The organism is Parafrankia sp. EUN1f (assembly GCF_000177675.1).
Classification (GTDB): domain Bacteria; phylum Actinomycetota; class Actinomycetes; order Frankiales; family Frankiaceae; genus Parafrankia.
Window position 1 is genome coordinate 56,655 of sequence record NZ_ADGX01000009.1, and the last position, 43,870, is coordinate 100,524.

37 protein-coding genes and 6 pseudogenes (1 of these 43 running past the window's edge) are annotated in these 43,870 nt (G+C 71.9%); 21 read left to right on the plus strand and 22 right to left on the minus strand.

The genetic code is table 11. The annotated features are described in order from the left end of the window. The 6 genes in view from FREUN1FDRAFT_RS04090 to FREUN1FDRAFT_RS04115 are tightly spaced (at most 35 nt apart) and all read left to right on the plus strand, a layout consistent with a single transcriptional unit that may run on beyond the window. Nucleotides 1–705 carry the 3' portion of an SDR family NAD(P)-dependent oxidoreductase gene (locus FREUN1FDRAFT_RS04090; protein ID WP_006538678.1) on the plus strand. 60 nt of this gene lie to the left of the window's left edge, so 705 of the gene's 765 nt are visible here — the last part of the coding sequence; its start codon lies off the left edge, out of view; it ends in the stop codon at nt 703–705. Continuing rightward, complete coding sequence (locus FREUN1FDRAFT_RS04095) at nt 702–1,283, plus strand: carboxymuconolactone decarboxylase family protein (RefSeq protein WP_006538679.1); 582 nt, start codon at nt 702–704, stop codon at nt 1,281–1,283. The genes FREUN1FDRAFT_RS04090 and FREUN1FDRAFT_RS04095 overlap by 4 nt, the downstream gene beginning before the upstream one ends. A 26-nt stretch (nt 1,284–1,309) precedes the next feature. After that, nucleotides 1,310–2,569, plus strand: coding sequence for an aromatic ring-hydroxylating dioxygenase subunit alpha (locus tag FREUN1FDRAFT_RS04100; protein ID WP_006538680.1), 1,260 nt, complete (start codon nt 1,310–1,312; stop codon nt 2,567–2,569). After that, on the plus strand, nt 2,566–2,898 hold the full coding sequence (locus FREUN1FDRAFT_RS04105) for a hypothetical protein (RefSeq protein WP_006538681.1): 333 nt from the start codon (nt 2,566–2,568) through the stop codon (nt 2,896–2,898). The genes FREUN1FDRAFT_RS04100 and FREUN1FDRAFT_RS04105 overlap by 4 nt, the downstream gene beginning before the upstream one ends. Then, nucleotides 2,898–4,178, plus strand: a complete 1,281-nt coding sequence (locus tag FREUN1FDRAFT_RS04110) for an amidohydrolase family protein (RefSeq protein WP_006538682.1) — start codon at nt 2,898–2,900, stop codon at nt 4,176–4,178. Before FREUN1FDRAFT_RS04105 ends, FREUN1FDRAFT_RS04110 begins: the two co-directional genes overlap by 1 nt. Before the next feature lie 35 nt (nt 4,179–4,213). Then, on the plus strand, nt 4,214–4,519 hold the full coding sequence (locus tag FREUN1FDRAFT_RS04115; protein ID WP_006538683.1) for a DUF4286 family protein: 306 nt from the start codon (nt 4,214–4,216) through the stop codon (nt 4,517–4,519). Nucleotides 4,520–4,856: 337 nt separating this feature from the next. Here the strand turns inward: FREUN1FDRAFT_RS04115 and FREUN1FDRAFT_RS04120 are convergent, their stop codons facing one another. Beyond that, nucleotides 4,857–5,837 (minus strand): helix-turn-helix domain-containing protein, encoded by a 981-nt coding sequence (locus FREUN1FDRAFT_RS04120; protein WP_006538684.1) that lies wholly within the window; start codon nt 5,835–5,837, stop codon nt 4,857–4,859. Between the two features lie 307 nt (nt 5,838–6,144). Between FREUN1FDRAFT_RS04120 and FREUN1FDRAFT_RS04125 the strand changes: the two genes are divergently transcribed. Continuing rightward, the gene (locus FREUN1FDRAFT_RS04125) at nt 6,145–7,182 is read left to right on the plus strand and encodes an alcohol dehydrogenase catalytic domain-containing protein (RefSeq protein WP_198144232.1); all 1,038 of its coding nucleotides are present in this window, start codon (nt 6,145–6,147) and stop codon (nt 7,180–7,182) included. Nucleotides 7,183–7,324: 142 nt separating this feature from the next. Here FREUN1FDRAFT_RS04125 and FREUN1FDRAFT_RS04130 read toward each other — a convergent pair whose 3' ends face one another. Next, on the minus strand, nt 7,325–8,140 hold the full coding sequence (locus FREUN1FDRAFT_RS04130; protein WP_006538686.1) for a mycofactocin-coupled SDR family oxidoreductase: 816 nt from the start codon (nt 8,138–8,140) through the stop codon (nt 7,325–7,327). 317 nt (nt 8,141–8,457) lie between these two features. On the opposite strand from FREUN1FDRAFT_RS04130, the gene FREUN1FDRAFT_RS04135 reads away from it, so the two are divergent. Beyond that, nucleotides 8,458–9,060 (plus strand): TetR/AcrR family transcriptional regulator, encoded by a 603-nt coding sequence (locus FREUN1FDRAFT_RS04135; protein ID WP_006538687.1) that lies wholly within the window; start codon nt 8,458–8,460, stop codon nt 9,058–9,060. 18 nt (nt 9,061–9,078) lie between these two features. Here the strand turns inward: FREUN1FDRAFT_RS04135 and FREUN1FDRAFT_RS04140 are convergent, their stop codons facing one another. Then, nucleotides 9,079–9,270: a hypothetical protein gene (locus tag FREUN1FDRAFT_RS04140; protein WP_157474297.1), complete on the minus strand. Its 192-nt coding sequence runs from the start codon at nt 9,268–9,270 to the stop codon at nt 9,079–9,081. 93 nt (nt 9,271–9,363) lie between these two features. Further along, entirely contained in the window at nt 9,364–9,993 is a 630-nt protein-coding gene (locus FREUN1FDRAFT_RS04145) for a nuclear transport factor 2 family protein (protein WP_006538688.1), read from the minus strand. Between the two features lie 144 nt (nt 9,994–10,137). On the opposite strand from FREUN1FDRAFT_RS04145, the gene FREUN1FDRAFT_RS04150 reads away from it, so the two are divergent. Beyond that, nucleotides 10,138–10,719: a TetR/AcrR family transcriptional regulator gene (locus FREUN1FDRAFT_RS04150; RefSeq protein WP_006538689.1), complete on the plus strand. Its 582-nt coding sequence runs from the start codon at nt 10,138–10,140 to the stop codon at nt 10,717–10,719. Nucleotides 10,720–10,756: 37 nt separating this feature from the next. After that, complete coding sequence (locus FREUN1FDRAFT_RS04155; RefSeq protein ID WP_006538690.1) at nt 10,757–11,560, plus strand: glycerophosphodiester phosphodiesterase; 804 nt, start codon at nt 10,757–10,759, stop codon at nt 11,558–11,560. Here the strand turns inward: FREUN1FDRAFT_RS04155 and FREUN1FDRAFT_RS04160 are convergent. The 6 genes from FREUN1FDRAFT_RS04160 to FREUN1FDRAFT_RS04185 form a co-directional block, all read right to left on the minus strand. Further along, a complete protein-coding gene (locus tag FREUN1FDRAFT_RS04160; RefSeq protein WP_006538691.1) occupies nt 11,557–13,050 on the minus strand; it encodes an HNH endonuclease signature motif containing protein in 1,494 nt (497 codons plus the stop codon). The two genes, FREUN1FDRAFT_RS04155 and FREUN1FDRAFT_RS04160, sit on opposite strands and share 4 nt — an antisense overlap. 324 nt (nt 13,051–13,374) lie before the next feature. Further along, nucleotides 13,375–14,760 carry a glycerate kinase gene (locus tag FREUN1FDRAFT_RS04165; RefSeq protein WP_006538692.1) on the minus strand — a complete coding sequence of 462 codons (1,386 nt, stop codon included), beginning with the start codon at nt 14,758–14,760 and terminating at the stop codon, nt 13,375–13,377. Beyond that, nucleotides 14,750–15,817: a PmoA family protein gene (locus FREUN1FDRAFT_RS04170; RefSeq protein ID WP_006538693.1), complete on the minus strand. Its 1,068-nt coding sequence runs from the start codon at nt 15,815–15,817 to the stop codon at nt 14,750–14,752. Before FREUN1FDRAFT_RS04170 ends, FREUN1FDRAFT_RS04165 begins: the two co-directional genes overlap by 11 nt. A gap of 25 nt (nt 15,818–15,842) precedes the next feature. Further along, entirely contained in the window at nt 15,843–16,997 is a 1,155-nt protein-coding gene (locus tag FREUN1FDRAFT_RS04175; protein WP_006538694.1) for a Xaa-Pro peptidase family protein, read from the minus strand. A gap of 13 nt (nt 16,998–17,010) precedes the next feature. After that, nucleotides 17,011–18,144 carry a Gfo/Idh/MocA family protein gene (locus tag FREUN1FDRAFT_RS04180; RefSeq protein ID WP_006538695.1) on the minus strand — a complete coding sequence of 378 codons (1,134 nt, stop codon included), beginning with the start codon at nt 18,142–18,144 and terminating at the stop codon, nt 17,011–17,013. Further along, on the minus strand, nt 18,141–19,178 hold the full coding sequence (locus tag FREUN1FDRAFT_RS04185; RefSeq protein WP_006538696.1) for a LacI family DNA-binding transcriptional regulator: 1,038 nt from the start codon (nt 19,176–19,178) through the stop codon (nt 18,141–18,143). The genes FREUN1FDRAFT_RS04180 and FREUN1FDRAFT_RS04185 overlap by 4 nt, the downstream gene beginning before the upstream one ends. 39 nt (nt 19,179–19,217) lie before the next feature. Between FREUN1FDRAFT_RS04185 and FREUN1FDRAFT_RS04190 the strand changes: the two genes are divergently transcribed. The 3 genes and pseudogenes from FREUN1FDRAFT_RS04190 (at nt 19,218) to FREUN1FDRAFT_RS04200 (ending at nt 22,232) form a co-directional block, all read left to right on the plus strand. Then, nucleotides 19,218–20,153, plus strand: a complete 936-nt coding sequence (locus FREUN1FDRAFT_RS04190; protein ID WP_157474302.1) for an NAD(P)-dependent oxidoreductase — start codon at nt 19,218–19,220, stop codon at nt 20,151–20,153. Between the two features lie 68 nt (nt 20,154–20,221). Then, nucleotides 20,222–21,103: pseudogene (locus FREUN1FDRAFT_RS04195) on the plus strand (5-dehydro-4-deoxyglucarate dehydratase); the annotation flags it as partial. A 7-nt stretch (nt 21,104–21,110) separates the two neighbouring features. Beyond that, nucleotides 21,111–22,232 carry a mandelate racemase/muconate lactonizing enzyme family protein gene (locus FREUN1FDRAFT_RS04200; protein ID WP_035949841.1) on the plus strand — a complete coding sequence of 374 codons (1,122 nt, stop codon included), beginning with the start codon at nt 21,111–21,113 and terminating at the stop codon, nt 22,230–22,232. Nucleotides 22,233–22,280: 48 nt separating this feature from the next. Here FREUN1FDRAFT_RS04200 and FREUN1FDRAFT_RS04205 read toward each other — a convergent pair whose 3' ends face one another. From FREUN1FDRAFT_RS04205 to FREUN1FDRAFT_RS40985, 5 genes and pseudogenes are all read right to left on the minus strand, one after another. Further along, the gene (locus FREUN1FDRAFT_RS04205) at nt 22,281–23,405 is read right to left on the minus strand and encodes a Gfo/Idh/MocA family protein (RefSeq protein WP_006538700.1); all 1,125 of its coding nucleotides are present in this window, start codon (nt 23,403–23,405) and stop codon (nt 22,281–22,283) included. A 330-nt stretch (nt 23,406–23,735) separates the two neighbouring features. After that, nucleotides 23,736–24,095, minus strand: a complete 360-nt coding sequence (locus tag FREUN1FDRAFT_RS42850; RefSeq protein ID WP_035949737.1) for a hypothetical protein — start codon at nt 24,093–24,095, stop codon at nt 23,736–23,738. Nucleotides 24,096–24,142: 47 nt separating this feature from the next. Beyond that, a pseudogene (locus FREUN1FDRAFT_RS42855) lies at nt 24,143–24,475 on the minus strand (TSUP family transporter); the annotation flags it as partial. Between the two features lie 4 nt (nt 24,476–24,479). Next, entirely contained in the window at nt 24,480–25,412 is a 933-nt protein-coding gene (locus tag FREUN1FDRAFT_RS04215; RefSeq protein WP_006538703.1) for an aldehyde dehydrogenase family protein, read from the minus strand. Then, a pseudogene (locus FREUN1FDRAFT_RS40985) lies at nt 25,409–26,378 on the minus strand (sugar phosphate isomerase/epimerase family protein). Before FREUN1FDRAFT_RS40985 ends, FREUN1FDRAFT_RS04215 begins: the two are co-directional and overlap by 4 nt. A 235-nt stretch (nt 26,379–26,613) precedes the next feature. Between FREUN1FDRAFT_RS40985 and FREUN1FDRAFT_RS04225 the strand changes: the two are divergent. The 3 genes and pseudogenes from FREUN1FDRAFT_RS04225 to FREUN1FDRAFT_RS04235 form a co-directional block, all read left to right on the plus strand. Beyond that, on the plus strand, nt 26,614–27,669 hold the full coding sequence (locus tag FREUN1FDRAFT_RS04225) for a LacI family DNA-binding transcriptional regulator (protein WP_050795736.1): 1,056 nt from the start codon (nt 26,614–26,616) through the stop codon (nt 27,667–27,669). A gap of 274 nt (nt 27,670–27,943) precedes the next feature. Next, nucleotides 27,944–29,095: a Gfo/Idh/MocA family protein gene (locus FREUN1FDRAFT_RS04230; RefSeq protein ID WP_006538706.1), complete on the plus strand. Its 1,152-nt coding sequence runs from the start codon at nt 27,944–27,946 to the stop codon at nt 29,093–29,095. Beyond that, nucleotides 29,092–29,856: pseudogene (locus tag FREUN1FDRAFT_RS04235) on the plus strand (DUF993 family protein); the annotation flags it as partial. The gene FREUN1FDRAFT_RS04230 and the pseudogene FREUN1FDRAFT_RS04235, both read left to right, overlap by 4 nt. Before the next feature lies 1 nt (nt 29,857). Here the strand turns inward: FREUN1FDRAFT_RS04235 and FREUN1FDRAFT_RS40990 are convergent. From FREUN1FDRAFT_RS40990 to FREUN1FDRAFT_RS04250, 3 genes and pseudogenes are all read right to left on the minus strand, one after another. Further along, nucleotides 29,858–30,478, minus strand: a pseudogene (locus FREUN1FDRAFT_RS40990) (ABC transporter ATP-binding protein); the annotation flags it as partial. Between the two features lie 265 nt (nt 30,479–30,743). Next, nucleotides 30,744–32,285, minus strand: coding sequence for a polysaccharide lyase family 1 protein (locus FREUN1FDRAFT_RS04245; RefSeq protein ID WP_232295034.1), 1,542 nt, complete (start codon nt 32,283–32,285; stop codon nt 30,744–30,746). Between the two features lie 957 nt (nt 32,286–33,242). Next, nucleotides 33,243–34,247: an alpha/beta hydrolase gene (locus tag FREUN1FDRAFT_RS04250; RefSeq protein WP_050795730.1), complete on the minus strand. Its 1,005-nt coding sequence runs from the start codon at nt 34,245–34,247 to the stop codon at nt 33,243–33,245. Nucleotides 34,248–34,451: 204 nt separating this feature from the next. On the opposite strand from FREUN1FDRAFT_RS04250, the gene FREUN1FDRAFT_RS04255 reads away from it, so the two are divergent. From FREUN1FDRAFT_RS04255 to FREUN1FDRAFT_RS04275, 5 genes and pseudogenes are all read left to right on the plus strand, one after another. After that, on the plus strand, nt 34,452–34,721 hold the full coding sequence (locus tag FREUN1FDRAFT_RS04255) for a hypothetical protein (protein WP_006538711.1): 270 nt from the start codon (nt 34,452–34,454) through the stop codon (nt 34,719–34,721). A 276-nt stretch (nt 34,722–34,997) separates the two neighbouring features. Next, nucleotides 34,998–35,576, plus strand: coding sequence for a TetR/AcrR family transcriptional regulator (locus FREUN1FDRAFT_RS04260; protein ID WP_006538712.1), 579 nt, complete (start codon nt 34,998–35,000; stop codon nt 35,574–35,576). Nucleotides 35,577–35,686: 110 nt separating this feature from the next. Beyond that, on the plus strand, nt 35,687–36,421 hold the full coding sequence (locus FREUN1FDRAFT_RS04265; protein WP_006538713.1) for an SDR family NAD(P)-dependent oxidoreductase: 735 nt from the start codon (nt 35,687–35,689) through the stop codon (nt 36,419–36,421). Between the two features lie 168 nt (nt 36,422–36,589). After that, nucleotides 36,590–36,930: pseudogene (locus tag FREUN1FDRAFT_RS44925) on the plus strand (cytochrome P450); the annotation flags it as partial. A gap of 207 nt (nt 36,931–37,137) precedes the next feature. Continuing rightward, the gene (locus FREUN1FDRAFT_RS04275; protein WP_006538715.1) at nt 37,138–38,097 is read left to right on the plus strand and encodes a class I SAM-dependent methyltransferase; all 960 of its coding nucleotides are present in this window, start codon (nt 37,138–37,140) and stop codon (nt 38,095–38,097) included. Nucleotides 38,098–38,104: 7 nt separating this feature from the next. Here the strand turns inward: FREUN1FDRAFT_RS04275 and FREUN1FDRAFT_RS04280 are convergent, their stop codons facing one another. From FREUN1FDRAFT_RS04280 to FREUN1FDRAFT_RS04295, 4 genes are all read right to left on the minus strand, one after another. Further along, nucleotides 38,105–38,533 (minus strand): nitroreductase family deazaflavin-dependent oxidoreductase, encoded by a 429-nt coding sequence (locus tag FREUN1FDRAFT_RS04280; RefSeq protein WP_006538716.1) that lies wholly within the window; start codon nt 38,531–38,533, stop codon nt 38,105–38,107. Nucleotides 38,534–38,738: 205 nt separating this feature from the next. Further along, nucleotides 38,739–39,764 (minus strand): LLM class flavin-dependent oxidoreductase, encoded by a 1,026-nt coding sequence (locus FREUN1FDRAFT_RS04285; RefSeq protein WP_006538717.1) that lies wholly within the window; start codon nt 39,762–39,764, stop codon nt 38,739–38,741. Nucleotides 39,765–39,843: 79 nt separating this feature from the next. Further along, nucleotides 39,844–40,608, minus strand: a complete 765-nt coding sequence (locus FREUN1FDRAFT_RS04290; RefSeq protein ID WP_006538718.1) for an RsiV family protein — start codon at nt 40,606–40,608, stop codon at nt 39,844–39,846. A 494-nt stretch (nt 40,609–41,102) separates the two neighbouring features. Further along, entirely contained in the window at nt 41,103–43,733 is a 2,631-nt protein-coding gene (locus FREUN1FDRAFT_RS04295) for a WD40 repeat domain-containing serine/threonine protein kinase (RefSeq protein WP_006538719.1), read from the minus strand. Between the last annotated feature and the right edge of the window lie 137 nt (nt 43,734–43,870).

Consider the following 43,870-nt stretch of genomic DNA (forward strand, 5'->3'; position numbering starts at 1 on the left):
ATCGGCGAGGCCACCTGCCACCAGCTGGCCGAACGAGGTCACCGCGTCGCCGTGCTCGACCTCGACCGCGAGACGGCGGACCGGGTGGCCAAACAGGTGCGGGCCGCCGGCGGGCAGGCCATCGGCCTCGCCGCGGATGTCACCGACCGGCCCGCCCTCGACGCAGCCTTCGCCGAGATCCGTTCGACGCTGGGGCCGACGGAGATCCTGGTGACCAGCGCGGGCCTCGTCGCGTTCGACCCGTTCGAGCAGATCACGCTCGACCAGTGGAACCACGTCCTCGACGTGAACCTCACCGGCACGTTCCACAGCTGCCAGGCGGCGATCCCCGACATGGTCACGGCGCGCTGGGGCCGCATCGTCACGATCGCCTCGTCGAGCGCCCAGCGCGGTTCGCCGAACATGGCGCACTACGCCGCGGCCAAGGGCGGTGTGATCGTCCTGACCAAGTCGCTGGCCCGTGCGTACGCCTCGCACGGAATCACCGTCAACAGCATCCCGCCGTCGGGCATCGAGACGCCGATGCAGCACCAGTCGCAGGCCGAGGGGAACCTCCCGGCCAATGAGGTGATGGCCGCGACCATCCCGCTCGGTCACCTCGGGACTCCCGACGACATCGCCGCGGCAGCCGTGTTCCTCGCCTCCGAAGAGGCCGGTTTCATCACCGGGCAGGTCCTCGGGGTCAACGGCGGGTCCGTGCTTTGAACCGCTCCGCCACGCCCCGGCTGGGCCCGCTGCCGGTCGCGCAATGGTCCGAACAGGACCGCGAGACGCTGCGTGGCAGTTTCGCCCGCGCCGATCGCTACCTCTCCGGTGACGCCGAAGCGCCACCGATGCCACCCATCCTCGGCCTTCTCGCCCGGCACTCGCGGGTGGGTGGGCCCTGGCTCGCCTTCAACGGCCGCCTGCTCGACGCCGGGACGCTCGACCCGCGCGACCGGGAGCTGCTGATTCTGCGGGTCGCCTCCCGGACGGGTTGCCGCTACCTGTGGGTGGAACATGTCGGCCTCGCCCGCTCCGTAGGGCTGACGCGGGAGCGAATCGCCGCCGTCACCGAGGGCCCCGAGGCCGCCGGGTGGGACGAGCGGGACCGTGACCTGCTGCGCGCCACCGATCAGCTCGTTGCCGACCATGCCCTCGACGACGCTCTCTGGGCGCGACTGGCCTCGTATCTCGACGAGCGACAGCTCCTTGAGATGATCTTCGTGGTCGGAAGCTACACGTGCCTCGCCATGGTGCTGAACAGCGTTGGGCTGGAACCGGCGACCAAGCCCGTTCCCTGACACCGATCCTTCGAAGGAGGCGGCCCATGCCACGTTTCCCGAAACCACCGGAAGGCAGCTGGACCCAGCATTACCCGGAGCTTGGAACGGCCCCGGTGTCCTACGAGGACTCGACCTCACCCGAGTACTACCAGCGCGAGAAGAAGGCCGTCTTCAAGCGTGCGTGGCTGCATGTCGGCCGGGTGGAACAGCTGCCCCGCGTCGGCAGCTACTTCACCAAGGACATCCGTGCCGCCAACGCGTCGATCGTCGTCGTCCGCGACCGGGCGGGGCAGGTCCGCGCGTTCCACAACGTCTGCCGCCACCGTGGTAACAAGCTCGCCTGGACGGAGGACCCGAAGCTCGACAGCCAGGGCATCTGCCGGCAGTTCACCTGCAAGTACCACGGCTGGCGCTACGACCTCGACGGTGCGCTGAAGTTCATCCAGCAGGAGGGGGAGTTCTTCGACGTCGACAAGAGCAGGTACGGCCTGGCGCCGGTGCACTGCGACGTATGGGCCGGGTTCGTCTTCGTGAACTTCGCCCCGGAGCCGGAGCAGTCACTGCGCGAGTTCCTCGGCCCGATGGTGACGGCGCTGGAAGGCTATCCCTTCGACAAGCTCACGGCCCGCTTCGGGTACAGCACGACGATCCAGTCGAACTGGAAGCTGTACATGGACGCGTTCGCCGAGTTCTACCACGCGCCGATCCTGCACGCGAAGCAGTCGCCGGAGAAGTATTCGGCGGCCGCCGCGCAGGCCGGCTTCGAGGCGCCGCACTACCAGCTCGACGGGCCGCACCGGTTGGTGAGCACCTCCGGCGTCCGTTTCTGGGAGATGGACGCGGACCTGCTCAAGCCGATGGAGATCATCACTCGCAGTGGGCTGTTCGGCCCGTGGGAGAAGGCCGAGCTGGGGGAGATGCCACCCGGGCTCAACCCGGCCGGGTGCGACCCGTGGGGGCTGGACTCGTTCCAGCTGTTCCCGAACTTCGTGATCCTGATCTGGAGCCAGGGCTGGTACATCACCTACCAGTACTGGCCGACGGCGTACAACACCCATGTCTTCGAGGGCAGCGCGTACTTCCCGCCGGCCACGAACATCAGGGAGCGGGTCGCGCAGGAGATGGCGGCGGTGACGTTCAAGGAGTTCGCGCTGCAGGACTCCAACACGCTCGAGGCCACCCAGATGATGCTCGAGAACGACTACGTCAACGAGTTCCATCTCAATGACCAGGAAATACTCTGCCGACACCTGCACAAGGTCGTCCGTGACTGGGTCGCGGACTTCGAGGGGGCCCGCCGATGACCACGCTGCTGCCGGCGGAGTTCGCCGACCTCGAACCCTTCGCCGCGAAATGGTGCCTGCCGACCGAACATGAGCGGTACCACACCCGGCTGGCCTCGACCATGGACGAGATGCAGGCGCTGTACGACGCCGCGAAACCTCGGGTCACCGACGCCATGGTGTACCTGGAGAAGCTCCCGTTCGACGCGTTACCCGAGGACGCGGTGAACCTCCTGCACCTGCTGTACTCCACGATCGAGGTGTCGTTCCCGGTCGAGGTGTGGCGCCAGCCCCGGGTCCCCGACACCGGATCGGCGTCCTTCGACTGCTTCATCGAGCCAGTGCCCTGATGGCGACGGCCCCGACCACCATCCTGCGCGCGCGGCGCTGGCTGGACGTCGACGCCGGGGAGGTCCGGTCGCCGGCGGTGATCGTCGTGGAAGGCGACCGGATCAGCGCGGTCAACCCGACCGATCTCCCCGCGGGCATGGACCCGGATGCACCCGCGGGCGTGGATGCGGTCGAGATCGACCTGGGCGATGTCACCCTGCTGCCCGGGTTGATGGACATGGAGCTCAACCTGCTCATCGGCGGGCCGGAGACCCCGACGGGCCTGCCGCTGCCGATGCACGGCGTCCAGGACGACCCCGCGTACCGCACGCTGCGGGCAACCGTGAACGCCCGCACGACCCTGCACGCCGGCTTCACCACGGTTCGCAACCTCGGGCTGATGGTCAAGACCGGGGGCTACCTGCTCGACGTCGCGCTGGCGCGCTCGATCGAGCAGGGCTGGGTGGAAGGGCCACGGATCATTCCGGCCGGTCACGCGGTCACGCCGTACGGCGGGCACCTCGACCCGACCGTGTTCCAGCGCCTGGCACCCGGGATCATGCCGTTGAGCGTCGCGGAGGGGATCGCGAACGGGGTGGCCGACGTGCGGGCCTGCGTCCGCTACCAGATCCGCCACGGCGCCAAGGTGATCAAGGTGTCTGCGTCCGGCGGCGTGATGTCGCACAGCACCGGCCCGGGAGCCCAGCAGTACTCCGACGAGGAGCTGGCGGCGATCGCCGACGAGGCGCACCGGGCCGACATCCGCGTCGCCGCGCACGCCGTCGGCGACCGGGCGGTGCAGGCCTGCGTCCGGGCGGGCATCGACTGCATCGAGCACGGCTTCCTCGCCAGCGACGAAACCCTGCGGATGATGGTCGATCACGGCACCTTCCTGGTGTCGACGACGTACCTGACCGACGCCATGGACATCGCGCGGGCAGCACCCGAGCTGCGGAAGAAGGCGGCCGAGGTGTTCCCCCGCGCCAAGGCGATGCTGCCCAGAGCCGTCGCCGCCGGCGTCAGGATCGCCTGCGGCACCGACGCCCCGGCAGTTCCGCACGGCGACAACGCCAAGGAGCTGGTCGCGCTGGTGTCGCGGGGCATGACCCCGGTACAGGCGCTGCGGGCCGCGACCGTGACCAGCGCGGAGCTGATCGGGCTGGACCACGAGCTCGGCCGGCTGCGGGAGGGCTACCTCGCCGACATCATCGCCGTCCCCGGCGACCCCTCCCAGGACATCACCCGCACCCAGGACGTCCGGTTCGTCATGAAGGACGGGCACATCCACAGGAAACCCTGATCGGCACCATCGATCTGAACGTGAACGGAGCAGGAATGGCAAGCGGTGTTCTGATCGTCGAATCGCGTCCCGCCTCGCCGGAGGAGGCCGCGGCCTATCACGACTGGTACGACAACACGCACCTGCCCGAGATCCTCAAGGTGGACGGCTTCGTCGCCGCCCGGCGGCTCGCGTCCCTCGGCGGCGACACCTTCATCGTGATCTACGAGATCGACGGCGACGTCGAGGCGGCGAAGGCCGCGCTGGCTCAGGCACAGGCCTCCGGGACGATGTCGCGCCCGACAGGAGTCGAACTCGCACCACCTCCGACGGTTCGCTACTTCACCCAGCTCATCCGCTGATGCAGCTGCTTTCGAGCAGGTAGTTGGGATTTCGGCCGCCAAGGCTCGCTTTGCACTCCGCAAGAAGTGAGGGTTTCGGTTGCGTTCACGACCATAATCCTCACTTCTTGCTCGGGGCCGGCCTCCCTGCTTGCGGATTGTCGGGTTGTACACCGACGACGGCACCCACCCGCTGGTGCGGGCGGCTGCACCTGGTGTCCATCCACCCCTGGGCCGACGGGAACGGCCGGATGTCCCGCTCGCTGCAGACGCTCATGATCGCCCGCGGAGGTGTCCTCGCCCCGGAGTTCTCCTCCATCGAGGCGTGGCTCGGTCGCCCCGGCAACACCTGGGAGTACTACCGCGAGCTCGCCGACCGAGGCCGACCTACCTTCCCGACCAGGACGTCTCCAGCTGGATCAGGTTCAGCCTGACCGCCTGCCACCAGCAGGCTCAGACCGTTGCGGGACGGCTCGGCGAGGAGCCGTAGGCCGTCGGCGGCGGGGGTGCCGGGCGGCGCGGTGTAGACGACCAGCGTGAGGCCGGGATGGGACGGGAACTCCATGGCCTCGAACGTGAGGTCGAGGGCGCCGATCACGGGGTGATGGAGCCGTTTGCGGCCGGTGCGGTGGAGGCGGACGTTGTGCGCGGCCCAGCGGGTGCGGAACTCCGCGCTGCGGGTGGACAGCTCGCCGATCAGTTCGATCAGCTGCCGGTCGTGGGGGTTGCGGCCGGCTTCGGAGCGCAGCATGCCGGCGGTGTCGTCGGCGGCGCGTTCCCAGTCGGCGAAGAACGCACGCGACGCGGGGTCGAGGTAGATGAAGCGGGCGGTGTTCGCCGGCCGCCGCGGGTCGGCGAGCACCGGGGCGTACAGGGCACGGGCCAGTCGGTTGGTGGCCAGCAGGTCGTGGCGGGCGTTGCGGACCCAGGCCGGGGCTTCGGTGATGGCGTCGAGGACCCGCTGGATCCCGTCGGTGACATCCGGTGTCACCGCTCGGCGTTGCCGGGTGGGAGCGGGTTGCGCGGCGCGGGCGAGGTCGAACAGGTGCTCGCGCTCGGCGTCGTCGAGCTGCAGCGCGGTGGCGAGACTGCCGAGGACGGCGTCCGAGGTACCGGCGAGGTTTCCGCGTTCCATCCGAACGTAGTAGTCGACGCTCACCCCGGCGAGCAGGGCGACCTCTTCGCGGCGCAGTCCCTTGACGCGGCGGTTGGCGCCCCCGTAGGCGGGCAGCCCGGCCTGCTCGGGGGTGATCCGCTCCCGCCGTGAGACGAGGAACTCGCGGACCTCGGCTCGGTTGCCCGCCCGGTCGGCTTCCCGCACGCCCGCCTGGTTGTCCATACATCCACGGTAGGCACGGCCGACGCCGGGGATCGGCGAGCAGGGAGGTACTGCCGTTACCTGGAAGGCCAGGCACTCCCCGGACGTCCCGACCGGCCCCAGAGTGGGGACTGCCCGACCGGGCCCCTGCCGCCCGCGAGTCACGGCGCGGGCAGGGCACAACGCAGGCAGGGCACGACGCAGGCAAGGGAGGGACGACCATGCGGCACGTCAGACTGGGAGTGATCGAGCGCTGACCACGTGCTGGTGCAGGTGCTGGTCAAGCCGCCGTCCCGCGCTGTCTCGGCACACGGAAGGTAACCGTTCCATGCGAGCAACATTCATGTACGGCGCCGGTGACGTCCGCGTCGAGGACGTCCCGGACGCGAAGCTGCACGAGCCGACGGACGCCGTCGTGCGGGTGGTGCTGGCGTGCGTGTGCGGGTCGGACCTGCACCCGTACCGCTCCATGTCCGCCACCGGCGACGGTGTTCCGATGGGGCACGAGTTCATCGGCGTGGTGGAGGAGGTCGGCGCGGCGGTGACGGGCCTTGCGCCCGGTGACTTCGTCGTGTCCCCGTTCGCGTTCTCCGACAACACCTGCGAGTTCTGCCGCGAGGGCTTCCACACCTCCTGCGTGCACGGCGGCTGGTACGGCGCCGGTGGGGTCGGCGGCGCGCAGGCCGAGGCGGTGCGGGTCCCGCAGGCCGACGGCACCCTGGTGAAGCTCCCCGCCGACGTCGACGAGGCGTTGTGGCCCTCGCTGCTGACCCTTTCGGACGTCTACCTCACCGGCTGGCACGCCGCGCACATGGCCCGGGTCGCGCCCGGGCGGACCGTCACCGTGATCGGTGACGGCGCGGTGGGGCTGTCCGCGGTGCTGGCCTCGAAGCGGATGGGCGCCGAGCGGATCATCCTCATGGGCCGGCACACCGACCGTACCGACCTGGGGCGTGAGTTCGGTGCCACCGACGTCGTCGCGGCACGCGGCGAGGAGGGCGTCGCCGCGGTCCTCGCGCTCACCGGCGGCGCGGGCAGCCACGTCGTGCTCGAAGCCGTCGGGCACCTGCCCGCCTACGAGCAGGCGTACGGCGTGCTGCGCCCCGGCGGCACCATCTCCCGGGTCGGGGTGCCGCAGTACGAGCAGGCCCCGATCGGGTTCGGATCCCTGTTCCGCAAGAACGCCACCCTCAACGGCGGGCCCGCCCCCGTCCGCGCCTACATCGAGCAGGCCCTGCCCGACGTGCTCGAAGGCCGGATCGACCCCGGCCGGGTGTTCGACCGCACCGTCGACCTCGACCACGTCGCCGACGCCTACCAGGCCATGGACTCCCGCCACGCCCTGAAGGTCGTCGTCCGCCCTTGACGTGACCCGGCCGCCCGGTGGAGGGGAGGCGGCGTGCGCAGGCCTCCTTTCCGAGACCGCTGGCTGAACGCGAGCGCCCGGCCAGGTCGGTCCCCCAACGTCGGACCTGACCGGGTGCTCGCAGCCTCGGCGGCCGGAGGTGCTACCGCTTGTTCAGCAGGCCCGCGTCGACGGGGACCACCGTGCCGGTGATGTACCGCGCGTCCTCCGACACCAGCCAGGCGATGGCGTTGGAGACGTCGATCGGCTCGACCAGGTCGACCGGCATCGCGTTGGTGAGCGCGTTGGCCAGCTGCGGGGCGTGCTCGAGGATCTTCTGCAGGTTCCCGTCACCGGCCATCGGCGTGCGCACAGCGGTCGGGGCGACGCTGTTCACCCGGATGTTGAACGGCGCGAGGAAGTTCGCCCACGACCGCATCAGGCCGATGACGCCGTGCTTGGCGGCGGTGTAGCCGAGGAACCCGGCGGTGGGGATGCCGACGCCGACCAGGCCGCCGGTGGAGCTGGTCAGGACGATCGACCCGCCCTGGTTCAGCTCCAGCATCTGCGGGATCGCGACCCGGCCGGTGTTCCACACACCGGTCAGGTTGACCGCGACGACGTCCTCCCACTGCTCGTCGTCGGTGGCGACACCGCCGGCGCCGATCCCGGCGTTGGCGACGACGAGCTGGACCGGGCCGAGCTCGGCCACGCCCTCCTTGAACGCCGCCTCCAGCCCGGCGAAGTCCCGGACGTCGGCCTGGCGCGCGACGACCCGCCGGCCGAGGGCCTCGACGTCCTTCGCGGTCTGCTGCAGGTCGTCCAGCGTGGGCATCGGGTAGGCGACCGACCGCACCGGGCCACAGAGGTCCACGGCGATGATGTCGGCGCCCTCCTGCGCTAACCGCAGTGCGTGGCTGCGGCCCTGGCCACGGGCTGCGCCGGTGATGAAGGCGACCTTGCCGTCAAGCTTTCCCATCACTTCTCCCTGAGTCCCGCAGTGTCATGCTGTGTCTGGATTTTTAACAGTCGTTCTAACTTTGCCCAGGGCCCATGTCAACCAAATCGCCGGACCGCGAAGGTCGGGTGCACGGGTTCGACGGACCGGCTCGGCCAGACGACCCTGCCGGACGGGAAGGGCGACCACGTGGGACGGGAAGGGCGGCCGCGGCGGCCAACCGTGCTGTCGTCCAGGTCACGTCGCGGGCACGGAGTCGGCCCCCGAACAGGCGCATCCGACATCATGAGACGTCTGCCGGCGCCCGGAGCCGGACGACGCGTCCTGGAGGAAGGTGCATGGCCGAGCCCCGCCGACGCCGGGCGGCGACCGCGGAGAAGGTCACCCGCCTCCTCGACGCGGCCGAGGAGATCATGCTGGGCGAGGGCTACGCGGCGGTCAGCTCCCGCAGCGTGGCCGCCCGCGCGGAGATCACCGCCCCGCTCCTGCACTACTACTTCCCCACGATCGACGACCTGTTCGTGGCGGTGCTGCGGCGGCGCGGGGAGGAGACCGTGGTGCGGACACAGGCTGCGCTGGCCTCCCCGCGCCCGCTGGCTGCCTGGTGGGAGCTGGTCTCCGACCCGCGTGGAACGGGACTGACCGTGGAGTTCGTCGCGGCGGCGAACCACCGGCCGGCGCTGCGCGCGGAGGTCGGCCGGGTGGCCCGCGAGCTGCGGCGGATGCAGATGGACGCCCTGACGTCGATCCTCGGCGAGTACGGCCTCGACCCGGAGGACTTTCCGGCCAGCCTCGTCGCCGCCGCCGTCCAGGGCCTCGCGTTCGCGGTCGTCGCCGACCGGGCCGCCGGCCACGACACCGCCCACGAGGAGGCCACCGCCGCGATGACCCGGCTGGTGGCTCGCCTGGAGGACCGCCGTACCCACCACATCCCGGGCTGACCAGGCCTTGGGCCACGGTCAGGTTGTCGGCGGCGCGGCCCGACGGCAGGGTGGCAGCGAGGATGCGAACGTGGTGATCCATCCCGGTGGCGGTGCCGTGTAGGGATGGAACTTCTCCACCCGACCATGGTCCTGGGCGACCAGCAGAGCCTGGTTGCGCCGCAGGCTCGCGGCGACCCTCGCGTTGTGCAGGATGTGGTGGCCGGCCACGTTACCCAGGCAGCCGAGCAAGAGCTGAGGATTGTGGTTGTTGGAACGACCACGATCCTCAACTCTTCGAACCGCCGCCTTGAACCGCTGGGTTCAGCCGGCAGCCGGTGACTGCTGGGCGCCGGAATCATCGGGAACGCCGGGAACACACAGCGGCAGGCCGAAGCTCGCGCAGATCGTTATCGGGTTCGTGTATTCCTCCACCTGGGTGATCAGGTCTTCTCGCCAGTCGAGGCGGAAGACATACGTGTTCCGGTACGGTTTTCCGGCGGCGGTGACGAAGTCGCCGTTGGCCTGCATGAACGATGTCGCCCCGTCGCCGGTGACGCTCACCCGGGTGTCGACGAAACGAACAGTGCTCACCATGGTGGAGATCTGCCGGAGGTTGGCCAGCGCCGCCGCCCGGTCGCCGAAGTACGACTGGTCCGCCCGGTCACCCGAGAAGCTCATCGCGACCCGCCAGGTGGCGTCGGGTGCCAGCATCGCCTCCATGGTCGCCGTCTCGCGCCGTTCCATCGCGCGAAAGAAATCCAGCGTCCGCTGCTCCACGGCCTCGGTTTGTCCCTCTGGGGTCCCGGCCGCCTGCCCCGGCGTCGAGTGCGTTGCCGCCGCGCGCCGGCCGGATTCCTCCTCCGCGCTGCCCGAAGCGCCGGCGCAGCTGGACAGAGCGGCGGCGACAAGGGTTCCCAGCAGGGCGGCGAGAAGCATGGGTGGTCGAAGCATCAATGAGCCTTTTCCATTCCGGGAATCGACGGGAAGCACCTCGGGGCGCGGTGGGCGCGGTTTATGCGGCGCCTAGGTTGACGTCGTCAACCTAGGCGATTCAGGTTGACGGTGTCAACCCAGGGGTCGTCCTATGCTTGTCGAATGGCTGCGGGTGCGACGGTGGAGGCGCTGCTCGCCGCTGCCGTGGCGCTCCTCGACGAGGGCGGCCCAGGTGCGGTGACCCTGCGCGAGGTCGGCCGCCGGGCCGGGGTCTCGCACAACGCGCCTTACAAGCACTTCGCCGACAAGGAGGCGCTGCTGGCCGCCGTGGCGGCCCGGGAGCTCGCCGGCCAGGGGCGGGCCGTCCATGAACGGCTGGCCGGGCCGCAGCCTCCGGGCGGAGTGGTCCGGTCGATCATGCATGCCTACGTCGCCTGGGCACTGGCGCATCCGGCCCGGTTCAAGCTCGTCTACGGGGCGTGGACCAGAGGCTCCACGGAGCTGGGCGAGGCGGCGGCGGCGACCCGATCGGCGTTCGTGTCGGCGGTCGCCCGCGCCCAACAGGCCTGCCAGCTCCCGGCGGGGGATCCCGAGCGGCTGACCGCGTTGCTGCTCGCGCTCGCTCACGGTGCTGTCGACCTCGCGCTCGCCGGTCACCTCGCCGCTGCCGGCAAGGGCCGCGCGGATCCGTCCGATCTGGTGGACGATCTGCTTGCCTACCTCGGGCCGCCCGCCTCGGCCTGACAGCCAGGCCACCCGGCCCAGCAGGAAGGGAGATTCAGTGCGGCGTCTGGAGTTCCTGGATCATCCGGGCCCCATCCCGTTCGCGCACCGCGGGGGGAGGGGGAACTGGCCGGAGAACTCCTGGCCCGCCTTCGAGAACGCGGTCGGGCTCGGCTACCGGTACCTCGAGACCGACGTCCGGGCGACGAGCGACGGAGTCGTGCTTCTCCTGCACGACGAGACCCTCGAAAGGGTGACGGACTCGACCGGGTCGATCAGTTCGCTGACCTATCGGGAGGCGGCCGGGATCAGGCTCCGCTCGCCCGAAACCGTCCACGAGCAGGGCGCGGAGATCCCGCGGCTGGACCAGTTGCTCGACCGGTGGCCCGACATCCGCCTGAACATCGACATCAAGGAGCCGGGCGCCGTGGCTCCCACTGTTGACGTCATCCGGCGGGCGAACGCGGTTGGCAGGGTATGTGTGACCTCCTTCCGGGACGCCACGATCCGCCAGGCGCGAAGCCTGCTCGGCGAGAACCTCTGTGTAGGCGGCGGAACCGGGGCTGTCGGGTCCCTACGCCTGCAGAGCCTGTTGCCCACGGCCGCCCAACGTGGGGGGCGGCTGCGCGCGAGGGTCGATGTCGTGCAGGTCCCGACGATGTTCCGCGGTGTGCCCGTGTGCGACGCCCGCTTCGTGCGCTGCGCGGCACGGCTGGGTCTGCCGGTGCACGCCTGGACCATCAACGACGCCGACGAGATGGAAAGGCTGCTGGCCCTGGGCGTCGAGGGACTGATCACCGACTATCCGGAAACGTTGAAATCCCATCTGATCAGCCGCGGCCAGTGGTGGGGGTCCAGCTAGGCGGCGGGGTGGTTCTGGAGGAGTACGAACAGGGATTCGCCGAGGTTGAGCCGGCCGCCGTTGCGGGTGGTGATGGCGTCCGGGGTGACGTGTCCGGTTTCGATGGCGAGCGCGGCGGTGGGGTGTTCCCCGGGGGTGAGTGGTGGTGCGGGGGTGAGGGTGCGGCCGTCGGGGAGCAGCGCGGTGATCGTTCCTTCGGGGGTTCTGCGGAGTGTGATGCCTTCCTCGTGGAGGTGGCGGTGGTGGGTGCCGCAGATGAGGGTGAGGTTGTCGAGGTCGGTGTGGCCGCCGTCGGCCCAGCCGGTGAGGTGGTGGATGTTCAGCCATCGGGTGTGGTCGCAGCCCGGGTACTGGCAGGTGCCGTGGTCACGGGCGTGGACCGCGGCGCGGAGCCGGCGGGTGGGGAACCGATACCGCCGGCCGAGGCGTAGTGGGGTGCCGTGGGGGTCGGTGAGCATCGCCTGGACGAGGCTGTCGCAGCCGAGGCGTTGCAGCACCGCCGGTGGGAGCGTGGCCGGTGAGGCGTCACCGGTCGTGGTGGTGCCGGTGCCGGTCGTGGTGGTGGTGGTGGTGGGTTGCAGGTCGGTGGGGTGCAGGTGCAGGACGAGGGTGTGCGCGGGGTGGATGAGTCCGGGGGCGCCGTGGTGCAGGAAGCTTTCGGCGAGGGCGATGAGGCCGTCGGCGTCACGCTGCCGATCCGGCTCCGGCCCCGGTTCCGGGTGGGGGTGTTCTTCCGCGGTGGGTTCGCTGGCGGGTTCCGTGGTGGGCGGTTCCGCCGCGCTGGGTGTGGTGGCTGGTTTTGTGGTGGTGGTGAGGCTGTCGCGGGCGGTTTCGATTGCGGCGATCAGTTGGGCGCCCTGGTCGGCGGGGAGTACGGCGGTGAGGTGGATCATGCCGTCGTCGTCGGTGTGCCAGGACACGCGGCGGGCGGTGCGGGTGCGGGCCCGGGTATCGGGGTCGGCGCTGCGTTGCCGGTAGGCGCGGGCCAGGTGTTCCAGGGCGCCGGCGGTGCAGTGTTCGGCGTGGTTGAGCCAGGTCTGTTCGGTGTCGGGGCGGGCGACCCGGGTGATCGCGCGGACCTTCGAGTAGGACAGGGTTCCGGCGGCGAACGCGGTGCGGATCGCGGGGAGCTGTTCGAGGGCGTGGGCGGTGGCGAGGTGCTCGCGGGCGGTTCGCGGGCTTAGTCCGCATCGCCAGGACAGCCAGTGCGCGCAGGAACGCATCCCGATGCCGGACCAGCCGGTGCGCCGGTCGAAGGCGGCGAGCAGGGCCAGCCAGGTGCAGGTCGCGGCCGCGATCCGGCCGGCCCACTGGCAGATCGCGGTCTCCAGCTCGCCGATCGGGACGGCGTCGGGGTCCGCCGGGAGAGCGGCGGGCGGGAGACGCGCTGCCGGATCGGGGCCGGTGGGCGGGGGGTCGGTGGTGGGCGTGAAGTTCGTGGTGGGCGTGGCGCAGGGAGCGTCGGGAGTGACAGCAGCAGTGTCGATCATGAGGATCACCGGGCCAGGGGTGTCGTCGGTCCATCGGACCCGCGCATCGTCACATCGACCACCGACAGTTTTCGCAACCCCGGCCCGATCGCAACCCACCCCCGTCCGGTGGCGACACTCCCGGCTGCGACCACCCGCGACGGTCGAGGCGGTTCCGCGGAACCGCGGAACCGCGGAACCGCCCGACGCTCAGGAGCGCCGAGCAGCGGTCAGCTGCTCGGCGCCGTGAAGAGCGCCGGTGCCACCAGCTGACCCGCGGGAGCGGGTGTGCAGTGCTTCCAGGCACATCGAATTCCAGGCACATCGACAGAACCGCCGTCCCCGTCACCCACTCACTGACCGCCTGTGAGGCTCAGCGTTCGCGACCGCGTGAGGGTTGCCTGCGCCCGGCCAGCTCCGGGCCAGGTGCGAGCCGGCCTGCTCCAGCCAGCGCGCCGGGTGGGCCATCGCTGCCGTCGCGCTGCCCGCCAGGTCGACCAGCGCCACCACTCCGGCCGTCAGGTCCGCCATCGTCGCCGGATCCGCCACACTGCCCGGCGGATCAGCCACCGAGCCCGATTCAGCTATCGAGTCCGACGGAGCGTCGCCTTCAGCTATCGAGTCCGACGGAGCGTCGCCGACCTGGCCGGCGACCACAAGGGCGGGGACGCCGGCCGCGTGGGCGCGCGCCAGCACCGCGCCCACGGCCTTGCCCGACAGTGAGGTCCGGTCGAACCGGCCCTCGCCGGTGATCACGACATCGGCGGCGGCGATCGCGGCCGGCAGACCGACCTTCTCGGCGATCGTGTCCGCGCCGGGTACCAGCTCGGCACCGAACGCGGCGGCCAGCCCGTAGGCGGCCCCGCCGGCGGCGCCCGCGCCGGGGCGCCTGGCGGCACCAGCCTGTGCAGCGGCACCAGCTTGCGCAGCGGTATCGGCCCGCACATCGCCACCCGCGGGCATCCCGGCATGGTCCAGCAGGTTGACCAGCCGGGCCAGGCCCGCCTCCAGCCGGGCGATGTCGTTCGTCCCGGCGCCTTTCTGCGGGCCGAACACGGCGGCGGCGCCGGTCGGGCCGAGCAGCGGTGTGTTGACGTCCACGAGGCAGCGGACACCGTCGGGCGGCGGTGGGCGCAGCCCGGTCAGGTCGATCGCGGCCAGGTCGACGAGCGGGCCGCCGCCGGCAGGCAGGGGGTGGCCCGCCGCGTCGAGAAACCGTGCGCCCAGTGCGCTCAGCAGGCTCGTACCGCCATCGGTGGAGGCGGAGCCGCCCAGCGCCACCAGGATCTGCCGGGCTCCGGCGTCCATCGCGTCGGCGATCAGCTCGCCCAGGCCGTGGGTGTGGGCGTACAGCGGGTCCGGAGCGGCCATCAGCGGCAGCCCGCTGGCCGCCGCGAGCTCCACCAGGGCTACCCGGCCCGGCAGGGCGAGCCAGGACGCGTCGGTGACGCGCCGCCCGTTCGGCCCGGTCACCGCACGGGTGTACCGGCGGGCGGCCGGCACCGCGGCGGCGAAGGCGTCCAGCGTGCCCTCACCGCCGTCGGCGATCGGAAGGGTGACGATCAGGTCTGCGGGCCGTGTCGCCGACCAGCCCGCCGCGATCGCCGCCGCCGCGTCGACCGCCGGGGCCGATCCCTTGAACGAGTCGGGCGCGATCAGCACCCGCAACGGTGGGGCCACGAGGCCGACCGCGGCCGGCGACGGGCCACCGGGCTTCGGCTCATCCGGCACGGCTTACCAGCAGGCCGCAGCCCTCGACGTCGCGCGGACCGTCGGCGATCAGCACGTCATAGCCCAGTGCCAGCGTCTCGCCGGCGGCCAGGCCGTACTCGGTGTCGTAGAACGGTGCCGGGCAGACGGCGGCGAACACATCCGAGCGTACGAACCACCTGGTCGGATGACAGAAGTTCGCGGCGTGATCGACGAGGACGAGCGTGGACGCCGTGCCCGCGCCGTCATGTTTGCCGACGAAGCCGAGCCACGGTCCGCGCCAGCCCATCAGCTCGTTGCCGCCGACACCCTGCGGGGTCACCACCGGGCCGCCGGAGAACGACCTCGGGCCGCGCCAGAGCAGACCGCTGTAGCCGGCCGCTTCCCGGCCTTTGGTGGTCGGGCTGCCGAAGGCCAGCGTGGCGTCGCCGGCCGTGGCGTTGCCGGCCGTGTGGTCGTCGGCCGCGCGGTCGGCCGCGGTCCGGTCGGCGGGGTTGTGCATCCGCGTCGCGAAGGTGAGCTGCCAGGCGCCGAGGTCGGGATGGGCCCGCACCCGTAGGGTCCGTTCCTCGGTGAGCAGGACACCGCCGGCCTGCGTGACCCACTCCAGGTGCTCGACCACGTCGACCTCGGCCGGGGTTGCCTCCAGCCGGGCGAACCCGACATGGCGCTGGGTGCCGTTGTTGTCGAGCTGGGTGTACCCCGCGCCGCGCAGGTACGTCCGGCCGCCCCAGAAGTTCTCCGCGCCGACGTTCGACAGGGACCACGAGATTCCCTTGTGCCAGGTGTGATCGTGCGGGCGGTACAGGCTGACCAGGTCGCCGCCGAGGGTGCGTAACGGGTGGAGGTAGGGCCTGGGCGACTCGATCCGCGGCTCCCAGGGCCGGTACACATAGCGGAACAGCTCCCTGCCCCGCCAGGAGACGGTGAGCGCCCGGCCCAGTTCGTGCGCCAGGCCCAGCCCGGTCGCCGCCGGCTCCACACCGCCGGGGCCGGCGACCCGACCGACGTCCAGCACGCCGTCCAGCACGCCGTCCAGCCCGGTGTTCGGTTCGGCGCCTACCGCCTCGTTCTGCATGGTGGTCCTCCTGATCCGTTGTCGTTCACGGGCGCACGAGCTCGTCGGGGCGGGGGAAACGCGGGCCGTCGGACGCGGGCCACCGGGGGTCCACGGTGAGCACGACGGGCCGGGCCGTGGTGAGCAGGACGGTGTCCTCGACCTTGGCTCCCACCGCGGTCGGGTTCCACGCGAAGGCCTGGTGGGTGGCGACGGCGTCCGTGACGTCCGGTGCCGCCCGCGGGTCGCGGCCGTGGTAGCCGGCGGCACCTCCCTGGTGGTGGCGCCGCCACTCGTCGGGAGCGAACCCCACCCGGCCGTAGGCGGCGGATGCCTCGGCGAGGACGTCCGCGAGCGTCCGCCCGGGCGAGGTCGCCGCGAAGAAGGCCTCCTCGACGGCGCGGATGCGGTCCTGCGCGACCAGCTCACCGGTAGTGGGCGCGGTGAACCGCACCCAGCGGGTGAGATTCGCGATGAGGCCGGCGCGCCGGCCGCACACCACGACCATGGCGCGTTCCCCCAGCGGGGCGTCGGTGGGCAGCGGATGGCGGGTGGTCGCCTGGGCGGCCCCGCCGACGAGGACCGCGAGCGGGTCGACGGCCCGTGCGGTGAGCGCCGCCGCGACCCGTGCCGCGAGGGCGCGCTCGGTCTCCTCGGGTCGGGCTGTGGTGAGGGCGTCGGTGAGCGTTTCGGCGCAGTGCCGGCCCAGAGCCGCGAAGCGTGCCGTCTCGGCGGGCAGCAGGCTCGCGCGGGCCTGGCGCAGATGCCTCGCGACCACCGCCTCGTCGAGCGCGCCCCGCGGGACGGCGGCGGTGAGGGGCCGGTGCCACGGAACCGCGGTCACGGGTACTCCCGCCGGCAGCTCGTCGCGGACGAGCCGGTCGCGCTCGTTGGTCGTCGTGACGACCAGGTCACCCGTGCGGTCGACGACGACCCACAGGACGGGGTCGCCCGCGAGCGTCACGTGGGTGCGGGCGCCGTCGAGGTACCAGGAGACCGAGGCGTGCGAGCGCAGGACGATCGCGTCGGCCTGCACGGCGTCGAGGACGTCGAGCACACGCCGGCGCTTGACCGCGCGATCGGCAGCCGACACGTCGGTGCGGCCGGTCGACGATGCGCGGCCGGTCGACGATGCGCGGCCGGCCGACGATGCGCGGCTGGTCGCCCATGCGGGCTGGGCCACCGCGGTCTGGTCGCTCACCGGTGCACCCTCCTCATGCCGGCTCCCGCCGGGCCCACGGGGCGCCGACGGCCTCGAAGCCGTAGCCCTCGGTTGCCACCCGGTCGATCCAGCGCTCGACGTCCGCGACGACGGGGTGGCGTCCGGCCGAGTCCTCCACCCAGCAAACGAGCGGCTCCGCGATGGGCCTGGGATCGGCTGCGGTGCGGACGGCTTCCAGCACCGCCATGAACGCTCCGGAGTCGGTGAGCGGGCTCAGGAGCGGCCGGTCGTGCGCCCGGGCGTCGAGGAGGTCGACGAGCAGGTCGGTGCGGCCGTGCTTCTCCACGACGGGCGGCCGGCCGTCGATCGCGATCCTGATGACGTCGAGGGTGTAGTAGAAATCGATTCGGCCCCGCTCACCGTGAATCGTCACGACGGGCTGGCCGGGCCACTGCGCGCACAGGGTGAGCCCGAGCGCGATGCGGGTGCCGGTCGTTGTGGTGACGACGACGCTGGAGGTGTCGTCGGCCTCGATCGGGTTGGCGCGGTACAGCTCGACGTCGACGGCGGCGACCTCCTCGGCGCGCCCGGCGCCGGCCAGCCGCAGCGCGGTCGCGGTGGCGTGGGCGAGGGGATTGGTGACGACACCGTCGACGACGGCGACACCGTCCAGGACCCGGCGCCCCGCCCAGGCCGACCGGGCCCAGTACCGGGTGTCGCGCAGCCACGCGCCGGCGCCACCGAAGTGCCTGACCGCGCCGATGGCATCGTCGGCGACCAGGCCGCGGATCCGCTCGATCGAGTGCGAGCCGAGGCTCTGGAAGGCGACCTGGCAGCGGCGGCCCGTCGCCCACTCCGTCTCGACCAGGGCGCGGAACCCGGCGGCGCTCGCCGTCGGCGGCTTCTCCAACAGGACGTCGGCACCCGCGTTCATCAGCGTCGTCGCCAGCGGCGCATGCGTGTGGATGGGAGTGCACAGGATCGCCACATCGGGAATCGCGCCGGCGGCGAGGAGCTCGTCGACGCCCGCGAACCACGGCCGCCGCCGCTGTGTCGGGGGTGCCACCGGGTCGACCACCGCGGAGAAGGTCAGCAGACCCTGGGCCTCGAACTGTTCGAGGCGAGCGGTGTGACTGCGCCCATGGCCGTGCGCGCCGATGAGCGCGACGGTCGGCTGGTCACTCATACCCGCACCCCCGCCGGGTTCGTGGGTGCGGTCGCTGCTTTCATCCGTGCGGTCGCTGTGCTCGCGCGTACGACGATCTCGGGCTGGTGCACGAACGGGGCGGCGGGAGCGGCGCCACTGACCGCGTCGTGCAGGTGCTGCCACGCCTGCGCACCGAGCTCGAACTGGGCGACGGCGGCGGTGGTCAGTGGCGGCGTTGCATACGCCGCGAACGGGATGTCGTCGAAGCCCGCGACGGAGACGTCGAGCGGCACGTCCACACCCGCCTCGCGCAGGCCGGTCAGCAGGCCGAAAGCGACGAGGTCGTTGAAGGCCATCGCGGCCGTGCAGCCCAGCGCGACGAACGCCGGGGCGACCCGGTGCCCGTCCTCGATGCGCGCGCCTGTCGGCAGGATCCTCAGCTCGATGTGGTCGGACCGGGTGAGCGCGCGGGCGAATCCGTCTCTGCGCAGGGAGTCGGACGTCGATCCGGGCGGCCCGGAGAGGTAGGCGATGTCGCGGTGCCCGAGCTCGACGAGATGCTCGAGCAGCGCCCGGGCGCCGGCGGCGTAGTCGACGCCGACGACAGGGACACCCAGGTCCGGCGCGTCGCGGTTGATGAGGACGACCGGTTCGAGCTTCGGAAGCAGCTGGCGCAGGGGGGCGTCGGGCATGCGCGGCGCGCACAGCACGAGGGCGTCGCAGCGTCGCCGGGCCTCGGTGGCGATCTCGGCCTCGACCTCGGCGTGCTCCTCGGTGTCGGCGACGAGCACCCGGTAGCCGGCGCCCGCCGCCGCACGGGTGACGCCGCGTAACACGGACTGGAACATGGGGTTCTCCAGGTCGGGAACGACCACGGCGATGGTTCGCGTGCTGCCGAGCGAGAGATTGCGGGCAAGCGTGCTCGGGTGGTAGTCGAGCTCCGCGATCGCGGCGGTCACCCGCTCGACGATCTCCGGCGCGACGGTCGGCAGGCCGTTGACGACACGGGAGACAGTGGCCCGGGAAACCCCCGCCAGCTCGGCGACATCGGAGATCGTCGCGGATTTGCGCACTCCGAGCGCCGCCTGTTGGCGAGCGCTTTCCGGCGGCACGTGAGACGGCTCGCCAGCATCGACCGGGGGCCGGCACCCGCCCCGTCCGCCGCGGCGCCGCGGAACCCCGACGGCGGGGGCGGTGGGGGCGGCGAGACGGTCGAGCACGTGGTCGCGGACCTCCTCGACGCCACCGCCACGGCTGCCCTCTTCGAGGGCCTGCGCCCGGAGGCCGTCGTTCATCTGGCCGCGATCGCCGTGCCGTTCAGCCGGCCGGAACGCGAGATCCTCGTGACGAACACCAGCCTGGCCTGGACGGTCATGGAGGCCGCGGTGGCAGCCGGGGCGCGGCGCGTCCTGGTCGCGAGCAGCCCGACCCCGGTCGGCTACGGGGCACCGTCCGGCTGGCATCCGGCCTACCTGCCGATCGACGAGCGGCATCCGCTGTCGCCCTGGAACGCCTACGCGCTGTCGAAGGTCGTCGTTGAGGAGACCGTGCGCACGTTCGCGCGGACCCGCGGCACCACGACCCGGTTCGGCATCTTCCGCCCGTGCTTCGTGATCGCACCCGAGGAATGGGACGGCGCGCCGACCCAGCAGGGCCACACTCTCGTCGACCGCCTCGCCGATCCCCGTCTCGCGGCGGTGAGCCTGTTCAACTACGTCGACGCCCGCGACGCCGCGGCCTTCGTGGCGACCTGGATCGAGCGCGCCGAGGACGTCCCGAACGGCACCTGCTTCTTCGTGAGCGCGGATGACGCCCTGGCCACGGAGCCGCTGTCGTCCCTCATTCCGCGGCACCTGCCCGGATCCGAACCGTTGGCGAGCGCCCTCACCGGCCCGGCGGCCGCGTTCACGAACCAGCTCGCGCGGGACCTGCTCGGCTGGCGCCCGACCAGGTCGTGGCGTACGGCGCTGGCACCCGGGCAGCGGGACGAGCTCGCGGTACACACCGGCACGACCACCTGGCCCGCAGCGAAGGAGACCGCCCGATGACCACCACCGCTTCGATCCCTGCTCCGACCCCTGCTCCGACCTCCGCTCCGCCGGCCGCCGCGGCCCGGGTGCCGTTCGACGGCATCCTCTTCTTCCCCGTCACGCCGTTCGACGCCGCCGGTGCCGTGGATCTCGACGTGTTCGAGGCACATGTCGCGGCCCGCCTGCCGTTCGCCCCCGGCGCGGTGTTCCCCGCGTGTGGCACCGGTGAGCTGCACGCGCTCTCCGTCGCCGAGGCGGCGGCGGTCGTGCGCCGGGCCGTCGAGGTCGTCGCCGGGGTGGGCGGATCGCTGGGAACCGCGGTCGAGCTCGCGCGGGCGGCCGAGGCGGCCGGCGCCGACGCCCTGCTCGTCCTGCCGCCGTACCTCGTACAGGGCACGCAGGCCGGGCTGGTGGCCTACGTCGACACCGTGCTCGCCGCGGGTTCCCTGCCGGTGGTCCTCTACCACCGCGGCGACGCCCAGTACTCCGCGCAGACGGTGCGCCGGCTCGCCGCGAACCCGCGGGTGATCGGTTTCAAGGACGGCGTCGGTGACCTCGCCCGCGCCCAGGAGGTCGTACTCGCGGTCGCCGAGGCCGGCCGGGCCGAGTTCCTGTTCTTCAACGGCCTGCTCACCGCCGAGCTCTCCCAGGCCGCCTATCGCGGGATCGGCATGCCCCTGTACTCGTCGGCGGCGTTCGCGATGGCCCCGGAGATCGCGATGGCGCACTACGCGGCCTACCGCGCGGGCGACGAGCAGGCACGTCAGCGCACCCTCTCCGTGTTCTACCGGCCGCTGGTGGCGCTGCGTGACGAGGTTCCCGGCTTCGCGGTGTCGCTCATCAAGGCGGGCCTGCGGCTGCGCGGTCTGGACGTCGGATCCGTCCGGGCGCCGTTCGTGGACCCGACCCCGGAGCAGCTCGACCGGCTCTCCGACATCCTCGACGCGGGCCTCGCCCTCGCCGACGAGGCCGGCGATCACCGCGCTGTCGACCCGGCTCGTCCGCATCCCGCTGCGCCGCCCGTGGGGCGAGGACGTCCAGGACCTGTCCGTCGTGGTCGTCGACGTCACCGACCTGTACGGCGTCGTGGGCCACGGCTTCGCCTGGACGCCCACCATCGGCGCGCACGCGGTTCGGGCCCTGCTCGACCACGACATCCGCGGCTGGGCGCTCGGCCGCCCGGCCGCCCTCGCCGGCTGGCAGACGCCGGGTGACGGGGGCTGGGACGCGCTGTGGCGCCACCTGTACGAGGCGGGCGGCGGTGGCGTCACGACGATCGCCATGGCCGGCCTGGATCTCGCGCTGTGGGATCTCGAAGGCAGGCGGACGGGCCGCTCCGTCGTCGACATCGTCGGCCGCCGGCGCGGCAGCGTCGCCGTCTACGGCAGCGGTGTGAACCTGCACTACCCGCTCGAAGCCCTCGTCGCCCAGGCCCGGCGCTGGGTCGACGCCGGCTTCGACACGGTGAAGATGAAGGTGGGGCGGCCGGATCTCGGTGAGGATCTCGCGCGGGTCCGGGCGGTCCGCTCCGTCATCGGGCCCGACCGCGTCCTGCTCGTGGATGCCAACCAGCGGTGGAGCTTCGACCAGGCCGAACGCGCCGTCGAGACGCTCGCGGAAGCCGCCGGCATCGGCTGGATCGAGGAGCCGTTACGCGCCGACGACCTGCCCGGGTACGTACGCCTGCGTGAGGTGCTCGCCGCCCGCGGCTGCGCCGTCCCGGTCGCGTGCGGCGAGAACCTGCACACGCTGTACCGCTTCCGCGAGTTCGCCCAGGCCGGCGCGGCCGACGTGCTCCAGCCCAACATCGTGCGGGTGGGCGGTATCACGCCGTTCCTGCGTATCGCGCGGGCCGTCGAGGACGCCGGCGTGGCGCTGGCTCCGCACCTGCTGCTGGAGCTGTCCGGCCAGCTCGCGCTGACCCTGCGCCACGAGGTCGCCGTGGAGGATGTCGAGGACGCCGGGTTCGGCCACCTGGGCGCGCTGGTGACCGAACCGCCGGTCGCGGTCGGGAACGCCCGCGTGCGCTTCACCCCCGCACCCGGTCTCGGCCTCACCTTCCGCACCATCCGGGACGCCGCCGAGCCTCCCACCTGAGCGGACGACGGCCGGCCGTGCGGCGAGTGGACACCCACCAGGCCAGCGCTACGCCGGGCGTGGCAATGCCGGCGCAGTGATGGTGACGGGCTGGCCCGTCGCGAGCGAGTGGTTGGCGGCGATGCCGACGGAGATCGCGCGGACGCCGTCGGCGAACGCGGCGGGCCGGCCGAGAGGGTCACGCCTGGCCGGTACCCGGTGGAAAAGGTGCTGCAGAAGGTAGGCGTCACCGCCACCGTGCCCGCCGATGCCGGCCGGGATCGGTTCCTCCTCGGCCTTCTCCCAGTGGCGCTGCACGATCAGCCGGCGGCCCACCGGCCGCGCCGCGCTGCCGGTGTCGACCTCGACCGCGCTCGGGTCGAGCACGGCGTGGCCGTCCGCGTCGAGGACGACGGCCCCGCGCTCCACGACCTCCAGCTCGGCGCGGCCCTCGGTGCCGTTGACGGAGACGCGGTAGCCCTCCCAGGGGCTGTGCGCGTTGAGCGCGTAGCTCAGGCTGGCACCCGAGTCGTAGTCGACGACGAGGGCGAGGTTGTCCTCGATCGTGATGCCCTCGTCGAAGACGTCGCGGTCGCGCAGGTAGCCGTCGTTGCGCTCGGCGTCGAGGTAGAGCGCCCGCAGCCGGCTGTCCCGGGTGAGGTCCAGGGCGAACGGGTCGCCCACCGCACCGGTGCCGAGCGGTGGCCGCGGCCCGAGCCCGTGGTCGCGTGCGTTGGCCGCCCCGTAGAAGCGCAGGCCCCCGGAGGCGTAGACGCGGGTGGGTGCCGCGCCGATCCACCAGTTCACCAGGTCGAAGTGGTGCGAGGACTTGTGGACGAGCAGCCCGCCGGAGTTCTCCTTGTACCGGTGCCAGCGGCGGAAGTAGTCGGCACCGTGCACCGTGTCGAGCAGCCATTCGAAGTGCACACTGGTGACCCGGCCGATGCGGCCGGAGGCGATGACGGCTCGCAGCGCGCTGTTGCGCGGGCTGTACCGGTAGTTGAAGGTCGTCACGACGTCGCGGCCCGAGTGGTCGATCGCCTCGGCGATGCGGTCGATGCCGGCCTGGTCGATGGTGATCGGCTTCTCGACGACGACGTCCGCGCCGGCGAGCAGGACGCGTGAGATCACCTCGGCGTGGGTGTGGTCGGGGGTCGTCACGATGACCCGTCCGACCTGTCCCTCGACGATCATCCGCTGGACGTCGTGCGGGGCGGCGGCCAGGTCGTAGCGGGCCGGCGGGCGCCCGCCGCGGGCGCCCGCCGCGGGCGCGGGTCGCGGCCCGGCAGTGGTCGACGTAGTAGTCGATGCGGGTGGGATTGGTGTCCGCCAGCGCGACCAGCTCGGCGACGTCGGCGTGCGGTCCCATGATCGCGTCGATGTACATCTGCGCGCGGTGCCCGGTGCCGATGACGGCGTAGCGCTCGCGGGTCCGCTGGGCAGGTGCGGTCATCGGGGCTCCTCCTGCTCGGCTTGGCGCCGCCGGCGCACGACCTCGCTGGACGTGCGCCGGCGGCCGGGGGACTACTTGGCGTTCCTGACCTCGGTCGTGAGGTCGGAGATGAAGTTCTTCGCGGCGTCCGCCGGGGTCGTCTGCTTGAACAGCACCTGCTCGGTGTAGCGCGACACCAGGCTCTCGATGGCGCTGCCGCCGGGGGGAGTGACCGGCTCGGCGTCGCCGGGCTTCACCCGGTCGAGGTACTCGACGACGGCCTTGTTGGTCTCACCGAGCTTGGGGGTGATGTACTCGCGGATCCGCTCGTTGGCCGGCACGCCGCGCTCGGTCTGCTGGATGTCGGCGGCCTCCTCGCTCGCGGCCAGCCACCCCGGGATCCCGCCCGTGCCCGTGCCGGAGGATCTGGGCTCGCCCGTGCCTGTGCCCACGTCTGCGCCCATCGCCGCAGCGGATCACGCACCAGGATCAGCACGGAGCCGAAGGCGACGCACCACGGCACGACGGCCTCGAACGCCGACGCCGGGGTGCACAACAACAGGGCCGCGCCGAGCCCACCCCCCACACCGGCGATGGCGATCAACGGCAGCAGGCGGTCACGCTGGCCGCGCAGCTCCACGCGGGAGCCGGCCGCGATCCCCAGCGTGTTGGAGAACAATGCCATCGTGTTCGTGATGTTCGCCGTCACCGGGGACAGCGTTATGGCGAGCAGCGCCGGGTAGCTGATCAGCGAGGCCAGGCCGGCGATCGATCCGGCGAGGCCCGCGCCGACACCGGCGGCGACCAACAGCAGGCCTGAGTCAAGCGCCATGGGCTCAGTCGAACGAGAGCGTTCCGTCGACCCGGCGCGGGATCCGACAGGGGTTACCGTCACCGACCGGCGCGGGCAGCAGTTCCCGCGGGGCGTTCTGGTAGGCGACCGGGCGCAGGAAACGCTCGATCGCCAGCGATCCGACGGAGGTGGCGCGCGGGTCCGACGTCGCCGGGAACGGCCCGCCGTGGACCATCGCGTGGCCGACCTCCACCCCGGTGGGCCAGCCGTCGAACACGATCCGCCCGGCCCGGCGCTCCAGCACCGGCAGCAGCCGGCGGACGTCGTCGAGGTCGGTGGGCCCCGCGTGCACGGTCGCGGTCAGCTGGCCTTCGACGGCACGCAGGACGTCGCCGAGACGCCGGCGGCGGTGTCGCCGCCGGCCACCGAGAAACGCCAGCGGGAAGTTGCTCGCGCCGAACACCGCCACCGGCCCCAGCGGGATCTGCCGCTGGCGCAGGTCGGGGCGCGGCACGGGCTGGCGTTCGGGCAGCGCCAGGTCGATGCGGGCCCCGTGCCAGCTGCCCTCCCGCACGACGTCCGCGAACAGCCGCAGCTGCCCGGTGGTTCGGGCGACCTCACCGGTCAGCCGCGCGTGGGGGAGTCCCGTCTCCTGGCCGGCCCGGTCGACCAGCGCGTCGGCCAGGTCGGCCAGGTTGTCGGCGATGCGCTCGAGGAAGCGGGCCCGTCGGGCCGGCGCCACGGCCCGGTAGGCGTCGAACGCCTCCTCGGCGAGTGCGCAGGCCCTGCTCACCTGCGCGGACCCGGCCTGGCGGTACGCAGGCGCCAGTACCCGGCCGGTGCGCGGATCCGCCGAGTGGGTCTCCGCACCGGTGCCGGGAACGCGCGTCGCACCGACGAACAGATGCCCGGTCAGCGCGGCCGCGTGCGGGGCAGGCAGGTCCGACCGGTCCGACCGGTCGGTGGCGGTGGTCATAGGTCTCCCTCCGTGCCGTCGATGTCCTGGTCCTCGACGACGAGGTCGGCAACGTGGTCGGCGAAGCGTCGGGCTGTCAGGTCGACGGCCTGGGGACCGGGCCTCGACCACAGCTGCGCGTTGAAGATCTCCACTTCGATGTCGCCGGTGTAGCCGGCGGCGTCGTCCAGCGCGCGCAGCCGGCGGAAGTCGATGTGGCCGTCGCCCACCATCCCGCGGGCCGCCACGGTGTCGGCCGGCAGCGGCGTGATCCAGTCGGCGACCTGGAAGCTCGCGATCCGCCCGGTGGCCCGGGCGATCTGCGCGTCGAGATCCGGATCCCACCAGACGTGGTAGGTGTCGATGACGACGCCGACCGCGGCCGGGGCGAAGCCCTCGGCGATGTCGAGGGCCTGGCCCAGTGTCGACACCACACCGCGGTCGGCGCAGTAGATCGGGTTCATCGGCTCCAGCGCCAGCCGGACACCGCGCTCCACCGCGTGTGGGGCGAGGTCGTGCAGCGCCTCGACCACCCGCTGGCGGGCGGTGAGCAGGTCCCGCGATCCTGCCGGCAGGCCGCCGACGACCAGCACAAGGCAGGGTGCGTCCAGCGAGGCGGCCTCGTCGATCGCCCGGCGGTTGTCGTCCAGCGCCGCGACCCGGGCCGGGGGCCATGGTGAAGAAGCCGCCGCGGCACAGCGATGACACCCGCAGCCCCGCCTCCCGGATGAGCCGGGCGCCCCGGTCGACCCCGAGGTCGTGCAGCGGCTCGCGCCAGACCCCGATCGATCCGATGCCGGCCCGGACGCATTCGTCGACCACCTCGGGGAGGGTGAGGCGGTCGACGGTCTTCTGGTTGAGGGAGAGCCGGTTGTGGCGTCGCCGTGGCCGGTCGGTCCGGCCCTGACCGTCCGGCCCGGCATGCCCGACCGGGTCGGACGTGCGGGCCGGGCCGTCGTCCGCCGTGGCCTCTGTCGTCGCTGACAGCTTCATCACCCGTCCAGATCGGAAAACGCTTTCCAATCACGGTAGAGTGCAGGTGGCCGTCTGGCAACAGCTGCGTGGTCGTCCGCAGGTAGGGAAATGTGGGCGATGCCGGCGGGCCGGCCGTACCCTTGGGGTGCTTGCCGACGGGGGTGAGCAGGCCCGCGCTGGACAATGGCCGCGGTGACGCGGCCGCAGCAGGCGGCCTGTGCTGGCATCGGTGAACGAATGGACGAGCGTGAGAGGGCAAGCGCAGGACAACAGGCAGTCGGGTTCGGCAACCCTGCAGGAGGTCGCGCGGGCCGCCGGGGTGTCCCTGGCCACGGCCTCGCGGGCGTTCAACGGCAGCGCCACCCGCACGGTGCGCCCGGACCTGCGTGAGCGCGTCCTCGCGGCCGCCACGGCGCTGAACTACACACCCAACGCCAACGCGCAGGCGATGGCGCGCGGCACCACCAACCTGGTGGGGCTGGTCGTGCACGACATCGCCGACCCGTTCTTCTCCGCCATCGCCGCCGGCGTCATGCGTGCCGCCGACGAGCACGGCCTCATCGTCACCATGGGCAGCACCCAGCGCGACCCGGCCCGGGAGGTCGAGTACGTCGCGGCGCTGCGCCAGCAGCGGGCCCGGGTGCTCATCCTCGCCGGCAGCCGGTTCGCCGACGGGGAGACGTCCGAGCGGCTCGGGGTCGAGGTGGCGGCGTTCCAGGCGGCCGGCGGCCAGGTCGCGGCGATCAGCCAGCAGAAGCTGCCGGTCAACACCGTGGTGGTCGGCAACCGGTCCGGCGCGGCCGGTCTCGCGACCACCCTGCACGGTCTCGGGTACCGCAGCTTCGCCGTCCTCGCGGGCCCGCCCGAGCTGCTGACGGCCCGGGACAGGCTCGCCGGCTTCCGTGCCGGCCTGGCCAAGGTGGGCGCCGAGCTGCCGGCCGGCCGGGTGGTGGCCGGTGAGTTCACCCGCGACGGCGGCTACGCGGCGATGTCCGAGCTGCTGCACCGTGGCACCGACGCCACCTGCGTCTTCGCGGTCAACGACGTGATGGCGGTGGGTGCCATGGCCGCGTTGCGCGACCACGGGGTCCGCCTGCCGGAGGAGATGGCCGTGGCCGGGTTCGATGACATCGTCACGTTGCGCGATGTCACGCCGGCGCTGACGACGGTCCGTGTCCCGCTGGAGGATCTCGGCGTCTGGGCGTTGCGCCTGGCGGTCCAGCCACCCGCGGACAAGCCCCGCACGCAGCGGATCCGAGGCGAGGTCGTCATCCGCGAGAGCACTCCCGACCGCTCCTCCTGAGCCGTCGGCGGGCTGCCGGGGCGTGGAGCCCTGGCGATCCGCAGGAAGTGAGGATCCTGGTCGTCCGAACGACCGGAATCCTCCACTCTTCGGCCTCGCCCCACCGGTCCCGGAGTGCCTCGGAGTGCCGTGAGGGCGCCGCGGGGGCGCCGCCGATTCCCGGCCGTCATCGGTGGCCCGGTCCTGATCGATCCTTGCGCGCCGCGCGCGCACCAAAGTACAGTTTTTGGGAAAACGCTTTCCAACTAATTTCGGAGTCTCCCGAGGAGGCCAGATGACTCACAGCACGTTTGGTGTGGTGATGAACGGCGTCACGGGCCGGATGGGGTACCGCCAGCATCTGGTCCGCTCGATCCTCGCCATCCGCGATCAGGGGGGTGTCGAGCTGGCCGACGGCAGCCGCGTCGTCCTCGAACCGATCCTGGTCGGGCGGGACGCGGCGAAACTCGAGCGCATCGCCGCCCAGCACGGCCTCGACCGGTGGACGACCCGCCTCGACGAGGCGCTCGACGATCCCGCGGCCGGCATCTACTTCGACGCGCAGGTGACCAGCGCCCGTGAGGCGGCCATCAAGGCGGCGATCGCGGCCGGCAAGCACATCTACACCGAGAAGCCGGTGGCCGAATCCGGCGAGGGCGCGCTCGGCCTGGCCCGCGCGGCACGTGACGCCGGGGTGCGCAGCGGCGTCGTCCACGACAAGCTCTACCTGCCCGGCATCCGCAAGCTCCGCCGCCTGGTCGACAGCGGCTTCTTCGGCCGGATCCTGTCGGTGCGCGGCGAGTTCGGCTACTGGGTCTTCGAGGGTGACTGGCAGTCCACGCAGCGGCCGAGCTGGAACTACCGGGCCGAGGACGGCGGCGGCCTGGTGGTGGACATGTTCTGCCACTGGAACTACGTCCTGGAGAACCTGTTCGGCCGGGTCGAGGCGGTGACGGCCCGCACCGCCACCCACATCCCGCAGCGGTTCCGCGAGGACGGCAGCACCTACACCGCGACCGCCGACGACGCCGCCTACGGAATCTTCGAGCTCACCGGCGGCATCATCGCCCAGATCAACTCCTCCTGGTGCGTCCGGGTCAACCGGGACGAGCTGGTCGAGTTCCAGGTGGACGGCACCGAGGGCAGCGCGGTCGCGGGGCTGTTCGGGTGCCGGGTGCAGCATCGGGCGAACACTCCACGCGCCGTCTGGGACCCCGACCGCCCGGTCGCCGAGCGGTTCCGGGACCAGTGGCTCGACGTCCCCGACAACGGGCAGATCGACAACGGCTTCAAGGTGCAGTGGGAGGAGTTCGTCCGGCATGTCGTCGACGGGGCCGGGCACCCGTACGACTTCCTCTCCGGGGCCCGCGGGATCCAGCTCGCCGAGGCCGGCCTGCGCTCGTCGGCGTCGGGGCAGCGCGTCGCGCTGGCGGAGCTCACGCCGTGAGCACGGTGATCGGGCTCCCGCGGCCGGACGGGACGACGGAGCGGCGCGTGCTGCGCGAGCCGGTCGCCTGGCCCAGACCGGCGGCCCCGCCGACGAGCCGGACGGCCTACGCCGCGGCGCACGTCGTCGCCGACCCGCTGGGCGACAACGCCCCGGGCGCCCCCGCCGTCGTGGACTGGGATGCGACGATGGCCTTCCGCCGGCACCTGTGGTCCTACGGCCTGGGCGTGGCCGAGGCCATGGACACCGCGCAGCGTGGCATGGGCCTGGACTGGGATGCCACCCGCACGCTCATCCACCGCGGCGCCGCCGAGGCGCGGGCCGCCGGCGGCCGCATCGCCGCCGGCGCGGGCACCGATCACGCGTCGGCTGACCTGCCCGGGCTCCCGGCGGTGATCGCGGCGTACGAGGAGCAGGTCGCCGTGGTCGAGGACGCCGGCGCCACCGTCATCCTGATGGCCAGCCGTCAGCTCGCCCGACTGGCCCGTGGGCCGGAGGAATACCACAAGGTCTACAGCCGGGTCCTGGAACAGACCACCGCACCGGTGATCCTGCACTGGCTGGGCCCGATGTTCGACCCGGCGCTCGAGGGCTACTGGGGCTCACCGGACCTCAGCCGGGCGACCGCCTCGTTCGTCGACCTGGTGCGCGACCACGCCGGCGCAATCGACGGGGTCAAGGTCTCCCTGCTGGACGCCGCGCACGAGGTCGCGCTGCGCCGGGCGCTGCCGGCGGAGGTGAAGCTCTACACCGGGGACGACTCGCCACCCGATCGCCCATGGTCATGGCCTCCACCTGGTCATGGGTGACATAGACGGTGGTGATCCCGAGCCGGCGCTGCAGCGACGCGATCTGGGTGCGGGTGGACACCCGCAGCTTCGCGTCGAGGTTGGACAGCGGCTCGTCCATCAGGAACACCTGCGGCTCCCGCACGATGGCCCGGCCCATCGCGACCCGCTGGCGCTGGCCGCCGGAGAGCGCCTTCGGGCGGCGGTCGAGGTAGGGCTCCAGGTCCAGCAGCTTCGCGGCCTCGCGAATGCGCCGGGTGCGCTCCTCCTTCGGAACGCCTGCGATCTTCAGCCCGAAGGCCATGTTGTCGGCCACGTTCATGTGCGGGTAGAGCGCGTAGTTCTGGAAGACCATCGCGATGTCCCGGGCCTTCGGCGGCAGATCGGTGACGTCGCGGCTGCCGATGTGGATCCGGCCGCCGTCCACCGGCTCCAGGCCGGCGAGCATTCTTAACGACGTGGACTTGCCGCAGCCGGACGGGCCCACGAAGACGAGGAACTCCCCGTCCGCGATCTCGAGATCGAGCGCGTCGACGGCGGGCAGCCCGCCGCCGGCATAGTTTCTGGTCGCCTTGACGAATTCTACGGTAGGCATTGCGTGGTCACACCCTCCACCGGCAGGAACGTGCCGGACGATCCGAGTGAGGTGGGTATACCGGGCGCAGCTCGTGCGCTCCGGTTGGTTCAGCCAAGATAAGACGGCCACATCAGAAGGTCAATAATTTCCGGCGAAACCGTAAAGCGCTTTCCGAGATTGCGGCCGGAGCCCGGCCGGAAAGGCCCGGGGGCCGTCGCATCGTGCCAACGGCCCCCGGGCTGGTGATCTGCTGTCGATCCCGTGTGGATGAGGATCTGACGGCTCAGGCGTAGGTCTCGAACTCCGCGACCTTCGGCGTGCTGGAGGAGCTGGTGATCTTGAAGGTGATCTTCTTGAGGGACGTCGAGGTGAAGGAGATGACACCAGCACCTGTGCCGGACTTCAGCACGGCCCCGGTGTCGCCGTTGATGACCTGCCAGGAGCCGATGGCGCCGGTGGAGCCGGCCAGCTCACGGATGTTGATCGCTGACACCGACCTGGTGGAGCTCCACTTGATCGAGATCTCGCCGGTCGAGCCGGTCGGCGACCAGTAGGTGGTCAGGTCGCCGTCACGCACGTTGCCGTAGCTCGTCCCGCTGGCCTTGCTGGAGCCGTCCGAGTCGCCGGAGAGGCTGAGGTTCGTCCCAGAAGGCGTGGTCGGCGACGTGGTGGGGGAGGTGGTCGGCGACGTCGTGGGCGAGGTGGTGGGGGACGTCGTCGGGGTCGTCACCGAGCAGCTGCCGCTCGAGACCTGCAGGCCGGTGTTGGCGCCGGCGGTCTGGGCCACGACGGTCGGCACGCAGCTGGCGGCGTCGAGGGTGTAGGAGTAGGGAATGCTGACGGTGGTGTTGGAAACCGGATTCGGCCCGGCCGGGTTGGTGTCCGTTCCGGGGCTGCTCCAGGTCACGTTGTCGAAGATGTTGCCGCTGACCTGCCAGTAGCCGGCGAGGTCGGTGTAGAAGGTGCCGAGAACGTCCTTGGAGTCCTCGAAGTAGTTGTTGTCGACCTTGGCCTTGGCCCCAGCCCGGGAGTTGATACCGGACTCGTTGAGGCTGACATAGTGGTTGTTGTAGATGTGTGCGGTTCCGCCGCGTAGCAGCGGTGTGCGGGAGTCGATGTTCGTGTACTTGTTGTGGTGGAACGTGACGAACGAGCTGGTGAGGTCGGAGTCGCTGGAGCCGATCAGGCCACCGCGGCCCGAGTTGCTGAGCGTGCTGTACGAAAGGGTCACGTACTGGGTGTTGTCCTTCATGTCGAACAGGCCGTCGTAGCCGGCCGACTCGCCGCCCGAGGCGATGAGGCTCACGTGGTCGACCCAGACGTTGTGAACGTCGGTCTCCATGCCGATGGCGTCACCGCCGTTGGAGATCGGCGAGCCCGACTTCTTGACGTTCTGAACGGTCACGTTCTGAATGATGATGTTGCTCGACTCGCGGATGTGAATACCTAACTGGTCGAAGACGGCGCCGCTGCCGACTCCGACCAGGGTGACGTTGCTGATCTGCTTTAACTCGATCTTATCGGCCGCGGTGTTGCAGCTCGAGCCGGACACCTGAGTGGTGTTCCCGTGGTTGATCGTGCCCTGGACCTGGATGATGATCGGGGTGCTGGCGCTGGCCCGGTTGCATAATGCCTGGTGGATCTGGGTGCCGGTGGTGGCAAGCACCGTCGCCCCGCCCGCGCCGCCGGTGGTTCCGCCGTTCTGGGCCGCGTAGCCGGTGACGCCGCCGGTCGCCGCCGCGGCCGGCCCGGAGACAGCGAGCACCGTGCCCGCGGCGGCCGCGACCGCCGACGTGGCCAGTGCCGCACCGAGTCGTATCTTCATCGTCTGTTTCATTCTCGCCGCACCTTTCGCCTTCACTTCGTTCCTGGGAGCTTGTTTTCTCTTTCGTACGGCAGCGCAAAACAGGACGGCAGCTGCCGTGGGTGAGGCCCGGGTACCTGGAAAACTATTTTCCCGGGCTGCGGTGGTCTGCCGGACCCGAACCTGATCGGCTCGCGGGTACCCAGTATCGGTCACTGGTTTGCCGGGTGGCCGGTGGCGGGATCTCGGAGTGGATGTCCGCGCTGGTGTGCGCATCCAGTGTCCTTTGGCGGCCGCTTCTGGCGGTCTTTTCCGTGTCGGCCGCCGGATCTCCGGGTGAGATTGCGGCAGCGCCGGTGCGCCATCCGCAGCCAACTGCTGCGGCGGTCGGCCCACCGCGCGTTCCTCCGCGACGCGCGCGTCACTCCCGCGGGCACGCCGAAATCACGGGTGAAATCCGGCACCTGGTCAGGGTCGGTCCAGGTGTGTGATCGTCAGGGCTACCGTGACGGTTACCTCCCTCCTGGATGTCAGGCCCGCTGGGAAACCGCTTTCCGAAGGTGAGGATAGAATGAGATCAAGCGCTTGCGCAAGATTCTCCCTGTCTCCGGGTTCCATGCCCGGCGCGGAGGGATCGCATCTCGCGGTGCGGTGTGACACGTCGTGACCGGACGATGTCGTGAGGGTGCTGGCCTGTCGTCGTGGCGGCCATCCTCGGGCTCTTGTGTGGCCCCGTTCAACGACCGAAATCGGCCGATCTTCGAGTCGCTACTCGAGTTGTCGGCTGCTGCCGAGCAAGATCCGGGCGTCGAGGTCGCCGGGGAGCGTTGACCGCGGTCGGCGCGATTGTGTGACAGCGCGGCGCGCCCGCGGGGGCCACCGGCCACCGGCGAGATTGGCCAGATCCGGCCTGTCCGGCCTGTCCGGCCTATCCGGCGAAGGACGAGGTCGTCGGGGCCTTGGCGGCCGTCCCGGGGCCTATCGGCCGCGGGCCCAGGCTGAGGCGGCGAACTGCCGCATCTGGGCCAGTCGCTCCCGGTCCTCCGGGGCGGTTCCGAGGAAGCCGCCGTGCCCCGCGGCCTCGAAGACATGCAGCTCGGCCTCGAGGCCTGCCCGCAGCAGCGCCCGATGGAAGCGCACCGTGTCCGACAGCAGGAGATCGCGGGTCCCGCTGAGCAGGATGGTCGGCGGAAAGCCCTTGGCCAGATCGCCGTGAAGCGGCGAGAGGTAGGGATCGCGCAGGTCGTGGCCGTCGGCGTAGAGCAGGAGCGCCTGTGAGAGGTCCCGGTCGAGGATGGAGTCGATCCCGTGGTTGGTGTGGAACGTGTCGCCCCAGATGCTGAGGTCGACGACCGGCGTGTTCATCACCGCGGCGGCCGGTAGCGGCAGGCCCTCGTCGCGGGCGCGCAGAATCGTGCTCGCGACGAGCGACGCACCGGCGGAGGATCCGCCGAGGACCACGTCCTGTGGCCGATACTGATCAAGTAGTGCCCGGTAGGCGGTGACGCAGTCGGTGACCGCGGCCGGGTATGGGTGATCGGGCGGCATGCGGTAGTCGACGGACCACACCCGGGCACCGATCCACTGCGACGTGTTGTACGTCCGTGCCCGGCAGACCGCGCCACCGCCCTGCACGAAGCCACCACCGTGGAAGTCGAGGTAGACCCGCCGGTCGTCGCCCGCCGCCCCGACCGGGACGATCTCGTATACCGGGAAGTCGCCGAGGTCGATGTCGCGGATCTCGGTACCTGCCGGGATCGGGGAGGCTCCGGCCGCGGCGAGCGCGGCCTGGTCGCGTTCGGCGATCACCCGGCGCCAGCCGTCGACGTCTTCGAGCGCGGGCCACCGCGTCGCTGGGGTTAGTACCCCCAACCCCAGCATCGCCTGCGCCTCGGGGCTCACGCTCGCCGGTACCGGCACGACCCGCTCGGGGACGCGCAACGCAGGCGGCAGTTCGTCAGGTCCGACCGCCCGAGTGCTCATGGCGCCACACTGCCAGCAATTCGGCGCTCGTGTGTCCTCCAGGGCTCCGGCGGTCATGGTCACCCGCGACGCGGCACCGCGGAACCGCGGCGATGCGGAACCGCCGCGACGCGGCACCGCGGAACCGCCGCGACGCGGCACCGCGGAACCGCCGCGTCGGGTGCCGCGGTACCGGCAGCGACCCAGGACGTCGGCTACTTCCTGATGGGCGCGCTGACGACGCCGGACCGGCGGGACCACGAGACCGACCTGCTGCGGCACTACCTCGACGCGCTCGACCTGCCGGCGGACGCCCGTCCGTCCTGGGAGTCGTCCTGGCGCCGCTACCGAGCCAGCGCCGCCTACGGCCTCGCGATCTGGCTGTCGACGCTGGGCACCGACGGCTGGCAGCGCCACGACGTCTCCCTCGCACTGGTGGGGCGCTACGCGACGGCGTTCCGCGACCTCGACGCGGAGGCAGCCGGCCAGCCGTGATCTCACCGGCACGGGATGCGCGCGCACCGCGGCCGATCCGGCATCATCGGTGCGATGGCAGTAAGCCGCGTACGGGTTCGACCGGCATCGGCCGGTGACGCGACGCCGCGGAAGGATCTGGTGGTCGTTGACCGTGGATGGGCCTGAGGCAGAACGGCCGTCGGAACAGCCGGCAGAGCGTCCGGCAGGGCAGCCGGTGGAGCAGCGGGTGGAGGGGGCCCGGGCCCGGGCGGTCGCCGTCACTACGAGAGCCCGCTGCGCCGCCAGCAGGCCGCGGTGACGCGGGATCGCATCCTGGCCGCGGCGACCGAGATGGTCCACGGCTTTCCGACCTGGGACTGGGGAGCCCTCACCATCCGGGCGGTGGCGCGCCGCGCCCAGGTGAACGAGAGCACCGTGTACCGCTACTTCTCCAACGAGCGGCGCCTGCGCGACGCGGTGATGCGTCGTCTGGAGCAGGAGGCCGGGGTCGAACTCGAAAGGCTCCGGTTGGAGGAGTTCGGCGACGTCGTCGGGCGGATGTTCGCCTACCTGTCCTCCTTCCCGGTGGCCCAGCCGCCGCCCGAGGATCCGACCTTCGCCGACATCGACGAACGCCGGCGCCGCGCGCTCATCGCCGCCGTCTCCGACGCCGCCGTGGACTGGCCGGACGAGGAGGCCGAGCTGGCCGCCGCGATGCTGGACGTCTTCTGGAACGTCTCGTCCTACGAGCGGCTGACGGTGACCTGGAAGCTGGATCCCGAACGCGCCACCCGCGCCGTGAACTGGGTCATCAGGACGCTGGACGCGGCGGTCAGAGCCGGCGACGGGCCTGGCTGCGGCCCCGGCGAGGCGAGTTCCGCGGGCGGCGGGTGATGACAGCCCGGCGCGTACGCGGGCGGGCTGGGCTGTCGGCTGAGTGGTGATGACTCGCCACGGGTGACGCACGACGGGCCGGCTCTGACCGGTTCCGATAGGAAATCCTCATGGAACTTGAGGGAAAGACCGCCCTGATCACGGGCTCCACCGGAGGCATCGGGCGGGAGACGGCCAGGCTGATGGCCGCGGCCGGCGCTCGGGTCGTCGTGACTGGTCGTGACGCTGCCCGTGGAGCCGCTCTCGTCGAGGAGATCGCGGCAGCCTGTGGGTCGGCCCGGTTCGTCGCGGCAGACCTGGCCGACCCGGCCGGGCCGCACCGTCTTGCGTCGCTCGCGGGCCCCGTCGACATCCTGGTCAACAACGCGGCCGCGATTCCCAGCGCGCCGACGGTGTCGCAGGACGTCGAGTCGTTGGACGCGGCGCTCGCCATCAACGTCCGCGCGCCCTACCTCCTGACCGCCGCACTGGCGCCCGCGATGGTCGAGAAGGGCGCAGGCAGCATCGTCAACATCAGCACCCTTGCGGCGCGGGTCGGCATGCCCGGCTTCTCCGCCTACGGGGCGACCAAGGCCGCGCTGGAGTCGCTGAGCCGTGCCTGGGCAACCGAGTTCGGCCCGGCGGGCGTCCGCGTGAACACCGTCGTGCCCGGACCGACCGGCACGGACGCACTGGTCGCGGCCACCGGCGCGGACGGCCTTGGCCGGCTCGCGCGGAACACCCTGCTCGGCCGGCTCGCGACACCCCACGAGATCGCCGAGACGGTCGTGTTTCTCGCCTCCGATCGCACCCGGTTCATCACGGGCGCGACGATCGCGGCCGGAGCGGGCCGGCCCGCGATCTGATTCCGGCGCCGAATTGGTGCGAGACTCCATGCATCGATCCGCTATGCGCGCTTTGCGCCGGTAGGTGCGTACGTCTCGGTGCTCAGGCGCCGCGTCCCGTCGAGGCACGGGCCGGGCTGGCCAGGCTGGTCCGGCCGCTGCTCGGCATTCCCGAGACCGATCAGGAAGCCATCCATCGGCCGGTACGTCACCCGGGACGTCGAGCTCCACGGCAGACGGTTCCCGCCGGCAGCGCCATCCTGTTCATCGTCGGCTCCGCGAACCGGGACGAGTCCCGGTATCCCGACGCGGACCGCCTCGACCTGCGCCGTCGGATGGGTAACCAGCTCACCTTCGGGCTCGGCGCGCACTACTGCCTGGGCGCGGCGCTCGCCCGGCTCGAGGGCCGGGTGGCGATGGAGGAGATCCTGCGCCGCTTCCCGTCCTGGGACGTCGACTGGGAGACCGCGAAGCTCGCCCAGACCTCGACCGTCCGCGGCTGGGAGTCGCTCCCGATCACGATCGGCTAGCCTGCGGGTGCCGCGCCCTGCCGTCGGGGTTCGCCGAGTTGACGGGGGCGCGGGTCTGACGCGTCATGGAGGTCCGCCCGGTTGCTGTGCCGGCGGCGCGGCGGCGGGCCTGCGCGGCGGGGTGGCCGGGTGACCGGGTGGCGGGGTGGCCGGGTGGCCGGGTGGCCGGGCGGGCCCTAGGCGGGACGAGTCGATTGGTGGTGCGGGATGAAGGCTGCGGAGGGCAGTCGCACGGCGGTGCTCGTCTGCCAGGGGAGGGCGGCCGCGGACGGCCTGACCGCCGCCGGCCGCTTCGCCGACCCGCTCGCGGCGCACCTGCTGCGCGGCGAGGAACGGCGAACGGTCGAGCAGGTGCGTGCCGGCAAACCGCCCGCCGGCTGGCCCGACCGCATCGACTACGAATCGGTGCGGGCCTGCGCCACGATCATCGTGCCGCGGGTGATCGCTATCGACGACGCGCTGCGCGACCATCCGTCCCCGCAGGTCGTGCTGCTCGGCGCGGGCCTGGACGATCGCGCCTGGCGGATGCCGGAGCTCGCGGGCAGCGTCGTCTTCGAGGTCGATCATCCGGCGTCCCAGCGGGACAAGCGGGAGCGGCTCGCCGGCCTGGGGCAGCCGTGGGTGACGGGCCCCGGAGAGATCACGCGGCCCGCCGGGCCCGCGGGGCCCGCGGAGCCGGTCCGGTTCGTCCCCGTCGATTTCGCCCGGGACCGGCTCGGCAGCGCGCTGGCCGCCGCCGGTCACCGCGCGGACGCGCCGACCACCTGGATCTGGGAGGGAGTCGTCCCCTACCTCACCCGGGCCGAGGTCGAGCGGACCATGGCCATCGTCGCGGCCCTGTCCGCCCCCGCCAGCCGACTGATCATCAACTATCAGGCCCGCCAGGTCCGGATCGCGATCGGGCAGTGGATCGCCCGGGTGATGCACACCCTGGCCCGGCGGCACAGCATGTGGGTGAGCGAACCGTGGCGCTCCTACTGGACGGCGGCGACGATGTGCGATCTCCTCGGCCGGCACGGCTTCACCGTCCGGCGCGACGAGGACCTTCTCGCCATCGCCGAGCGGCTGGACACCCCGACCTCCCGCCGCAACTCACTGCGCAGCGGCCGGGTCGTCGTCGCCGACCGCCCGGCAGTGAACCCGGGTCTCGCGGGTATCCGGGAGTGAGGCTCGCTCAGGAGCGTTGCAGGGCGAGCACCGGGATCGTCCGGATGCCCGCGGCCTTCGTCTCGTACTCCGCGAACCCCGGGTAGCGGCGCGCCTGCTCGGCAAACACCTGGTCGCGTTCGGTGCCGGTGAGTTCCCGGATGCCGACCTGGTACGTCTCGGCGCCGCGCTCGATGGTCGTCGCACCGGCGGACGTCAGGTTGTAGTACCAGTCCGGATTCGACGGCGCGCCGGCCTTGGAGGCGAACACGTAGATCGTGTTGGTATCGGTATCGTCCGCCAGGTACATCATCGGATTGACGTATTCGCGACCGCTCTTGCGGCCCCGGTGATGCACCAGCACCATCGGGGCGCCCGCGAAGTTCCCCCCGACCTTCCCCGCGTTCGCCCGGAACTCGGCGATGATCTGTGCGTTCCAGTCGTTTGCCTCGGCCATCCCGACATCCCCTCCGGTGTCCCTGCGTCTTTGGTGTGCCTGCGTCAGCTGGCCGCCGCGCCAGCCTGCCACTGAGTGAGCTTCCCGCTGCCGGGCGGCGCAAGACAGACGCGCCACCGGCAGGGCTGGGTACAGGGCGGTTCCGCGGAACCGCGCAGAACCTGCCCGGGCCCGGGCTCGGGCTCGGGCCCAGAACCAGGCCGGCCTAGGCCGCGCGGCGCCAGGCCTCGGCGAGCGCGGTGAAGCTGGCCTGGCGCCGGGCCCGGTCCAGGCTCGGGGTGACGACGACGATCTCGTCGGCCTGGGCCTGCTGCTTCATCTCCAACAGGCGGGCGGCGACGGCCTTCGGCTCCCCGGTGACCATCCGCCCGTCGTCGCGCCGCGCCGCCCGGAACCGCTCGGAGCGGGCGAAGCCGTGGACGTCCTCGGGCCGCAGCGGTTCCCGGACACCGCGGCTGATGTTCTGGATGGTGAGCGTCCACGCCGCCTCGAAATCCAGCGTGGCCTCCTCGTCCTCGCTGGCGAAGGCGAGCACGGACATCGCCGAGTACGGCCCGTCGCCGTCGCCGTCGCCGCGGGCGGTGAACTCACGCCGGTAGGCGCGTAGCGCGTCGAACGCCAGCTCGGGGCTCATGTGATGGGCGAACACCGCGCTCAGGCCGTTGACGGCCGCGAAGCGCGGTCCGTACGGGCTGGAGCCCAGCACGAACAGTTCGGGCCGCTCGTCGACCACCGGCGCCGCGACCAGCCGCGCGTACGGATGATCGGACGGGAAGCCGTCGCCGAGGAACGCCAGCAGCTCCCCGACCTGGTGGGGGAACTCCGCGCCGGCGTCGGCGCCGCCGCCCCGGCGCAGCACGTGCGCGGTCAGCGGATCGGTGCCCGGAGCCCGGCCGAGCGCGAGGTCGATGCGCCCGGGGTACATCGCCACCAGCGTTCGGAACAGCTCCGCGACCTTGAACGACGTGTGGTTCGGCAGCATGATCCCGGCCGCGCCGACCCTGATCCGGGAGGTGAACGCCCCGACATGCGCGGTCAGCAGCTCCGGGGCGCTGCAGGCCAGGCTGTGCATGTTGTGGTGCTCGGAGACCCAGTACCGCCGATATCCGGCCGCCTCGACGGTCTGCGCGATGCTCACCGCACCCGCGATCGCGGCAGCCGGGCTCTCGCCGTGCTCGATCCCCACGAAGTCGAGCACGGCCAGCGGAAGGGATTCGTCGACGTCGCTCACTCGTAGTGTCAATCCCGCCCCGCCCGGAGGCATTCCCCGCGGGAGCGCGGCATCTCGGCTCAGGCGTACTCACAGGTGCTCAGGAGCGCAGGATCTCGGCGAGCTCGGGCCGGACGAGGCCGTCGAGGCTGCTCCACGGGACGAGGACGCTCTGCGGACCGAGCACGTACGGCAGCTCCGTCACGATCACCACCAGGCCCTTCGGGTTCACGACGAACTGCTGGTAGTTGGCCGGCAGCGGGTCGGTGACCCCGCCCGTCGGGCCGTCCGGGAACCGCCGCTCCAGCTCGGGCCGGACGACCGACTCCAGCCGGCGCAGGCCCGCGTCGGTGGAGGTGAAGACGTCCTCGATGGTGACGCGGTCACCGGTGCGCAGGTCGAAGACCAGGCCACTGGCGAGCTCGCTGGGGTGCGCCGCGCCGGGCGGGTAGCGGTCGCCGCCGAAGGAGAGCGCGAGCACCCGCGTGCCCACATGCGGATCGCCGGCTGTCAGGGTGAGGGTCTCGTGGGCGGTGTGGGCCTTCTCCTGGTCGACGTACGCGGCGATGGCCACGTTCACCCGGCGCACGACCGTCGCGTCAGGACCAGTCAGCACCGGCACGGCCGCGGTGTAGCTGGCGTTCGGCTCGATCGACCCCTGCTCGTTCCTGACCGTGATCCGATAGGCCGACGGTCCGCCCGGTGCCCTGGTGGCTGGGGAGCGCGGCTGATCCGCTGGTACGACCGGTGGTTTCTCGCGTGCGGTCGGGTGTGCGCCGGCGTGGCTGCCGGCGCTCTTCCCGCTGCTGCTTCCGCTGCCGCTGCTCGGCTGGCAGGCGGTCAGCAGCGTCAGCGGAGCCCCCATAAGCAGGACGCCGACGACTGCGGCGGCCGCCGACCCGCGGGTTCGGCGACGGACCAGGCGGGGAGCGCGGCCGGAGCCGGGCCTGGGGCCGGTACCGGTCCTGTCGTCCTGCTGACCTCGAAACGGTGAAATCCTGATCACGGCCACATGGTGGGCCCGGCACCGTCGTTTGGTCTGAAGCCAACACGACACCGGGCCGGTCGGCTTTCCGACTCCGAGCGCGATTCGCCGTGCGGGCCGCCGGTCACCTTCGGCGCGATGACGCGTTGCCAGCTGGCACCGGTTTCCCCGGTCGGAGCGGCAGACTTGTTTCGAGAAGCGTTCCGGCTGAGGCCCGTGCCGTGGGCCTTTTCCATTCGATGATGAGCATGTGGCAGAATTCCGAGGTTCTGCGGCAGGAATTGGCGGCAGCTCCGATTCTTCATCGGCGCATTCTTCTGATTGTTTTTTGGTCCGGTCCGGAGGTCGATCGGGGAACGGCGCCGGGCGTTGCGTCAGGAGCACGGCGGGTCGAAGGTCAGGTCCCGGAAGTAGGCGTGCCACTCCTGCGTGGTGATCTGGTTCGCCGGGTCGGTACAGGCGCGCTGCGCGAGGGCCTCGGGGTCGATCGTCCACAGCCTCGCCGACGTGTCGCCGCTGACGGAGACGACGGTCCGCGCGTCGGGCAGGAACAGGGCCGCGTTCACCGCCTTCGCGTGCCCGCGCAGGTCGGTGAGCGGCACCGGGCTGGCCGGCACCGAGACGTCGGTGAGCCGCACGGTGTCGTCCTCGCTGGCCGAGATGAGCAGGCCGCCGTCCGGGCTGAACCCCACACTGGTCACCCCTCCGAGGCCGCCGGGAGTGGAACCGAGGTCGGCCGTGCCCGTCGCCCGCAGCGCCCACAGGTGCACGGACCCGTCGAGCCCGCCGGCGGCGAGCGCCGAACCGTCCGGGGAGAAGGCGACCGACTGCACCGTCCGTCCGGCTCCGGTGTCGCTCCCGGCACCGCCGCTGCCGCCACGCAGCGTCGCCGACACCGACGGCCGTGTCGGATCTGCGACGTCCCACAGCCGGACGGTGCCGTCGTCGCCGCCGAAGGCCAGCAGCCCGCCGCGCGGGGAGAAGGCGACTGACCGGATGCCGGCGGTGGCACCGTCCGCCGCCCAGCGCCGCAGTGGGTCGGACGGGTCGGTGACGTCCCACAGGGCGATCTGGCCGTCATCGCCGCCCGACGCGAGGATCTCGCCGCTCGGGGCGAAGGCCACCGAACGGACCCGGTCCCGGTGGAACGTGATGCTGGCCCGGGAGGCGGGTCGCGCGGGATCGGCGACGTCCCACAGCCTGATGTCGCCGTCACCGACGCCGGCGGCGAGCAGGTCCCCGCCTGGGCTGAACGCGACCGAGTACACCCAGTCACCGACCCGCGAGATGGTGCCGGCGTGGACAGGGACCGAGCGGTCCGCGAGATCCCACAGCTCGATCGTTCCCGCGTCCGTCCCGGCGGCGAGCACTCTGCCGTCCGGGCGCAGCGCGGCGCTGAGAACACGAGTGCCGAGCGCGACCGCGAGCGGGTCGACATCCGTGGCGAACAGGCCGATCATCGCGCTGCGGGTGGCCATCGACCCAGGTGCCGCCTGGTAGGCCGCCAGCGCGAGCCTGCGTGCCAGCGCGCGGTCGTCCGACTGCAGGCGCAGCGCCTTCGTCGCGACCTGCCGCGGAAGGCCGGCCGCTGCCGATTCGTCACGACGGGACCCGACGATGAGCACGACCGTGGCGACGATGACCGCGACGACCACGGCGAGCACGCTGATCCCACGCCCACGCCCACGCCCACGGGCCCGCTGACGCCCAGGCCCAGGCCCAGGCCGACGTCCCGGCGCCGGCCTGCGGCCCGGGACGTCACCGTGGCCGCTCCGTGGGGCGGGGCCCGGGTGGATCACCGTCGGCAGGGTCACGAAGGTCTCCGGCGCGGACGGGCGAGCCGTGGCATCCGCATCCAGGTCGTTGTCCAGGTCGTGGCCCGAATCGTGCTCGATGTCCGGGTCCGGGTTCGGGCCCGCCGCGGGGTCCCGGCCCACATGCCGGCCCACCTCCGGGTCGGGCCGTGCGGTCGTGCCCGGCGGCGTCACCGGGGATCCCGGCGGTCCGGCGGCGGAGGGCGTGCGGGGGGTGACGGGCTCCACCAGAGCCGTCACCTCGTCGAGCGGCGGTCCCACCGGCGGCTCGGACTCGATCATGTGCAGGTCGAGCAGCCGCGCGTAGAGCTGCTCGGCGGTGGGCCGCTCGTGCGGCGACCTGCGCATCGCGTCCTCGACCAGCGGCCGCAGGGAGTCCTCGAACCCGTCCAGCTCCGGGCTTTCGTTGACCACCCGATAGAGCAGCGTCGCCGTCGGCCCGCGACCGAACGGGTAGTGGCCGGTGGCGGCGTAGAGGAGCACCCCACCCCAGGCGAAAACGTCGGCGGCGGACGTCACCACATCGCCGCGGGCCTGCTCGGGCGCCATGAAGGCCGGGGTGCCCACCAGATGCTCCCGGCTGAGATCCGACGCCGAGTCGAGCGCCCGGGCGATGCCGAAGTCGATCACTTTCGGGCCGAGCCGGGACAGCAGGATGTTGCCCGGCTTGAGGTCACGGTGCACGATCCCGGCCCGGTGGATCGCCATCAGCGCCGTGGACATGCTCGCGGCCAGCTGATGCAGCTCGGCATGGCTGAGCGGCCCGCGCGCCCGCACCGACTCGGCCAGCGTCGGCCCGTCCACGAACTCGGTCACCAGATATGGGACGTCCCCGGTGACGTCGACGTCGAGCACCGCGGCCGTGCAGAACCGGGCGACCCGCCGCGCGCTGTCCGCCTCCCGCTTGAGCCGCGCCCGGAACTCCGGCCGGCTGGCCAGGTCGGTGCGGATCAGCTTGACGGCCACCTGGCGGCCGGCGGGGTCCACACCCAGGTGGACAGTGCCCATCCCGCCCGCGCCGAGGCGGCGCACCAGCCGGTACCGGCCGACCTCGGTCGGGTCGGTGGTTCCCCCGGGCCCGCCGGTTCCGCCGGTCGCCCGGGACGAGGACGAGCCCGCGGACGACGGACGGTTCGGGGACGCCGGTGGGTTCGGGGACGCCGGTGGGTTCGGGGACGCGGAGGAACTCATCGTCATCCGTCGCGGCCGGCCGTGGTGGAGGTGGAGGCCGCGACGCCGGGAGAGCGCCCGTGCCGCGGTGCTGCCTGCTGGTGCACGGCCAGGCCGCCGACGGCCAGGCAGAACAGCAACAACAGCGACGAGGGGGA

Bases quoted from the DNA above. Each gene is read 5' to 3' on its own strand.
- FREUN1FDRAFT_RS04105 (WP_006538681.1), top strand. From the start codon at position 2,566: ATGACCACGCTGCTGCCGGCGGAGTTCGCCGACCTCGAACCCTTCGCC.
- FREUN1FDRAFT_RS04215 (WP_006538703.1), bottom strand. From the start codon at position 25,412: ATGACCACCGCCACCGACCGGTCGGACCGGTCGGACCTGCCTGCCCCG.
- FREUN1FDRAFT_RS04250 (WP_050795730.1), bottom strand. From the start codon at position 34,247: ATGAGCACTCGGGCGGTCGGACCTGACGAACTGCCGCCTGCGTTGCGC.
- FREUN1FDRAFT_RS04245 (WP_232295034.1), bottom strand. From the start codon at position 32,285: ATGAAGATACGACTCGGTGCGGCACTGGCCACGTCGGCGGTCGCGGCC.
- FREUN1FDRAFT_RS04255 (WP_006538711.1), top strand. From the start codon at position 34,452: ATGGGCGCGCTGACGACGCCGGACCGGCGGGACCACGAGACCGACCTG.
- FREUN1FDRAFT_RS04150 (WP_006538689.1), top strand. From the start codon at position 10,138: ATGGCTGCGGGTGCGACGGTGGAGGCGCTGCTCGCCGCTGCCGTGGCG.
- FREUN1FDRAFT_RS04120 (WP_006538684.1), bottom strand. From the start codon at position 5,837: ATGGACAACCAGGCGGGCGTGCGGGAAGCCGACCGGGCGGGCAACCGA.
- FREUN1FDRAFT_RS04280 (WP_006538716.1), bottom strand. From the start codon at position 38,533: ATGGCCGAGGCAAACGACTGGAACGCACAGATCATCGCCGAGTTCCGG.
- FREUN1FDRAFT_RS04130 (WP_006538686.1), bottom strand. From the start codon at position 8,140: ATGGGAAAGCTTGACGGCAAGGTCGCCTTCATCACCGGCGCAGCCCGT.
- FREUN1FDRAFT_RS04100 (WP_006538680.1), top strand. From the start codon at position 1,310: ATGCCACGTTTCCCGAAACCACCGGAAGGCAGCTGGACCCAGCATTAC.
- FREUN1FDRAFT_RS04125 (WP_198144232.1), top strand. From the start codon at position 6,145: ATGCGAGCAACATTCATGTACGGCGCCGGTGACGTCCGCGTCGAGGAC.
- FREUN1FDRAFT_RS04115 (WP_006538683.1), top strand. From the start codon at position 4,214: ATGGCAAGCGGTGTTCTGATCGTCGAATCGCGTCCCGCCTCGCCGGAG.
- FREUN1FDRAFT_RS04295 (WP_006538719.1), bottom strand. From the start codon at position 43,733: ATGAGTTCCTCCGCGTCCCCGAACCCACCGGCGTCCCCGAACCCACCG.
- FREUN1FDRAFT_RS04230 (WP_006538706.1), top strand. From the start codon at position 27,944: ATGACTCACAGCACGTTTGGTGTGGTGATGAACGGCGTCACGGGCCGG.
- FREUN1FDRAFT_RS04170 (WP_006538693.1), bottom strand. From the start codon at position 15,817: ATGCAGAACGAGGCGGTAGGCGCCGAACCGAACACCGGGCTGGACGGC.
- FREUN1FDRAFT_RS04110 (WP_006538682.1), top strand. From the start codon at position 2,898: ATGGCGACGGCCCCGACCACCATCCTGCGCGCGCGGCGCTGGCTGGAC.
- FREUN1FDRAFT_RS04135 (WP_006538687.1), top strand. From the start codon at position 8,458: ATGGCCGAGCCCCGCCGACGCCGGGCGGCGACCGCGGAGAAGGTCACC.
- FREUN1FDRAFT_RS04275 (WP_006538715.1), top strand. From the start codon at position 37,138: ATGAAGGCTGCGGAGGGCAGTCGCACGGCGGTGCTCGTCTGCCAGGGG.
- FREUN1FDRAFT_RS04145 (WP_006538688.1), bottom strand. From the start codon at position 9,993: ATGCTTCGACCACCCATGCTTCTCGCCGCCCTGCTGGGAACCCTTGTC.
- FREUN1FDRAFT_RS04160 (WP_006538691.1), bottom strand. From the start codon at position 13,050: ATGATCGACACTGCTGCTGTCACTCCCGACGCTCCCTGCGCCACGCCC.
- FREUN1FDRAFT_RS04180 (WP_006538695.1), bottom strand. From the start codon at position 18,144: ATGAGTGACCAGCCGACCGTCGCGCTCATCGGCGCGCACGGCCATGGG.
- FREUN1FDRAFT_RS04205 (WP_006538700.1), bottom strand. From the start codon at position 23,405: ATGATCGTCGAGGGACAGGTCGGACGGGTCATCGTGACGACCCCCGAC.
- FREUN1FDRAFT_RS04290 (WP_006538718.1), bottom strand. From the start codon at position 40,608: ATGGGGGCTCCGCTGACGCTGCTGACCGCCTGCCAGCCGAGCAGCGGC.
- FREUN1FDRAFT_RS04265 (WP_006538713.1), top strand. From the start codon at position 35,687: ATGGAACTTGAGGGAAAGACCGCCCTGATCACGGGCTCCACCGGAGGC.